The sequence below is a fragment of the uncultured Agrobacterium sp. genome (assembly GCA_913777615.1).
In the GTDB taxonomy this organism is placed as follows: domain Bacteria; phylum Pseudomonadota; class Alphaproteobacteria; order Rhizobiales; family Rhizobiaceae; genus Agrobacterium.
The window spans coordinates 402,146-454,102 of record CAJYTK010000011.1 but is presented as its reverse complement, the minus strand read 5'-3'; the positions used below and the strand labels follow the sequence as shown (position 1 = coordinate 454,102).

At 56.2% G+C, this 51,957-nt stretch carries 46 protein-coding genes and 1 pseudogene (1 of these 47 running past the window's edge); 25 read left to right on the top strand and 22 right to left on the bottom strand.

What is annotated here, in order from left to right; all coding sequences use genetic code 11:
- Positions 1-410 (top strand): annotated as a pseudogene (locus QZ862_RS11185) (methyl-accepting chemotaxis protein); the annotation flags it as partial.
- 273 nt (positions 411-683) lie between these two features.
- Here the strand turns inward: QZ862_RS11185 and QZ862_RS11180 are convergent.
- Complete coding sequence (locus QZ862_RS11180) at positions 684-1,421, bottom strand: SDR family oxidoreductase (RefSeq protein WP_296099867.1); 738 nt, start codon at positions 1,419-1,421, stop codon at positions 684-686.
- 100 nt (positions 1,422-1,521) lie between these two features.
- Between QZ862_RS11180 and QZ862_RS11175 the strand changes: the two genes are divergently transcribed.
- Positions 1,522-2,409, top strand: coding sequence for an AraC family transcriptional regulator (locus tag QZ862_RS11175; protein WP_296099866.1), 888 nt, complete (start codon positions 1,522-1,524; stop codon positions 2,407-2,409).
- 540 nt (positions 2,410-2,949) lie between these two features.
- Here QZ862_RS11175 and gshB read toward each other — a convergent pair.
- The 4 genes from gshB to QZ862_RS11155 form a co-directional block, all read right to left on the bottom strand.
- Positions 2,950-3,906 (bottom strand): glutathione synthase, encoded by a 957-nt coding sequence (gshB, locus tag QZ862_RS11170; protein WP_296015475.1) that lies wholly within the window; start codon positions 3,904-3,906, stop codon positions 2,950-2,952.
- Between the two features lie 142 nt (positions 3,907-4,048).
- On the bottom strand, positions 4,049-4,663 hold the full coding sequence (locus QZ862_RS11165; RefSeq protein ID WP_296099864.1) for a biliverdin-producing heme oxygenase: 615 nt from the start codon (positions 4,661-4,663) through the stop codon (positions 4,049-4,051).
- Positions 4,664-5,018: 355 nt separating this feature from the next.
- Positions 5,019-6,782, bottom strand: a complete 1,764-nt coding sequence (locus QZ862_RS11160) for a PAS domain-containing methyl-accepting chemotaxis protein (RefSeq protein ID WP_296099861.1) — start codon at positions 6,780-6,782, stop codon at positions 5,019-5,021.
- Between the two features lie 272 nt (positions 6,783-7,054).
- Positions 7,055-7,498: a PPC domain-containing DNA-binding protein gene (locus QZ862_RS11155; RefSeq protein WP_296099857.1), complete on the bottom strand. Its 444-nt coding sequence runs from the start codon at positions 7,496-7,498 to the stop codon at positions 7,055-7,057.
- 123 nt (positions 7,499-7,621) lie between these two features.
- Here QZ862_RS11155 and QZ862_RS11150 point away from each other — a divergent pair, with 123 nt between their 5' ends.
- Positions 7,622-8,104, top strand: coding sequence for a pyridoxamine 5'-phosphate oxidase family protein (locus tag QZ862_RS11150; protein WP_296015467.1), 483 nt, complete (start codon positions 7,622-7,624; stop codon positions 8,102-8,104).
- A gap of 58 nt (positions 8,105-8,162) precedes the next feature.
- Here QZ862_RS11150 and QZ862_RS11145 read toward each other — a convergent pair whose 3' ends face one another.
- The 4 genes from QZ862_RS11145 to repA all read right to left on the bottom strand — a co-directional run bounded on the left by QZ862_RS11145 (position 8,163) and on the right by repA (position 13,451).
- Positions 8,163-9,518 carry a cytochrome P450 gene (locus tag QZ862_RS11145; RefSeq protein ID WP_296099854.1) on the bottom strand — a complete coding sequence of 452 codons (1,356 nt, stop codon included), beginning with the start codon at positions 9,516-9,518 and terminating at the stop codon, positions 8,163-8,165.
- A gap of 150 nt (positions 9,519-9,668) precedes the next feature.
- A complete protein-coding gene (repC, locus tag QZ862_RS11140; protein WP_296099851.1) occupies positions 9,669-10,931 on the bottom strand; it encodes a plasmid replication protein RepC in 1,263 nt (420 codons plus the stop codon).
- A gap of 295 nt (positions 10,932-11,226) precedes the next feature.
- Positions 11,227-12,240 (bottom strand): plasmid partitioning protein RepB, encoded by a 1,014-nt coding sequence (repB, locus tag QZ862_RS11135; protein WP_296015460.1) that lies wholly within the window; start codon positions 12,238-12,240, stop codon positions 11,227-11,229.
- Entirely contained in the window at positions 12,237-13,451 is a 1,215-nt protein-coding gene (gene repA / locus QZ862_RS11130; protein ID WP_296099848.1) for a plasmid partitioning protein RepA, read from the bottom strand. The genes repB and repA overlap by 4 nt, the downstream gene beginning before the upstream one ends.
- A gap of 448 nt (positions 13,452-13,899) precedes the next feature.
- Between repA and QZ862_RS11125 the strand changes: the two genes are divergently transcribed.
- A complete protein-coding gene (locus tag QZ862_RS11125; protein ID WP_296099846.1) occupies positions 13,900-15,321 on the top strand; it encodes an FAD/NAD(P)-binding protein in 1,422 nt (473 codons plus the stop codon).
- A 128-nt stretch (positions 15,322-15,449) separates the two neighbouring features.
- Here the strand turns inward: QZ862_RS11125 and QZ862_RS11120 are convergent, their stop codons facing one another.
- Entirely contained in the window at positions 15,450-16,784 is a 1,335-nt protein-coding gene (locus QZ862_RS11120; protein ID WP_296099842.1) for an aspartate aminotransferase family protein, read from the bottom strand.
- Between the two features lie 148 nt (positions 16,785-16,932).
- On the opposite strand from QZ862_RS11120, the gene QZ862_RS11115 reads away from it, so the two are divergent.
- The gene (locus QZ862_RS11115; RefSeq protein ID WP_296015455.1) at positions 16,933-17,481 is read left to right on the top strand and encodes a cupin domain-containing protein; all 549 of its coding nucleotides are present in this window, start codon (positions 16,933-16,935) and stop codon (positions 17,479-17,481) included.
- A gap of 194 nt (positions 17,482-17,675) precedes the next feature.
- Here the strand turns inward: QZ862_RS11115 and QZ862_RS11110 are convergent, their stop codons facing one another.
- On the bottom strand, positions 17,676-18,791 hold the full coding sequence (locus QZ862_RS11110; RefSeq protein ID WP_296099839.1) for a Gfo/Idh/MocA family oxidoreductase: 1,116 nt from the start codon (positions 18,789-18,791) through the stop codon (positions 17,676-17,678).
- A gap of 385 nt (positions 18,792-19,176) precedes the next feature.
- On the opposite strand from QZ862_RS11110, the gene mbfA reads away from it, so the two are divergent.
- Positions 19,177-20,160, top strand: a complete 984-nt coding sequence (mbfA, locus tag QZ862_RS11105; protein ID WP_296099836.1) for an iron exporter MbfA — start codon at positions 19,177-19,179, stop codon at positions 20,158-20,160.
- Between the two features lie 3 nt (positions 20,161-20,163).
- On the opposite strand, the gene QZ862_RS11100 is transcribed toward mbfA, so the two are convergent.
- The gene (locus QZ862_RS11100) at positions 20,164-20,601 is read right to left on the bottom strand and encodes an Lrp/AsnC family transcriptional regulator (RefSeq protein WP_296099833.1); all 438 of its coding nucleotides are present in this window, start codon (positions 20,599-20,601) and stop codon (positions 20,164-20,166) included.
- Positions 20,602-20,735: 134 nt separating this feature from the next.
- Here QZ862_RS11100 and QZ862_RS11095 point away from each other — a divergent pair, with 134 nt between their 5' ends.
- Positions 20,736-21,659 (top strand): DMT family transporter, encoded by a 924-nt coding sequence (locus QZ862_RS11095; protein WP_296099832.1) that lies wholly within the window; start codon positions 20,736-20,738, stop codon positions 21,657-21,659.
- Positions 21,660-21,692: 33 nt separating this feature from the next.
- Here the strand turns inward: QZ862_RS11095 and QZ862_RS11090 are convergent, their stop codons facing one another.
- Positions 21,693-22,307: a transglutaminase-like cysteine peptidase gene (locus tag QZ862_RS11090; RefSeq protein ID WP_296099830.1), complete on the bottom strand. Its 615-nt coding sequence runs from the start codon at positions 22,305-22,307 to the stop codon at positions 21,693-21,695.
- Between the two features lie 218 nt (positions 22,308-22,525).
- Positions 22,526-23,320 (bottom strand): alpha/beta hydrolase, encoded by a 795-nt coding sequence (locus QZ862_RS11085; RefSeq protein WP_296099828.1) that lies wholly within the window; start codon positions 23,318-23,320, stop codon positions 22,526-22,528.
- A 181-nt stretch (positions 23,321-23,501) separates the two neighbouring features.
- On the opposite strand from QZ862_RS11085, the gene infC reads away from it, so the two are divergent.
- From infC to QZ862_RS11040, 9 genes are all read left to right on the top strand, one after another.
- Positions 23,502-24,038: a translation initiation factor IF-3 gene (gene infC / locus QZ862_RS11080; protein WP_062424525.1), complete on the top strand. Its 537-nt coding sequence runs from the start codon at positions 23,502-23,504 to the stop codon at positions 24,036-24,038.
- 195 nt (positions 24,039-24,233) lie between these two features.
- Positions 24,234-24,437, top strand: coding sequence for a 50S ribosomal protein L35 (gene rpmI / locus QZ862_RS11075; RefSeq protein ID WP_027674722.1), 204 nt, complete (start codon positions 24,234-24,236; stop codon positions 24,435-24,437).
- Between the two features lie 40 nt (positions 24,438-24,477).
- Positions 24,478-24,882 carry a 50S ribosomal protein L20 gene (rplT, locus tag QZ862_RS11070; RefSeq protein WP_027674723.1) on the top strand — a complete coding sequence of 135 codons (405 nt, stop codon included), beginning with the start codon at positions 24,478-24,480 and terminating at the stop codon, positions 24,880-24,882.
- Between the two features lie 127 nt (positions 24,883-25,009).
- A complete protein-coding gene (locus QZ862_RS11065) occupies positions 25,010-25,882 on the top strand; it encodes a serine/threonine protein phosphatase (RefSeq protein WP_296099826.1) in 873 nt (290 codons plus the stop codon).
- Entirely contained in the window at positions 25,875-26,957 is a 1,083-nt protein-coding gene (gene pheS / locus QZ862_RS11060; RefSeq protein WP_296015412.1) for a phenylalanine--tRNA ligase subunit alpha, read from the top strand. Before QZ862_RS11065 ends, pheS begins: the two co-directional genes overlap by 8 nt.
- Positions 26,958-26,982: 25 nt before the next feature.
- Positions 26,983-29,406 carry a phenylalanine--tRNA ligase subunit beta gene (gene pheT / locus QZ862_RS11055; protein WP_296099822.1) on the top strand — a complete coding sequence of 808 codons (2,424 nt, stop codon included), beginning with the start codon at positions 26,983-26,985 and terminating at the stop codon, positions 29,404-29,406.
- A 245-nt stretch (positions 29,407-29,651) separates the two neighbouring features.
- On the top strand, positions 29,652-30,605 hold the full coding sequence (locus tag QZ862_RS11050; RefSeq protein WP_296099895.1) for a tripartite tricarboxylate transporter substrate binding protein: 954 nt from the start codon (positions 29,652-29,654) through the stop codon (positions 30,603-30,605).
- A 387-nt stretch (positions 30,606-30,992) separates the two neighbouring features.
- On the top strand, positions 30,993-33,152 hold the full coding sequence (locus tag QZ862_RS11045; protein WP_296099819.1) for a methyl-accepting chemotaxis protein: 2,160 nt from the start codon (positions 30,993-30,995) through the stop codon (positions 33,150-33,152).
- A gap of 309 nt (positions 33,153-33,461) precedes the next feature.
- Positions 33,462-33,986 carry a flavin reductase gene (locus QZ862_RS11040; protein ID WP_296099816.1) on the top strand — a complete coding sequence of 175 codons (525 nt, stop codon included), beginning with the start codon at positions 33,462-33,464 and terminating at the stop codon, positions 33,984-33,986.
- Between the two features lie 16 nt (positions 33,987-34,002).
- On the opposite strand, the gene QZ862_RS11035 is transcribed toward QZ862_RS11040, so the two are convergent.
- Positions 34,003-35,121: a mandelate racemase/muconate lactonizing enzyme family protein gene (locus QZ862_RS11035; protein WP_296099814.1), complete on the bottom strand. Its 1,119-nt coding sequence runs from the start codon at positions 35,119-35,121 to the stop codon at positions 34,003-34,005.
- Between the two features lie 58 nt (positions 35,122-35,179).
- Positions 35,180-36,181, bottom strand: a complete 1,002-nt coding sequence (locus tag QZ862_RS11030) for a GntR family transcriptional regulator (protein ID WP_296099812.1) — start codon at positions 36,179-36,181, stop codon at positions 35,180-35,182.
- A 122-nt stretch (positions 36,182-36,303) separates the two neighbouring features.
- On the opposite strand from QZ862_RS11030, the gene QZ862_RS11025 reads away from it, so the two are divergent.
- The 8 genes from QZ862_RS11025 to QZ862_RS10990 all read left to right on the top strand — a co-directional run bounded on the left by QZ862_RS11025 (position 36,304) and on the right by QZ862_RS10990 (position 45,084).
- Positions 36,304-37,371: an Ldh family oxidoreductase gene (locus QZ862_RS11025; RefSeq protein WP_296099810.1), complete on the top strand. Its 1,068-nt coding sequence runs from the start codon at positions 36,304-36,306 to the stop codon at positions 37,369-37,371.
- Between the two features lie 122 nt (positions 37,372-37,493).
- Positions 37,494-38,192 (top strand): FadR/GntR family transcriptional regulator, encoded by a 699-nt coding sequence (locus QZ862_RS11020; protein WP_296099806.1) that lies wholly within the window; start codon positions 37,494-37,496, stop codon positions 38,190-38,192.
- A gap of 77 nt (positions 38,193-38,269) precedes the next feature.
- Complete coding sequence (locus QZ862_RS11015) at positions 38,270-39,244, top strand: sialic acid TRAP transporter substrate-binding protein SiaP (protein ID WP_296015357.1); 975 nt, start codon at positions 38,270-38,272, stop codon at positions 39,242-39,244.
- A gap of 111 nt (positions 39,245-39,355) precedes the next feature.
- Positions 39,356-39,931, top strand: a complete 576-nt coding sequence (locus tag QZ862_RS11010) for a TRAP transporter small permease (RefSeq protein WP_296099804.1) — start codon at positions 39,356-39,358, stop codon at positions 39,929-39,931.
- A 1-nt stretch (position 39,932) separates the two neighbouring features.
- Positions 39,933-41,339 carry a TRAP transporter large permease gene (locus QZ862_RS11005; RefSeq protein ID WP_296099802.1) on the top strand — a complete coding sequence of 469 codons (1,407 nt, stop codon included), beginning with the start codon at positions 39,933-39,935 and terminating at the stop codon, positions 41,337-41,339.
- A 72-nt stretch (positions 41,340-41,411) separates the two neighbouring features.
- A complete protein-coding gene (locus QZ862_RS11000) occupies positions 41,412-42,461 on the top strand; it encodes an L-idonate 5-dehydrogenase (RefSeq protein WP_296099801.1) in 1,050 nt (349 codons plus the stop codon).
- Positions 42,462-42,478: 17 nt separating this feature from the next.
- Entirely contained in the window at positions 42,479-43,675 is a 1,197-nt protein-coding gene (gene uxuA, locus QZ862_RS10995) for a mannonate dehydratase (RefSeq protein ID WP_296099799.1), read from the top strand.
- Between the two features lie 2 nt (positions 43,676-43,677).
- Positions 43,678-45,084: a mannitol dehydrogenase family protein gene (locus QZ862_RS10990; protein ID WP_296099797.1), complete on the top strand. Its 1,407-nt coding sequence runs from the start codon at positions 43,678-43,680 to the stop codon at positions 45,082-45,084.
- A 73-nt stretch (positions 45,085-45,157) separates the two neighbouring features.
- Here the strand turns inward: QZ862_RS10990 and QZ862_RS10985 are convergent, their stop codons facing one another.
- The 4 genes from QZ862_RS10985 to QZ862_RS10970 all read right to left on the bottom strand — a co-directional run bounded on the left by QZ862_RS10985 (position 45,158) and on the right by QZ862_RS10970 (position 49,476).
- Positions 45,158-47,044 (bottom strand): MFS transporter, encoded by a 1,887-nt coding sequence (locus QZ862_RS10985; protein WP_296035521.1) that lies wholly within the window; start codon positions 47,042-47,044, stop codon positions 45,158-45,160.
- 280 nt (positions 47,045-47,324) lie between these two features.
- Complete coding sequence (locus QZ862_RS10980; RefSeq protein ID WP_296099795.1) at positions 47,325-48,563, bottom strand: aminopeptidase; 1,239 nt, start codon at positions 48,561-48,563, stop codon at positions 47,325-47,327.
- Positions 48,564-48,645: 82 nt separating this feature from the next.
- On the bottom strand, positions 48,646-49,122 hold the full coding sequence (ybaK, locus tag QZ862_RS10975; protein WP_296099793.1) for a Cys-tRNA(Pro) deacylase: 477 nt from the start codon (positions 49,120-49,122) through the stop codon (positions 48,646-48,648).
- Between the two features lie 3 nt (positions 49,123-49,125).
- On the bottom strand, positions 49,126-49,476 hold the full coding sequence (locus tag QZ862_RS10970) for an ArsC family reductase (RefSeq protein WP_296099791.1): 351 nt from the start codon (positions 49,474-49,476) through the stop codon (positions 49,126-49,128).
- Between the two features lie 300 nt (positions 49,477-49,776).
- Here QZ862_RS10970 and QZ862_RS10965 point away from each other — a divergent pair, with 300 nt between their 5' ends.
- A complete protein-coding gene (locus QZ862_RS10965) occupies positions 49,777-49,944 on the top strand; it encodes a hypothetical protein (protein WP_165457025.1) in 168 nt (55 codons plus the stop codon).
- Between the two features lie 123 nt (positions 49,945-50,067).
- Here QZ862_RS10965 and attM read toward each other — a convergent pair whose 3' ends face one another.
- Both attM and QZ862_RS10955 read right to left on the bottom strand, forming a co-directional pair.
- On the bottom strand, positions 50,068-50,859 hold the full coding sequence (gene attM / locus QZ862_RS10960; protein WP_296086350.1) for an N-acyl homoserine lactonase AttM: 792 nt from the start codon (positions 50,857-50,859) through the stop codon (positions 50,068-50,070).
- Positions 50,860-50,903: 44 nt separating this feature from the next.
- Positions 50,904-51,957 carry the 3' portion of an iron-containing alcohol dehydrogenase gene (locus tag QZ862_RS10955; protein WP_296035530.1) on the bottom strand. The gene runs 107 nt beyond the window's last position, so only the last 1,054 of its 1,161 coding nucleotides appear in the window; the start codon falls outside the window, past its right edge; it ends in the stop codon at positions 50,904-50,906.

Sequence of the window (51,957 nt, the reverse complement as noted above, 5' to 3'; positions counted from 1 at the left end):
GCAAGACCGCAGAACTGGTCTCGGAAATCTCTGCTGCCTGCCGTGAGCAGGACATCGGTGCAAGTCAGATCAACGAAGCGATCCAGCAGCTCGACAAGGTAACGCAGCAGAACTCCGGCGCGTCCGAGGAAATGTCTGCCACCTCCGAAGAGCTGGCTGCGCAGGCCGAGGAGCTCCAGGCAAGCATTGCCTTCTTCAAGGTCGAGCGTGCGGATAGCTACTCTCGACAAGTAGCGGTTCGTCAGCCAGCCGCAGCGAAACGTCCTACGGCTAAGCCCGCAGTCCCTGCGCGCCAGTCTTCTGCAAACGGCAGCATCCAAGCTCAACAGGCTCGCGCCAAGGGTTTCGCCATTGACATGTCGATGGGAGGACCGGACGGAGAGGATGAGGAATTCCGGCAGGCCGTCTAATCGAAAACGATCCAGACATCGGCGATCTTTGCGGGAAATCCGTTTCTTGAGATAGACCGACACTATGGTGCCCGCATCCGACAGTTTCGGATGCGGGCACAGTAATTTCCGACCAGAACCAAGTTCGCGAACAGTAGGTCACGACGCGACAGAGCCTCATCTGACACAAAAGCGTGTCGCGATCTTTCAAGCCCGTTCGTTACGCTTTAGATCGGTGTTCTGCTGAATGTCGTTTTTCGAAAAACCGCTGCACACACTTGCTTGGAAAATGCTTTAATCCTGCGCGGTTGGGCGAACGACGATACTGCCGATTTCGACATCCTTAGGCTGGTCGATGGCGAAGGCAATGGCCCGCGCGATAGCATCCGGTGAGATCGCCAACCGTTTCTTCTGTTGGTTGATCATTGCTTTTACGTCCGGATCGGTAATCGATGAATCGGTGAAGCTCGTATCGATGAACCCAGGAGATACTTCTGTAACCCTCAGTCTAGCGCCGGACTCTTGCCTTAGCGCTTCGGTCGCGGTGCGCAGTGCGTTTTTGGTCGCGGCATAAACGCCCATGGTCGGCACGATCTTCAGGCCTGCGGTGGATATCACGTTGATCACGTGGCCTGTTCCTTGCTGTGCGAACACCGGAAGCGCAGCAGCAATGCCATAGAGAGCACCTCTGAGATTTACGTCGATCATCGCGTCCCAATCCTCCACGCGCAATGCATCGAAGCGCGAGATCGCGCCAATACCGGCGTTGTTGACGAGTACGTCGACCCTGTCGAAACGCTTGCAACCGAGACTGATGAGTGACTGAAGATCAGACCGCCTCGTCACATCTGTGACGCACAGGGCCACTTCACCCCCACCTTTTTCGATCTCCTGAGCAACCTGCACCAGTTCTGTCTCATTGCGCGCCCCAATCAGCACGCGGGCGCCGCATAAAGCAAGATGAAGCGCCGTTGCACGTCCTATGCCGCGTCCAGCGCCGGTAATGGCGACGACTTTGCCTTGGATAGTCATAAGGTTCTCCTCTGGTTTCAAGACCGCGAGAATAAAGTGGCACTTGCGGTCTATCTATGCTTGATAGGCCTGTACTTTGTCGCAATCGGCCAAAATCGAAATGAGAGATCCTTTTTCTGAAGTCCTGTCGGTTTTGGAAACGCAGAGCGTGCGCGGCACCAGTCTAGAGGCAGGTGGCACTTGGTCCTTATCGTTTGATGGAAGGCTGCGCTTAAAATTCATCGCCGTCCTGACCGGGCAATGCTGGCTCATCTTGGCTGATCGTGATCCTGAACCTCTGATTGAAGGAGATGTGATCCTGCTCAGCAACACCTCCTACACGGTGGCAAGCCATCCCAATATTGAACCTTGCGATGGCATGACGCTCTATGCTCCTCCCGGCCACAACACGGTGCGTTTGGGAGATCGTATTGAGACAATGCTGATGGGTGGCGGCAGCGGGTTTGCCAGTGTTAACGCTTCATTCCTCCTCGATGCGCTGCCAACGTTTCTGCGGGTCGATCCGCGTTCAGCGAGCGCTCACTCGATCGCGCGGACCCTCTCCGCTCTCAAAGAGGAATCGGATGCTGACAGAGTTGGGGGAAGCTTGATAGCGGAGAGATTGGCGGAAATCCTCATCGTGGAGGCCATCCGCTCCTACATTTCCACCGACCCCAATGAGAATATCGGCTGGATAGCCGCGCTTGCCGATGCCCGAATAGCAAAGGCGATCAGGCTTATGCATAATGATGTCGCCCGCCGATGGACGATCGACTCCCTAGCAAGGGAAATCGGCATGTCTCGCTCGTCTCTCACGCTTCGCTTTTCACAACGCGTCGGACGCGCTCCGATGGACTATCTAACACGCTGGCGGATGATCCTTTCAGAGCGGCAATTGGCGAGCGGAAGCAGCATTTCGGATGTCGCGCTTTCTGTTGGCTATACGTCGCAAAGCGCTTTCACCCATGCGTTCAAGCGCGTGATGGGACGCACGCCAAGAGGGCGATAGAGACTGCAGCTCTCCGGACTCACGGCGGCGTCATGGGAATGAGGCGATCAGTCTAACGGCGGCTCGTTTATTTGCATGTTAAAGCGTATCACGTAAAACCGTACAGAGGTTCCGCAATAATCAAGTGCAACGAACAGAGGGAGCGTGAGGGGGCAATCCGAATGATCGAGATGTCTTGGCGGTCTTTCATTGACGCAGTGACAATGCCGATCAGAGCTTCAGCGCGGAAGGCAGCGGGTTTCGCTTTGGCAGGCGAAGTCACTCATGACGGAGGTTAAGTTGACAACAATCCTGCTGATGGCAGGGGCGCTGCTTTTGTGCCTGACCTTCGCCTGGTTCTTCTTTTTTCTCCCGCTTGGGTGCGTTATGAACCCGACGGGTTGTAAAGAGCAGTTTCCCGTCTTCGGCCCAATCGGTCTCCCACCTATGGCTACCGCTCGCGGTCGCGTCCCTCCTCATCATTGTGGGACTTCGCCGCTGAAATTGGGCGTTAGAGCCTGATGCGATGACGTCAAGGCGAAGACGGTCGCAACGGGTGTATCATCCCTGAGCGTCGCGCTTGCGCTCGATTGCGTCCCACAGCAAGCTCGCGACATCGGCGCCGCCGAACTTCTTGACTTCGCGAATGCCGGTGGGAGACGTGACGTTGATTTCCGTCATGTAAGTGCCGATGACATCGATGCCAACGAAGAGGAAGCCGCGTTCGCGCAGCGCTGGGCCAATACGCTCGCAGATTTCCTTTTCGCGGGCCGTCAGTTCCGTCGGCTCCGGGCGTCCGCCGGCATGCATGTTGGAGCGTGCGTCGTTTTCTGCAGGCACTCGATTGATCGCCCCCACCGGTTCGCCATCCACCAGCAGAATGCGCTTGTCGCCCTTGCGCACATCCGGCAGATATTGCTGGGCGATATAGGGCTCACGGAACATCTGGCCAAACATTTCCAGAAGCGATGAGAAGTTGCGGTCGTCACGTGTGGAATGAAACACCCCTGCCCCACCGTTTCCATACAGAGGCTTGAGGATGATATCGCCCATTTCCTGACGGAAGCGAGCAATTTCGCCAATGTCCTTGGTGATCAGCGTTGCCGGCATCAGATCCGCAAATTCCGTCACGAAGATCTTTTCAGGCGAATTGCGCACCCAGGCCGGATCGTTCACCACCAGCGTCTTGGGGTGGATGCGCTCCAAGAGATGCGTGGAGGTAATATAGGCCATGTCGAATGGCGGGTCCTGGCGCAGGTGAATGACATCCATGGTCGACAGATCCACCCGCTCTGGCTCGGAGAGCGAATAGTGGTCGCCGTTGATGTCACGCAGCTCCATCTGCTCGACTGTCGCGTAGATCTTTCCATCCCGCATTGAGAGGCGATCAGGCGTATAATGGAACAGACGATATCCACGGGCTTGGGCTTCAAGGCTGATCGCGAAAGTCGAATCCCCAGCAATATTGATGCCGGAAACATGATCCATCTGGATCGCAACATTCTTGATCTTCGCCATAAGCCGTTCCTTTTCAAAAGCCAGTCTGATGTAGGACAGAGCTCCTTCAAAGGCAACCAGCGCGTTGAGAGCGATCTGCGAGTTTTATTCACATGCCTCAGCGGTCAAGGAGAGGCTAACATAGCCCTCCTCGCCTCAAGTATCAGTCCATCATCTGTCGGGCATAATTATGGACTGCGACGAACGCAGCCTCAGCGCCAGACACAACGCGACGTTCCTCATCTCCCGTCAACGAGATATCATCGAGCGCTGCGGTGAATGTGCGCCAGTGGAGCCCTCTGCCTTCGGGGGCACCGGCAAGATGGCGCGCGCCGAACGCCTCGCCAAGACCAAGTTTGGCCGCATCCTTCAACAGGAAAGCGGCACCGAGATTGGATCCCTCAACCACATACAGCCATCCCATCGCTTCCGGCAGATCGAACATATCGTCATCGAGACGAAAACGGTCGCTGCCTTTGCCAGGAAGCTCAAGCCCCAGATCCTGCAAGTCCTGCTCGATCAGGCCGACGCGGCGGCGACCCTTAAGGTCTGGCAACAGTTCATCAAGCGTCCGATTGAAGAACAGCGCATCGAGATCCTTGTGAAAGAGATACTGCGCCTTGACGAATTTTCCAAAATTTTCACGGCTCTCGAATGGCTTTGCCGTCATGATGAAGCTGTCCAGCGCGCCATGTGCATCCCGGGTTGCAGCCTTCAAACGCTTCGTACGGCTGGCTTCGATCTCAGTGCCATGCATGGCGGGGCTCGCGCTATTCATTGTCTCAGGTCGTCCTGTCTATCAGCTTGTGCGTTCATCAGTGCGCCATCACATAAAAATCTTTCCTCTCAAGGTCAAATTTAAATGTCGTAGATTCATGGGCAAAAAATGCTCTTGGATCTCAGCTTGTTGAAGAGATCAGGAACGCCAGCTCGTGCAAAGTCAAGTTGGAGGCTCACCATAGCGAGCTGAACAGGTGTCGAATCGTCCGTCTACAGCCTTACGCTCCACTGGAATGGCCTCTTTCCGACACTGCAACCGGACACCTTCCAAGAAGATGCTTCTTCAGCAAAAGACCACCAGAATACGCGCTTTTACCGCATCATGGTGGTCGAGAGCATCCAAAGGTGCAATATCAGAGTTCGGTCCATTCAGCTTTCAGCGCGGCGTTGCCTTGCGTGGCGAACTTCGGCGCCGTGCGGGCCGCAGATGGCTTTGACGCGACGGACCTTGAATAGGAGTGACCTGCAGCCGGGCGGTAGTCGAAACGAAACTGCCCGAGCAATGCGAAGAGTGCCTTCGCCTCTTCAGCCAGTCCGTGGCTGGCGGCTGTCTGCTCTTCCACCATGGCGGCATTCTGCTGCGTGCTTTGGTCAACGAGATTGATGGCTCGGTTTATATCATTGAGTGCCGTCGACTGCTCGCGGGCGGACTCGATAATGGCGCCGATATCCTCGTTGATGTGCTGAACATCACCCGCAATATGCTGAAGCGCTTCGCCCGCCTTGCTAACCAGGGTCACGCCATTGGCAACCTGTCCTCCGGACGCGGTGATCAGCGTCTTGATTTCTTTTGCCGCAGAGGCCGAACGTTGGGCCAGTTCTCTGACTTCCTGGGCGACGACGGCAAAGCCTTTTCCGGCTTCGCCAGCACGTGCCGCTTCTACACCCGCATTCAGCGCCAGCAAATTGGTCTGGAAGGCGATCTCATCGATCACCCCGATTATGTTGGAGATTTCACTCGAGGACTGATTGATCTTGTCCATCGCCACGATGGCCTCGTTTACGATCTCGCCCGAACGGTCGGCCTGGTTTTTCGCGCGTCCGACCAATTGACCGGATTCTTCGGCTCTATGGCTGGAATCCTTCACCGTCGTTGTAATCTCTTCAAGCGCAGCGGCGGTCTCCTCGACGGAAGCCGCCTGCTGCTCTGTACGTTTCGCCAGTTCGTCGGCGGATGTACGTATCTGATGGGCTCCCGCAGCGATAGTCTCGGCATTGTTGCGCACGGTTGCCATGGCATCGCGCAGCTTTGCCGAAGCAGCATTGAAGTCGCAGCGCAGCCTATCGAGCGCTGTGATGAAGGGTTTGTCGATGGTCTGGGACAGATCGCCTTCTGCGAGGCTTGTCAGCGAATTGGCCAGTCGTTCAACGTTTTCGACGCGATCGGTCACATCCGTTGCAAATTTGACGACCTTGAGAACCCGGCCCTTAAAATCGAAGACAGGATTGTAGGAGGCCTGGATATGGACCGTACGACCGCCCTTGCCCACTCTCATGAACTCGCCGGCGACAAATTCTCCCGCGTTCAGCTTGCGCCACATATCGGCATATTCCGGGGTCGCGGCAAAAGCAGCGTCGACGAACATACTGTGTTTTCTGCCGATGATTTCCGAAGCTGTGTAGCCCAACGCCTGCAGAAAATTCTGGTTGGCAGCAAGGATCGTACCGTCCATGTCGAACTCGATGACCGCCTGGGCTCTGGATATGGCGTCGATCTTTGCTCCGGTATCGATCGCCTGCATCTTGGTTTGAGTGATATCATTCGCGAATTTGATGATTTTCAATACCTTACCCGCGCTGTTCTTGACCGGGTTGTAGTTGCCGCGAATAAAGATTTCGGCGCCATTCTTAGCCAGCCGGGTGAATTCGCTGCACACGAATTCTCCGCCTTTGAGTTTATTCCAGAACTCGGCGTAATCTGCGGACCGTGCATAATCCTCGTCGAGAAACAATCGGTGGTGCTTTCCGCGAAGTTCTGCCTCGGAGTATCCCATCAAGTCGCAGAAATTCTTGTTGGCCTTGAGAATATTTCCTTCTACGTCAAACTCGATGACCGCAAAGGAGAGATCCAGCGCATCCATGACTTTGGCAGCATAAGAATTGAAGAAGAGTGACATGAGGTGATTTCCCAAAATGCGGTTTGGGTCATCCTCTCATGTCGAAGTTAATAAAGTAGGAAAGACAATAGATTAAGAAGTTAATCTGGTTTCGCCTCTAAGTCGAAATATATGTTTCGTTAGCTTCGATCCCCGGTTGCAGCAACCCCCAAAGAAGGCGCAGATCGACCATCGATTTAAGCGGTTTTTTGTGGTTGTCGCAGACCGTATTTTCACAACCCGATTGATGCGTTCTTGTAAGACGCTTGCAAGTTTGCGTCTATCACCTTTTGTCAGACATCGATCAGCGCAATGCCGAGATCTGGCTTCTTCCGTCTGCGCAGCGCCACCGCGCTTTCTCGGATTATGATCTCCATCGTGGGATGAACGATGCCGCTGATGAAATGGCCGCCCTTGGTTGAACCATCTGAGAAGCCGAGAACCGCGTGCATATGAACACTTGCTTGCCCTTCATCATCAATGGCTACATCTCCGATAGCGCTCAAAACTTCCGACTGTGTCTCAACTGGAATGTCGATGTAACTTTTTCGACTGAAATCGAAGAAGCCGAGATTTGCCTGCCGAAATGCACCAATTGCGGTGAGCGACGCACCTGTGATGTTGTTCTCCTCGCAGAACCGCGTGATCGATGCGAAAGCCTCCTCTCCGTCATCTAGGACCAGAACGAAGTTTCGCTCGCTCCAGGGATCGCTCCTGCCAAGTTCCTTGCTTCGCATCGAACATACCTTGTTGACTTATACCATTCGTCAGCAGAACAAATGATCCGCTTTGGGGTTCCCGTGTGAGGAACGATGTCTCGCTCAAGCTCGTTGTTGGATCATCGATTAGAGGAGGGCCGAATGGCACATATCGAAGACGACACCACCAAGGTTTGGGATCTGGCCGAGAAAATTGGCTTTTGCATGCTAACCACCCAGACAGGTTCAGATCTGCGCGCCCGCCCAATGGCGGCTCAGGCCGAGCGCCTGGAAAACGCATTTTATTTCCTCACCGATGTCGCAAGTCACAAGGATGATGAGATCGCGCGTTACCCGAACGTGTGCCTTGCCTTTGCCGACTCGAAGGGTCAAAAATACGTTTCAGTATCCGGCACCGCAGAGGTTCAGAACGACCGAGAACGTATTCGAGACCTGTTTTCCACACCGGCCAAAGCCTGGTGGGACAGCGCCGAAGACCCGTCGATCCGAATCTTGAAGGTCTCTCCCTCCGCTGCCGAATACTGGGATAGCCCAGGTACAGTAATCAGCTACATCAAGATGGCCGCGGCGGCGGTCAGCAACACTCGGCCTGATATGGGCGAGAACGCCAAGGTCGAAATGTAACAGATGCTGTGGCCAGCTCAACGGCTGGCCATTTTCGTATTCAGGTCTGAATACACTCTCACGCCGGCACGACCTGCATTTGAAGACTGGTTCGCGGTCGTAGCGTCACTCGCATGATCGGTTGCGGCGTTTTATCTATTGTCCGAAACCGCAGCTTCTGGAGAATGACGGCGAGTATGATGACGGCTTCCGTCATGGCGAAGGCATTACCGATACAAACCCGTGGACCTGCGCCAAAAGGCATATAAGCATAACGGTGGCGGCTCTTGGCTGCTTCCGGCAAAAACCGGTCGGGATCGAATGTCTCAGGCTCGTTCCAGATCGAGGCGTGATGATGCACGGCGTATATTGGAACGAATATGACAGTTCCCTCAGGTACGAGGAAATCACCCATCGTGAAGTCCTTCAGCGCGGTTCTTGTGATGACGGGAGCTGGCGGATACAACCTCATGGCCTCGGAAAACGCCTGTTTTGTGTAGTGAAGGTCTGGAACATGATGTGCCATAACGTCATTGCCCTGCGTGACCTCTTCAATTTCGTCGATGACGCGGGCTTCACATTCCGGGTGTCTCGCCAGCAGATCGAAGGTCCAGGCAAGGCCGAGGGCAGTCGTTTCGTGCCCTGCCGTGATGAATGTCATAAGATTGTCGATGATTTCGACGTCTGTCATCTCTCGCCCCGTCTCCGGGTCAGCTGCGGAGATCAGCATTGAGACTAGATCCTCTGATCCGCAATTGTTGCGCCTGCGTTTCTCCAGAACTGTCGTCAGGCTCGAACGCAGAAACTCGACAGCCTTCATAGCGCGCCGTCGGCCTGGATAAGGCGTCCATTGAGGAGCGCCGACAACACTTAAGGCGAAGTTCCATCCGCTTGGGCGAAGATAGTCGGTGATGCTACGCTCCACGCGCCCCACATCGATGCCATGTCCCCCGGACATCATCGTCTCTACAATGATGTCGAAGGTAGTCTTCATCATCTCATGCCCGATATCCACCGGCTGATGTATGTGTTCGAGTAGACGATCGCGCGCGTTGCGTGCGGCACCAAGCATGGCAGGCTGAAGTTCCTTCAACGATGACGGTCGGAAAGCGCTCGCGACCGATTGGCGCTGCCATTTCCAGTGTGCGCCATCTGCCGTCAGCAGGCCCGTGCCGAGTGCAGGGCCCAAAGCGCGGCGCACCTGATCGCCTTTCCCCATCGCATCGGCATTCTTTACCAGTGTCTCATGGATCAACGCGGGATCAGATAGATAAATCTTAACGCTTCCAGCCGTTTTCGAAAACACAAAAGGCTCCGAAAAGATCGAGGGAGGCAGTGCATCCAATGGATTGCGGATCAGTGCCAACAAGGCTTTTGCCGTTGGTGTTATGGTCACCGGTGCCATTGGCTTCATGGAAAGGCTCCGTTCGCTCATCGAACTACTCCCGCTGCATAATTTGCTTAATCCTCCATATAGGAACCAGCGATCGTCTTTCGAGAACCAAGCCATAAGGTTAGGCCACCTGGTGCTTGAAGCCGGCTGTCTGTTCTTCCTCGCGAGAGACGTCCTCGATCATGATAATCCTCAGCACAGGAATGGCACGGTTGAGGATTTTCCAGCCATTCTTGATCGCAGAAGAGCCATCAGCATCGGTCGGACTGAGAAATTGCCGCTATTCTTCTTTTTGATCAGGCTTCGCAGATATCCGCCTGCCGAACTGATATGCTCCGATCTTTCCAGTATGCACGCTATGATTGTATAGGTAGCCTGTGGACCAATCTCTTTCTCCGCTTCCTCAAAGGCAGATTGGCTAATGGAAAGCATAGTTTTCACCACATTTGCTGCAGTTTTGAGGTCGATCCAGCTCCTTACTGCACCATTGGGGCCGTAGAGGGCTATCTCCGGGCATGCCTTCAGTACCGTCTGGAGATCATATCGGTCTTCGGCAGGGTTTGCTGTTGTGGAAGTTGGGGATGATGCCTGCCTTTGCTCTCTGCTTGGCGAAACGGCTGAGGTTTGAGCGGTGGGTTTTTCCACAGCGTCACCGTTTTCAAAATAGGATTCGGATTCTGAACTCTGTATAAGCCGCTCATTTTGATAGGCATTGACGCTTATTTTTTCGATTTCTAGCTGGTTTTCCAGAAGCTTAGCGATATCAGAGCGTATTTCGCTCAAATTCTCGAGAATAAGGGAGAGTTGTGGCGCCTTCGTTTTCCGGTCGATGGTTGATGTGATGACACGGTAGCGGCCTTGCAGGATTTCAAGCCGTTCAAAATCCACATTTTCGGACAGAAGTTCGATAAGTTTTACGATGTCTCGCCGGCATAGGCTGACCTTCTCACGAAGGCGCTGGAGTTGCAGACGCTCTTCGGCAAGAGTTTCGGCGATTTGCTCGAATTCGTCGGCACGGGTGATGAGAGGAGATAGTGAGAATCCGAAGGCATCGCTGATGCTGCCGGACCGGCTCTTTCGAGCGTAGCGTTTTCCGTTTGGACTGTCCTTGCGCAGAACAAGTCCTGCGTCGACTAAAGCGGCAAGATGCCGTCTTAAGGTTTGCTCCGACATTCCATGTGCGCGCAAAGACAGCTGCTCATTGGAAGGAAAGACGATTAGACCGTTTTCTTCGCAGAGCTCGGTTTTTGGATAGAAGCTCAGCAATGCATTGAGGACAGCCAGCGACCGGTCCGAGATACCCAGAACGGTTCGTGCTTCACAGATTCGACGAAACAGCTTCCACTTGTCGATGGACTGCTCCGTATTGATGTTTTCAGACGCAAACTGACGTGCGAGTTGGGCATAAGTCACCCCTCGCCGCCCGAAAGGCGTCGCTACATTAGCGCTGTTCATGTCTTTCACCTTCAAAAAGGCAAAAGAAAATCGCTCACCGAAAAGATTTCGATGCCAAGACTCTTGACTATGATTCGCGGAAATGAGATTCTTCGGGTGCTTAAATCAAAGAAAGGCTTCCGCGCGGCAACGTTCGGGGGCTTTTTTCTTTTGGGCCAGATGCTCCTGTTCGTGTTTCGGTTGTTTGGTTTCGTTGAAGCGCAGCGGAGTCCTTTAAGATTGCCTCCACGCCTTAGTTAGTGGTTTCACAGGCCGTGCCGCAGAGCCTTCACTAGACCCTGCGATAGGGCTGGTGTCACTGCTTGGAGCGATACTCCTCATACAGAGACTGCAAATGCTCTAGGACGAAGGACGCGAATTCAGGCGCTTCCCTCCGGTCAATCGAAATATCGATCTTTCGGTCCGTTTCGACGATCTTGGCAAGCTTTTGTCCGCTTCTCGATGCCATGACGCCGCTACGCTTGGGTTCGACCTTTGGTTTGAGATGCTCCAACAGAGCTTTGAAACGTTCTTCCGAAGCGAGATTTTCGACGCGACTGTCATCAAGGAACGACCGTGCGGTCTCATTCACGTGCGAGGACGTCAACTGATCGGCAAGATCCATCCAGTTTCTCCGGCCGACACCGGGGGCTGGGCCGATCTTGTCGACAATATCATCGGGGATCCGTCCAACGACGGACAACATGTTGGAAAGGTCGCTCTTGTAAAGAGACATCGCCGCCATGATCGTATCGCGCGAAAATCGCAGCTGCAGTTTTTGTGCGAAACGCGCTTTTTCGATGTAGCTTAGATCGCGCCGTTCGTTGTTTTCCTGACCCTGCGCGACGACGAGTTGTTCATCTGTCAACTCACGCACGACAGCGCGAACCGGAATGCCGATCTCGGCGACGGCGCGAAGACGGCGGTGTCCGAAAGCAACTTGGTAGCGACCAGGCGTTTCAGGGTGGGGACGAACGAGGATAGGAACCTGTTGCCCCTGCTCTCGGATCGCCTCGACTAACCCCACATCGGCTTCCCGAGAGGCAGGCATACGATCCGGTATGAAGGAAGGATCGATATCGGCTGGATCGAGCGCTACGATTGCCAGGCCTTCAGCCAGCTTCTTTTCAATTTCTTCGGCACGCTTGCTGCGTTCGGAAACCTCGCTCAGAGACTGCCCGATCATTCCCACCGGAGAATTGACGGTGTCCTTTACGAGGTCAGGTGAACCGAGAATAGGCCGAATGCGCGGACGCGGACGTTCGGCGGCGGCTTCGTTGTTATCGGCATTATTGCCGCCGAGATTGGCGAAGATTTGCTTTCTGCTCATGCGGTTCTACCCCACGCTTTTTTTATCAGGCCTTCAATTTCAGCGTTCACGTTGGTCATTGCTTCCAGTGCCCGATCGTAGGTTGATCGGGTAAAGAGGGTACGTTCAACTTCGAACAGGGTTTGATTGGTCAAACCGGCGTCGGAGATGGCCGTACTCTTGAGCATCGGGTGGTTCAGAACGTTTTCACCGAAGATGGAACGGAGAAACGCTACCATCTGGTTCTGTGGTCCGTCGCTCGGTTCGAACCTGGTCACGAGATAACGCATCCAATGATAATCGGAGCGCGCGCCGGCACGACCGATTTCGGACAGGAGATCGCCGGTCATGGCAAGGAACTGATTCATGGACATGACGTCCAGCATCTGAGGATGAACCGTCACCAGCACGGATGTTGCAGCAGTAAGCGCCGACAAAGTGAGATAGCCGAGCTGCGGCGGGCAGTCGATCACCACGACGTCATAGAAGTTCTGCACCTGCGCGATTGCTTGACCGATACGGGCGAAAAACAAGGTGTCGCCTGGCGCACGACGCATCAAGGCGCGCGGCGTATCGTGCTCGAACTCCATCAGTTCCAGATTGCCGGGAATGATGTGCAGATCCGGAATATAGGTTCCTCTGACGATCTCTGCGACAGGGCGCTGCTCGTCATCATAGCGGATAGCACCGTATAGAGTTTCGTTAGGACCGACATCCAGTTCCGGCTGGTGACCGAACAGAGCAGACAGACTTGCTTGCGGATCGAGGTCGATTGCCAGAACGCGGTAACCGCGTAGCGCCAGGTACTGAGCCAGATGCGCCGATGTCGTGGTCTTGCCGGAGCCGCCTTTGAAATTCATGACGGCGACGACTTGCAGCGCCTCATTGTCACGACGGTGCGGGAGATAGCGTCGCGTGCCGCGCGCGCCCTGATCGAGATGTTTGCGGATTGCATGAATGTCATCGACCGAGTAGCTGCGACGACCGCCGCTCTGTGAGGCGCTGAGGTCAGGCATCTCTGCGGCGATCTGACGAAGATAGGCTTCGCCGATGCCGATGAGCTTGGCGGTTTCGGAGGGAGAAAAGGTGCGCATCGTCTTTTCAGACAGCGGCGCGAAAGTGTGAGCATTATGCGCCTGAAGCTGGGCAGACAATGCTGCCGAATGCTGTAAGATGAGGCTCGTGAGATCGGGCACTCTTTCAGCAGTATTTGGGTCGGCACCAGGTGTCATTTCTCTCTTTTCCGCTCGTTTGTTCAGTTGCGGTTTTTTCCGTTGAAATCGAATTTTTCCGCAACTGGGATATAAGCGCCGATTCTCTTTTGGACGCAATAGGCTTTTGTCTCGTCAAACATGAATCTTTTCAGCGGGGTAGGCGGGTCTTTTGAATCAAAAAACCAATGTTTCTTCCCCTGCGGCCGGTGATTGGGAGTGACTTCGCAACGGTCCTCCATCTACGTATGGGTATCAGGTCGCAAAGCGCGGCGCTTATTCCGTGCCAGTCTGCATGTTTGCGTGTGCTCGCCGCTGCCGTTCTGCGGGATACCTTGGGTTGTTAGCCGCGGCTAACTCCAATCTGTAGAAGGAGGGAGCAGTCCTTCACTCAGAATGGATCTGGGTCTTAATTTGATTTCTGAAGTCGTATAGGCTCTTCTGTCTTAGGTAAGCAGAGGAGTCCATTATGATCTATGATGTAGCGGTTGTTGGTTCCGGGTTTTCAGCGATCAGCCTCGTGACTAATCTGTTGCAAGCTTTGCCGGATGGCGCGTCTGTTGCTGTCATTGGCGAGGATTCCAGTTTCGGTCGCGGGACCGCATATCGAACTGAGTTGCATCTCCATCGACTGAATGTACCTGCGGCGCGCATGAGTGTATTTCCCGACCGGCCAGACGACTTCCTGGCTTGGCTGAAGAGTCGAGGACGGGATGTCGACAATCTTACCTTCGCAAGCCGTAATGATTATGGGCTTTACCTGCGAGATACGCTGGCCGCTCTCTTGCGCGATCATCGCCAGCGCGTGCGCATAGATTTCATCAAGACAAAGGCGATGTCCTGCGTTGGGCTGAACGGCGACGAGATCACATTCCATCTCAATGACGGCAAAGTGCTTCCCGCATCAAGCGCGGTTCTGTGTATTGGTGTGGGCACAGCCAGTTTACCGCGGTTAACAAAAGAGGCCGATATGGCGCTCCTGCGACGAGTGGTCAGAAATCCCTGGCGTCTCAACTGGCTTTCCAAGGTTGGAGTCGATGATACGGTTTGCATCCTTGGCTCCGGGCTCACCATGATCGACCAAGTCTTATCCTTGCGCAATAAAGGACACAGAGGGAAAATCCATGTCGTTTCTCGCCGAGGCCTGGTTCCTCATGGCCACAGCATTTCCCCAGTTGCACCGATTGAGCCGGAATTGGATTCGGACAGCGAAATCAGCCAGATGCTTGCCGGCCTGCGCCGACAGATAAGGGCAGGTGCTAATTGGCGTGGCGTTATGGATGGCTTGCGACCGCATACACAAAAGCTGTGGCAGTCCATGGATGAAGAGAAAAGATCACGCTTTCTAAGGCATGCGCTGGCTTGGTGGAATGTCCATCGCCACCGCGTCGCTCCTCAGGTTCATGAGGTTTTTGCAGGCCTGCTGTCTGAAGGTGTCGTCGAGGTTCACGCGGGGTTCGTTCGAACGATAGCCAGAACCGACGATGGTACTTCGCTGACCTACCGCATGCGAGGACATAGCAAAGAGGTTTTGCTGCCATTCGACTGGCTGGTTAACTGCACCGGAATGGAGCGCGCCGGTATCGCTCATTCTCCACTGCTGCAGAGAATGCTCGAACTGGATATGATTGAAAAAGACCCGCTCGGGCTGGGAATTAAGGTTGATGCCGATTCCGTTGTGCTGACGCCTACCAAGCCGGAACGGCGCGGCCTCTTTGCCGTCGGTGCCTTGACAGCGGGGCAGTTTTGGGAAATTACTGCTGTGCCTGACATACGAGTGCAGACCCTCAAGGTGTCTGAGAAGATCGTAAATATTGTTCAGCATAAGCGGCGAAATAGCGCTGCATATTTATCCAACCCGGCTATACGAAGTGTGGAAAGCAAAGCGTGATTTAGCTTTGGTATCGAGATTTTTCTCATTAAAAAACAACGGGATGAATTTATTAAAATTTAGATAAAAAATGGATGTTTTGACCATCCGGGACGCGATGTCGCCCCGGATGGCAGCCATAGCTTATATTATGCAGCGCGCTGCAATGCGTCGGCGATTGTCGAGACGATTGTGTCGATCTGTTCTTCCTCAATGATCAAAGGCGGAGACAGTGCGATGATATCTCCCGTGACACGAACGAGGAGGCCTTTCTTGAAGCAGTCGACGAAGACGTCGTAGGCGCGGGTTCCAGGAGCGCCATCGCGAGGGGTAAGCTCGATTGCTCCGACCAGACCGAGGTTGCGGATATCCATGACATGCCGCGTGCCCTTCAATCCATGCAGTGCGTCTTCCCATTTCTGAGCCAGGGATGCCGCGCGAGTGAGAAGACCTTCCTCCTCGTAAATTTCGAGCGTCGCAATGCCCGCAGCGCAAGCGACAGGATGGCCCGAATAGGTATAGCCGTGGAAAAGTTCGATCTGGTTTTCCGGGCCATGCATCAGCGCGTCATAGACGTAACGCTTGGCAAAGACCGCACCCATGGGGATCGAGCCGTTGGTAATGCCCTTGGCAGTCGTTACCAGGTCAGGGACGACGCCGAAGTAATCTGTGGCAAATGGCTGCCCGAGACGGCCAAATCCGGTAATGACTTCGTCAAAGATCACCAGTATGCCATGCTTGTCGGCAATGGCGCGCAATCGCTCGAGATATCCCTTCGGGGGAAGGACCACACCCGCCGACCCGGACATAGGTTCGACGATCACTGCGGCAATGGTTTCGGCCCCATGCAGAGCGACAAGACGCTCCAGATCTTCGGCAAGTTCCAGGCCGTGCTGGGGAAGTCCCTTGCTGAAGGCATTGCGCTCGACATCGAGCGTATGACGCATATGATCTGCCGGAATTTGCGGAAAGACGCGGCGGTTGTTGACAAGACCGCCCACGGAAATACCGCCGAAGCCCACGCCGTGATAGCCCTTTTCGCGACCGATGATCCGTGTCCGAGTACCCTGTCCAATGGCACGCTGATAGGCGATGGCAATTTTCAGGGCTGTATCGACGGATTCCGATCCGGAACCGGTGAAGAAAACGCGGTCGAGTTCCGCTGCGGCACCGCCCGGCGCATGGGCTGCGAGTTTTTCTGCGAACTCAAAGGCAATCGGATGACCCATCTGGAAGGTGGGCGCAAAGTCCATCGTTGAGAGCTGACGTTCGACGGCTGTCGAAATCCGCTTGCGTCCGTGTCCTGCATTGACGCACCACAAACCTGCGGTTCCATCGAGAATCCGATTGCCGTCAATATCGGTGTAGTACATGCCTTCAGCGCTTGCCAGCAGACGAGGTGACGCCTTGAACTGGCGGTTCGCCGTGAATGGCATCCAGAAATTGGAAAGGTTTGGCATGTTGGATTTGCTTTGATGGTCCATAAGGGTCCCCTTGACTTGGATGATGCATCCATCCGCGACTTTATGGCTGCAAACAAGTCCTTTTCTGTTTCTCTCTAAACTATTGTTTTCGCAGGCAGGAAGGGACTATGTTTGCGCTATACCGAACATGTAAAACGCGGAGATTTCAATGAGCGTCGATATTGGCAACAGATTGCGTCATCTTCGGTCGATGCACAAGTTGTCGCAGCGGGAATTGGCGCGACGAGCAGGGGTGACGAACTCGACGATTTCTCTCATCGAGTCCAATTCGGCCAACCCGTCGGTGGGCGCCTTGAAACGGATACTGGACGGTATCCCGATCGGTCTCGCGGAGTTCTTCGCCTTCGAGCCAGACAAGCCGCGGAAGGCCTTTTATGCTGCCGAGGAACTAGTTGAGATTGGCAAAGGTCCGATTTCCTATCGGCAGATTGGCGACAACCTGTTTGGAAGGAGCCTGCAGATACTCAAAGAGTGCTACCAGCCTGGCGCCAGTACCGGCCGTGTGCCTCTGGTGCATGATGGGGAGGAGGGTGGCATCGTGCTTTCAGGCCGACTTGAGGTCACTGTGGATGACGAGCGTCGTATTCTTGGGCCGGGTGATGCCTATTATTTCGAGAGTAGACGGCCGCATATTTTTCGGTGCGTCGGGCCTGTGCCATGTGAGGTGATCAGTGCGTGTACGCCACCAAGCTTCTGACACCTTTTCCGTAACAGTTCCATAATGGCATACAGCAATTGCTTGGCCTGGATCTCTGAGTTTCAGGTTATTTCTTATGTCAGACCGTCATGGCAAGACGCTCTGGGCATTTATCCGCGATACATGATTTAGCCGGCTAATTTACCATTGTGTCTGGCGCCTTGCGATACCGTCGCGAGGCGCCAAGACTACTATCACTTCGACTGTGGAACGATGTTGATCATCTCGTCTTCCGATGGCTGTTCAGCAGGAGCGAGATGAAGAGCTTGGTCTGCTGCGACGCGTCGCGATCGTGAAGCGGCGGGCAAGGTTATCGTCTCGCCAGTTTCGAGCGATTTCTCGACAGCGGCCAGAACACGCATATCCATCAGACCTTCTTCACCGTCGGCTTCAGGGTTTGTGTCGTTGAGGATGCAATTGGAGAAATACTGCGTCTCATTACCGAATTGGTCTACGGGCTCGAAAGTGTGTTCCTGCTCGCCATCCTCTGTGATTTCCCGATAGGCGATGCCAATAGAAGGACCGAACATATAGCAGGGTGAGGCTTCTATGGTAGATTTCGTTCCTACCAGGGTAAAGTTTTCGGCCGAAGCAGTGGCATAGCTCACGGTAAACTGGGCGGTGCGCTGCTGCGGAAAGAGCAATGTGACTGCGACAGTATCATGGAAGTTGAAGCCGCGATCGCGAGTCTTTGTCCCGACCGCGTGAACTGCGATTGGTTCGTCACCAAAAAGGTTGCGCACGGCATTAAGCGGATAGGCGCCCATATCCGGCACCGGCCCACACCAGTAACCATTGTGACCACGGGAATTCTCTTCGGCAACATTCTGCGCGAAGGTCGAGGAAAAGCTACGCAGCTCACCGAAATCGCCCCGACCGGCCCGTGTGAAGAGCTCGACGTTTCCGGGTTCATGATGAAGACGGTATGCGATCATGAGCTTGGTACCACTTTTCTTCTGTGCCGCCAGAATTTGCTCTGCCTCTTCTATGCTCGACGCCATCGGCTTTTCCAGCAGGACGTGAATGCCGGCCTCAAGAGCGGCAACAGCGAATGGGGCGTGGAGGAAGTTCGGGGTCGCCACGTAAACCGCGTCGATATCTCCGGATCTCAACAATTCGTCATATTGCTCATAGGACCAGGCCTTTATGCCGTAGAGCCCTGCAAGCTTGTCTGCTTTCACCGGATCGCCGGTGACGAGCGCTACGAGCTCTGAATTGTCGGTCTGCTTGATGCCGGGCATGAATGCTTGTTGCGATATCTGGCCTCCGGCGACCACTGCGTAACGGATTTTCTGTTCTGATGTCGGCATTGCACTCTCGGAATTTTATGATGGAGACTCAACACAGCTGAATGCGGCATTGCTTAACAGGGAATGCCGGACAGTGAGCAATGTTCCGACCGATCGCCATTGATGCTACGCTGGGCTCGCCTTCACGGGACATTGTTGGCCTAACCCGGATGCTCGACTTAAAATCGCGGGGCATGTCGATGGTCGCTCAGCCGGCGTGATGTTTCCGTTGCCGATTGCGGATCCGTTGTCATTTCAAAAGGTCATGAAAGTGGATGCCGTGTTACGACAGTCATTGATCAAGCCCGCTCCTGACTGAGCGAAAACCACATTTAGAATTATTCTAAAACCCCTTGAAGAAAGTTTTCAATCGCAGTAATTAGAACCATTCTAAAAGGATGGTCCCATGTTTCGTAGCCTCTTCTCCTCCTCCAAGCGCCCTTTTTCATCCCTCAACGAGCAGGAAATCCTAGCACTCGCTATTTCTTCCGAGGAGGACGATTCAAGAATCTACCGCTCTTATGCGGACCATCTGCGGGAGCAATATCCGCAATCCGCCAAGATTTTCGATGATATGGCCGAGGTGGAGCATGCGCATCGCAATGTCCTGATCGACATGCACAAGCAGCGCTTTGGCGATGTCATTCCGCTGATCCGGCGTGAACATGTCCGTGGCTTTTACGAACGCAAACCGGACTGGCTGGTGAAGACTTTGACGGTTGAGCATGTCCGCGAGCAGGCCGAAGAGATGGAGCAGCAAGCTATCCGGTTTTACGACGAGGCTATCCGTCACGTCACGGACGCGCAGACGCGAAAGCTCCTTGGCGATCTGGCCGAGGCTGAGCGGGGGCATGAGGACATTGCCAGTATGCTCGGAGAAAAGCATCTGCCGGACGATGCACGTGCGGACGAAGAGGAAACCGCCAAGCGACAGTTCCTGCTGACCTATGTGCAACCGGGTCTTGCGGGCCTGATGGACGGTTCGGTTTCGACGCTTGCGCCAATCTTCGCCGCAGCTTTTGCCACGCAGGATACATGGCAGACGTTTCTGATCGGCCTGTCCGCGTCCGTCGGTGCTGGCATCTCCATGGGCTTTACGGAGGCGGCGCATGATGATGGCAAGCTTTCGGGCCGCGGATCGCCGTTAAAGCGCGGCCTCGCATCCGGCATCATGACCGCTGTCGGCGGTCTCGGGCACGCGCTTCCCTACCTCATTCCGCATTTTTGGACCGCAACCGCGATTGCCGCCGTCGTTGTGTTCATTGAATTGTGGGCAATCGCCTTCATCCAGAACAGGTTCATGGAAACCCCGTTCTTGCGCGCCGTGTTTCAGGTGGTGCTTGGTGGCTCTCTGGTCTTGGCGGCTGGCATTATCATCGGTCACGGGTGACGTTCATCCGAGAGGAAGCAGCCGGCGTTTGACCGGCTGCAACTTTACGATCGACGTGTTGGTCTCCGCCTTATCGGCGATCCGGTCGAGGATCGTGTCCAACTCTTCGATAGACCGGACGTGCAGACGCGCAATAAAGCAATCATCTCCCGTCACCTTGTCACATTCGGAAATCGCAGGGATTTGCTCGATGAGTTGCTGAACAACATGCAGCTTTCCGGGTAACGGGCGGACACGAATGATGGCTTGAAGCGTGAACCCGATACTCTCCGGGTCGACTTCCACGGTAAAGCCCCGAATAACGCCCCGCTCTTCCAGGCGTCTGATCCGGTCCGACGTGCTCGGCGCAGATAGCCCCACATTCTGCGCGAGATCCTTGACCGACATTCTCCCGTCGCGTGACAGAAGCTCAAGAATGCGCTTATCGACATCGTCGAGCACTGGATTTTCCTTTCAAAGCTCGGGTCGCCAAAAACCTTCTTTTGATAGGACATATCCAGGTTTTGCCTCTTAAGAATAGAGGCAATATCCGATCGGGTCCATTAAAATCCTCGCATGGCAATGAGGGGCTCACAATGACTGAAAAGATGCGCGGCGTTCTTGAGATGGCAAGCGCGATGGTGATTTCGGGAACGATCGGGTTATTTGTGGTGTTGTCCGGTCAGCCCGTTACAAGCGTCGTGTTTTGGCGCTGCGTGTTCGGCGCGGCGGTCCTGCTGCCGATTTGTGCGGGGATGGGATTTCTTCGGCTTGGCCTCATATCACGTCGGCAAGCTGGTCTGGCAGTGCTCGGTGGTGTCGCGATTGTCACGAACTGGCTGCTTTTGTTCGCCGCCTATCCACGCGCATCGATTTCGATCGCGACCGCGGTCTACAACACTCAGCCCTTTATGCTGGTTGCCTTGGGCGCACTCGTTCTCTCTGAGAAGCTGACGCTCAATAAACTGCTGTGGCTCGTCATTTCGTTTCTCGGCACACTTGCGATTATCTATGCGAAGCCCGGTGCGGGATATTCCGGCGAAAACTATGTCGCGGGCATCGCGCTTGCCCTTGCAGCGGCGTTCTTCTACGCCGTGGCCGCCATCATCGCCAAGACGCTGAAAGGCCTTCCGCCGCAATTGATCGCGCTCATTCAGGTGGCAACCGGTATTTTTCTCCTCCTGCCATTTTCGGCACATGGGCCTCGCATCGAGGCGCAAGCATGGACAATTTTGCTGACGCTGGGCGTCGTTCATACCGGGCTGATGTATATTCTGCTCTACGGCGCAATCCAGAAATTGCCGACCAACCTGACCGGCTCCCTGTCCTTCATATACCCGGTGGCGGCGATCATCATCGATCGTATCGCCTTTGGGCATCATCTGCAGCCACTACAGATCGCCGGTGTGGTCGCCATTCTTGTGGCCGCTGCTGGTTCGACATTGGGCTGGTCAGCCGTGCCGCATCTCAAAGCAAAACGCGACGCCTCAGAGAGGACATCGCGTTCTATGCGTCAATGATCGTGCTTTCAGGTTTTTGTCGATGCGGTTTCTTTAGCGCAGTGCGCCGACCAGAACATCGCGCCCATCTTCGATCGAAACCCAGCGACCCGTGTTGAAGGAGGCCTGGCGCTTCAGATAGGTGTAATTGGTGTCCGTCCAAAGCTTCACCTCATTCGACAGATTGTCGAGAATGAAGTCGCCATTGTTGGTTCGAACGGTCAACACTGCATGACCTTCACCATCCGGCTTGCGAACCACGGTGATCAGAAGGTCGGAAACGGCAAAGCCCTTTTCGATCAGCTTCTTGCGCTTGAGAAGTACAAAATCTTCGCAGTCGCCCGCGGTCTTGGGATATTCCCAATACTCGTCCTTGCCATAGACTTCCTGGTCGGTCATGGCGACGATGGTGGTGTTCACCTCGGTATTGATATCACGAATGACGGTCCAGCCATATTCGGTGACGCGCGGTGGCGGTGTGAGTTTGCTGCGAATGTCGCACTCCGCTGCGTATCTCTGGCAGAACTCATAATGACCAATGGGCTGGGACGTAATGCCACCCGTTACCATGGCAGGGCTGCCTTTGTTCTCGGCCTGCACCGAGGCAGCAGAAAGTAGTCCGGCCGCAACTGCAAAAAGCAGCGCCCGTGCCTGCGATGCATTCATCATCAAACCCGTCCCTTGAAGTCTTAATAAAGTGTTAAGAGAGATCAGGGGTAAGTGTCAATTGGGAGCAGGGCTTCCATGAATGCAAGATGAATAATATGGTTAAGAGCGTTGCCGAAATGCTCACGGCGCAGTCCCTAGAACCGACATCGATCTTCGGAAAGAGCGGGCGTCGGTTCAAACCCGTAGAGCGTGCTGGGGTCTTTAGGGCGCTCGGCGCTCTAGGCTACAAGGCTTTTGACCGCCGCGAGCATCCGCTCGATATCCTGAGGCCGAGACAGCCTGTGGTCGCCGTCGCGGATAAGGCTGAGCACAACATCATCTGCGGGAAGGTGCTCCATCAGCCGCAGCGCATGTTGATACGGCACGTCTTCATCGCGCATGCCTTGAAGAATGTGGACTGGACAACCCGTATCGATCACGCCCTTTAAAACCAGATTGTTGCGACCATCCGTCATCAGATCGCGCGTGAAGATGTTGGGCTCGGGGCTGTATTCCGATGGCTCCTCGAAGTAACCGTTTTCGATAAGCGATGCCTTTTCAGCCTCCGTCAAGTTTGGCTCTATCAGTTCAGCGGTGAAGTCCGGCGCGGGAGCGATGAGGACGAGGCCTGCCACCTTCGGTCCATCCTGGCGCTTGCGCAACTCTTCGATCAGGCGCAGCGCAATCCATCCGCCCATGGACGAGCCGATGAGAATGACGCTTTCGGGTGTCTTATCATTGAGAACGGCAAGCGATTCCTCCAGCCAACGGGAAATAGTGCCCTTTTTGAAGTCGCCCTTCGAAACACCATGGCCCGAATAATCGAAGCGGATGCAGGCAAGCTGCTCCTGCTCGGCAAAGCGATCGAGCTCGACGGCTTTTGTACCGGTCATGTCTGAGCGATAGCCACCCAGCCAGACGAGGGCAGGGCGGTGATCCGACGTTGACGCCGACCGGGACACGATCGCAATTTCGCGTGCGGCGTCGCCATGGCCAACGACAATATAGTGTGGGGCTTGGTGTGCGTCGCTCATCTCAATCTCCTGTCGTTTCTTTCTCCCCTGTAGAACAGATTCGTAAAAACCACGAGAGGAGGTGATTTTTTTGCAAAGGCATGCTATTGACTTCGCGGCGGCATTCACGACATTTCCGCCATTTGCACCGACAAGCTGTTTTTGCCGACGCGATCCCGAAACAGATCAGGAGAATACGACCATTCGCAGACCGTTCAAAGCCGATGCCCCCGTCAAGGAAGGCCCGCGCTCAAACAGGGAAATTCGAATTCCCAAAATTCAGCTGATTGATGAAGAAGGCCAGAACCTCGGCGTGATGCCGACGGATCAGGCGTTGAAGATGGCGGAAGAGGCCGGTCTTGATCTTGTCGAGATTTCGCCGAACGCCGAACCGCCTGTATGCAAGATTCTCGATCTCGGTAAGCTGAAATATTCGACCCAGAAGAAAGCGGCCGAAGCGCGTAAGAAGCAAAAGATCGTCGAGGTCAAGGAAATCAAGATGCGTCCGAACATCGACACCCATGACTATGAGGTGAAGATGAAGGCGATCAGCCGTTTCTTTGAAGAAGGCGACAAGGTTAAGGTAACGCTGAAATTCCGTGGTCGCGAAATGGCCCACCAGGAACTCGGCATGAAGCTGCTTCAGCAGGTCAAGGAAGACACCGTGGCAATTGCCAAGGTGGAAGCTGAGCCGAAGCTCGAAGGCCGCCAGATGATGATGGTGCTTGCACCGAAGTAATGCCTGGGCGCGCTGGTATAGAAGCTGGCGTTTTCCACCCTCGCAGGGGAAGTTCTGCTTCCCCGTTGCGCTTTTTCATAACTGCGGTTATAAGCGCGCGTCCGAACGGTCCGGCAGGGCATGCCGTGGCCGTTCCTGAATAGCTTGAAGCGGGCTTCGTCTGCCTGTTTCGATACAAAATAACGGAGTAGCAAAATGCCCAAGATGAAGACGAAATCCGCTGCTAAGAAGCGGTTCAAGATCACTGGCACCGGCAAGGTTCTCGCAGCCGCCGCCGGTAAGCGCCACGGCATGATCAAGCGTTCCAACAAGTTCATTCGCGACGCGCGCGGAACCATGGTTCTGGCCGAAGCTGACGGCAAAAAGGTCGTCAAGAACTACCTGCCGAACGGTCTCTAAGACTTTTCCGCATTTTTGGACACTTTAAGGAGATCATGACATGGCACGCGTAAAACGTGGCGTAACTTCCCGCGCCAAGCACACCAAGACACTCAAGGCTGCGAAGGGCTTCTACGGCCGTCGCAAGAACACCATCCGCGCAGCAAAGGCGGCGGTTGATCGTTCCAAGCAGTACGCTTACCGCGACCGCAAGGTCAACAAGCGCAACTTCCGCGCTCTGTGGATCCAGCGTATCAATGCTGCTGTTCGCGAATTCGGCCTGACCTATGGCCGCTTCATCGACGGCCTGAACAAGGCTGGCATCGAAGTCGACCGTAAGGTTCTGTCCGACATGGCTATCCATGAGCCGGCAGCTTTCGGCGCGCTCGTCGACGCTGCGAAGAAGGCTCTTGAGTACCTCAAGGATGCCGGTACGGCCAACGAGTTTGAATCCGCTGTAAAGTAATTACGGCGCGGACAAATTGTTGTTCATTCGAAACCCGCGCCGGGCAACCGGGGCGGGTTTTACTTTTGGAATGGCTTCCGTCCATAGGGAGCGCTCTGGGGCGCCGCGATGCGCCAACGGGAACATCATGCTTCAGGCTGCCACTGCCAGCGAGAGAGAACAGGGCTTCCACGTTCACTTGGAGGACGCCGATATTGCTGCGCTTATGCAGACCCTGTTAATGAGCGAAAGACGCATCCAGAGACTGGAGCTGAGTTCTGGCGCCGTCTGGATCAAGCGCCAAGGCACGGAAGAACCGCGATGGTGGGGCAAGTTACAGGGTTTGGCCGGTCGCCTTCTGCCCTATGCTTTCCTGAGGCCGTCGCCGATCCTGTCACCCGTCGAGATGATGGGGCGCGAGAAGCGCCGGATGATCGAGTTCCGCGACGCAGGCTTTACCGTGCCTGCCATCATCTACTCCTCCGATACGGCAATCGTGCTGGAAGATGTGGGAGAGACGATACAAGGCATCATCGCGCACAAGGCAGTAGCGGGCGATCCCGATCAGCTTCTGGTTCAATCGGCCAAGACGCTCGGACAACTCCATGCTGCCGGCCTGTGTCATGGGCGGCCGCATATTCGTGACTTTTTCCTCAAAGAGGGCCGTATCGGCTTTATGGATTTCGAAGAAGAGCCGCAGGCCGTCATGCCACTTGCCAGCGCCCAGGCACGCGATCTCTGGCTGTTGTTTTTGCCGCTTAGCGCCTTTGCCGAAAAGCGCGAAGAAACGCTTGGTGCAGCCTATCGCGGATGGACAGCCAATGCGCCGCAGGCCACGATCGATGAATTGCGCCGTCTGGTGCGTGTGCTCAGCCGATTTTTGCCTCTCGCCCGGTTGATCGGGCGCGTCCAGATGGGTAGTGATCTGCGACGCTTTATCGTGGCGACCGACTTTCTAAAGAATGCTGTTGAAACCGATGCCGAGGCTAAGACCTTTGGCAAGGCAGGAAAAGATGACTGAACTGGACACTTTGAAATCGCAACTGATGTCGGACATCGCCTCGGCCGCAGACGAGGCGGCCATCGAGGCTGTGCGCCTGTCGGCACTTGGCAAGAAAGGTTCGGTCTCCGAGCTGCTGAAGACACTGGGCACCATGACGCCGGAGGAACGCCAGACGCGTGGTGCCGCCATCAATCAGTTGAAGACGGAAGTGACGGATTTCCTGACCGCCCGCAAGAGCGAGTTGAAGGACGCAGCGATCGAAGCGCGGTTGAAAGCCGAAACGCTCGACGTGAGCTTGCCAGTCCGTCAGTCTCCGGCCGAGCGCGGTCGCATCCATCCGATCAGCCAGATCGTCGATGAGATTACCGCAATCTTTGCAGATATGGGATTTTCCATTGCCGAAGGTCCGGATATCGAAACCGACTATTATAACTTCACGGCCCTGAATTTCCCGGAAGGCCATCCGGCGCGCGAAATGCACGACACGTTCTTCTTCCAACCGGATGAAAAGGGTGAACGCAAGGTGCTGCGCACGCACACCTCGCCGGTGCAGGTGCGCACCATGGAAGCGCAGAAGCCGCCGATCCGCATCGTCATTCCCGGCAAGACCTACCGCCAGGATTCGGACGCGACCCACTCGCCGATGTTCCACCAGGTCGAAGGCCTGGTGGTCGACAAGAAGGCGCATGTCGGAAACCTGCGTTGGATCCTCGAGGAGTTCTGCAAGACCTTCTTCGAGGTCGACAGTGTCGTCATGCGCTTCCGCCCGTCCTTCTTCCCTTTCACCGAGCCGAGCTTCGAGGTCGATATCCAGTGCGACCGTTCCGGGCCGATCGTCAAGTTCGGCGAAGGCAAGGACTGGATGGAAATCCTTGGCTGCGGCATGGTGCACCCGAATGTGCTGCGCGCCGGCGGTCTCGATCCGGATGAGTATCAGGGCTTTGCCTGGGGCATGGGTCTCGATCGCATCGCCATGCTGAAATACGGCATGCCGGACCTGCGCGATTTCTTCAACGCCGATGTTCGCTGGATGAACCATTACGGCTTCCGCCCGCTCGACATGCCGACGCTGTTCGGCGGTCTGAGCGTCTGATCGGTCAAGTCGAGGAGTATATGTTATGAAATTCACACTCTCCTGGCTGAAAGAGCATCTCGATACCGATGCCTCTCTGGAGCAGATCTGCGAACGCCTGACGGCCATCGGTCTTGAAGTCGAAGACGTTGACGACAAGGCCGCTTACAAGCCTTTTGTCATCGCCAAGATCCTGTCGGCGGAAAAACATCCCGAGGCAGATCGCCTGAAGGTGTTGTCGGTGGATGCCGGTGACGGCAAGCCTGTGCAGATCGTCTGCGGCGCGCCGAATGCGCGGGCCGGTCTCGTCGGCGCTCTGGCGCGTCCTGGCACCTATGTTCCGGGAATCGATGTAACGTTGTCTGTCGGAAAGATCCGTGGTGTCGAAAGTCACGGCATGATGTGCTCCGAGAAGGAGCTCAACATGTCCGACAATCACGACGGCATTATCGACCTGCCGGACGATGCGCCGGTCGGCACATCCTTCGCCTCCTATGCGGGGCTGGATGATCCGGTCATCGAGATCAATCTCACGCCGAACCGCCCGGACTGCACCTCGATCCACGGCATCGCCCGCGATCTGGCGGCATCCGGTCTCGGCACGCTGAAGACACGGCCTGCGCCGAGCTTCAAGGTCGAGGGTTCGACGCCGGTCGACGTCAAACTCGAGCTGGATGATGCAGCACTTTGCCCTGGCTTTTCGCTTCGTATCGTGCGCGGCGTGAAGAATGGTCCGAGCCCAAAATGGATGCAGCAGCGTTTGCTTGCCATCGGTCTTCGCCCCATCAATGCGCTGGTGGATATCACCAACTACATGACTTTCGATCAGGGCCGTCCGATGCATGTCTTCGACGCCGCCAAGGTGAAGGGTGATCTGGTCGTGCGTCGCGCAAAGGAAGGCGAAACCATTCTCGCTCTCGACCAGCGCGAATATAAGCTTGGTCCGAACAATGTGGTGATTGCTGACGACAATGGGCTTGAATCCATCGGTGGCATCATGGGCGGCGAGCATTCCGGCTGCGACGAGAACACTGTGGACGTGCTGATCGAGTCGGCGCTCTGGGATCCGATCAATATTGCCAAGACGGGCCGTTCTCTCGGCATCATCACCGATGCGCGCTATCGTTTCGAACGCGGCGTCGATCCGGAATATATGGTGCCGGGCCTCGAGCGCACGACGGAGCTGGTGCTCGAGCTTTGCGGTGGTTCGGCTGGAGAAGCAAAGGTCGTCGGCTACAAGGGCTTCGAGCCGAAGTGGATTGATTTCCCACTCTCCGAGGTAAAGCGCCTGACGGGTCTCGAGGTTTCGGCGGAAGAAAGTCTTGCTATCCTCAAAGGTCTCGGTTTCGGCATCGAAGGCTCCGGCGAGCGTGTTTCCGTGTCGGTGCCATCATGGCGTCCGGACGTCGATGGCAAGGCGGATCTGGTGGAAGAGGTCATGCGTATCCATGGCGTGGATAACATCAAGCCGGAACCGCTTGAGAACCTTGGTGCCGTCAACGGTCGCATTCTAACGACGTTGCAAATCCGCACGCGCACCGCACGCCGCGCGCTTGCCAGCCGCGGTATGCTGGAGGCTGTCACATGGTCCTTCATTCCGGAAGCGCAGGCCAAGCTCTTCGGTGGCGGTTCGCCCGCGTTGAAGCTCGCCAACCCGATCGCGGCCGACATGTCGGACATGCGGCCATCTTTGCTTCCCGGCCTTTTGACTGCTGCACAGCGTAATTCCGACAAGGGCTATGGCGATGTCGCCATCTTCGAAGTGTCCGGCACCTATGAAAGCGATACGCCGGAAGGACAGCGTCGCGTTGCCGGTGGTGTTCGCCGCGGCACGGCCTCGCTTGCCGGTGCAGGCCGCATGTGGTCGAACGCCACAAAGGGCGGCGGCAAGGCTGTCGACGTCTATGATGCCAAGGCAGATGCGCTGGCAGTGATCGAGGCGTGCGGTCTGCCAATGGCCAATGTTCAGATAGAGGCTGGTGCCCCTTCCTGGTATCATCCCGGCCGTTCCGGCACGATCAAGATGGGCCCGAAGGTCATTCTCGGTTATTTCGGTGAATTCCACCCGAAGACCTTGGGCGCACTCGATGTCTCCGGCGCCTATTGCGGTTTTGAGATTTATCTCGACGCCATGGCCGAACCGAAGAAGAAGGCGACACGTACCAAGCCAGCCCTGGATCTTTCACCTTTCCAGGTCGTAAAGCGCGATTTCGCCTTCGTGGTCGACAAGTCTATCGAAGCGGGCGCCATCATCAAGGCAGCTACCAGTGCTGATCGCAAGCTCGTCACCGGAGTCAATGTCTTTGACGTCTTCGAAGGCGCGTCGCTTGGTGATAACAAGAAGTCGATCGCGATCGAAGTTCAGATCCAGCCGGTGGACAAGACATTGACCGACGAGGACTTTGAGGCCTTGACCGCGAAGATCGTCGGGAATGTCGAAAAGACAACGGGCGGCTTGCTTCGCGCATAACCCGCCCTCGATACTGTGGCACTGAAAACCCGCTTCACGGCGGGTTTTTTGTTTCCGGGCACGGTCACTCAAGACTTCAAAGACGCGCAGTACGTGTATTCTGTAACAATTTGAAGCGAGACTCTTCGCCCAACGCATGTACAGGTTGATGCGGACGTTGCTTTCAGTACTATGCGTACCAGGCCAGTTGGCCGTGTGGAGGAGATTTTATGGCAATTGGATTTTTGAAACGACGTGCAGCTTTGATGCTTGCTGCATCTGCGGCAGCTTTGTTGACGTTTAACACGGCTGCTTATGCCGAAGGCTTTCCTGAGCGCGCGATCACGCTCGTCGTGCCTTTTGCGGCAGGCGGCTCTACCGATGTCGTTGCACGTGTGATTGCGCAGAAAATGGGCGATGCTCTTGGTCAGCAGATCGTCGTGGAAAATGTCGGTGGGGCAGGTGGAAATCTCGGTGCCGACCGCGTCGCACGTGCCGAGCCGGATGGCTATACAATCCTGATGGGCACGGTTGCGACACATGCGCTCAACCCGTTGATCCTCAAGACAAAGCCATATGATCCTGAAAAAGATTTCGCGCCGATTTCTCTTCTGGTTGTCGTGCCTAACGTGCTCGTGGTCAATCCGCAGCTGCCCGTCAACAACGTGGCCGAACTGATCGCGCTTCTGAAAAAGGAGCCAGATAAACACGCTTATGCCTCTTCCGGCAACGGCACGCCGCTTCACCTTTCCGGCGAACTGTTCAAGAGCATGGCCGGTGTTGAGATGCAGCACGTGCCTTACAAGGGTTCCGGTCCGGCCCTGAATGACCTTCTTGGTAACCAGATCTCGATCATGTTCGACAATTTACCGTCCTCTTCCGCCCATATCAAATCTGGAACCTTGAAGGCGCTGGGTGTAACGACGGCGGAGCGAGCTTCCTCTTTCCCAGATGTGCCGACAATTGCCGAAACCGTGCCCGGTTACGAAACCTACACTTGGAACGCGCTTTTCGCGCCGGCCGGGACGCCGCCTGAGGCAATAGCCAAGCTGAATGAGGCTGCCAAAACGGCACTCTCCGATCCAGACGTTGCAAAGCGCATGGCGGATTTCAGCGCCAAGATCGTCGGTTCGTCACCGGAGGAACTGAAGACCCACGTGTCCGAAGAGATTGCCAAATGGGGTCCAGTGGTGAAGGAAGCCAACGTTCAGATGGACTAAGGCCAGTACAGCCTCGCGATGGATCGTCTTCCCCAGTATCTCCGCAGGGGAAGGCACCTCCAATCCTTACCTGTTGGTTAAGCCATGAAAAATGTGATCAACTGCTGTTACACCTGATCATCATTTAGGCAATTAAACCGATAATAAATTATTTTATCCTATTACCTTCATCCATGACGAAAGTCGTCGCAGGCGTTCAAGCGCCGTCGAAGAGTCTTCAGATGGATCGAGGCAAAAGTGAATTTTTTCAGGAACTTGAAAATCAGCACCCGCATCGTCGTGGTTGCCGCTATCCCAACAATCGCCCTCCTAGGCGCTGTTGTCCAAGATAATTTCCGAAGGCTGGACGTTGCCTCTCAAGCCAGTTCCGTCTCTGAGATCTCAGCCATGGCACCTCTGATCGGTGGTATGGTCCACGAAATTCAGAAGGAGCGCGGTGCTTCTGCCGGCTTTGTGGGTGCGAAGGGGCAGGGCGAGTTCGGACCTCTTCTCGAAAAACAGCGCCTCGTGACCGATGCCGCGATTGCGAGATTTCGAAAGCTTAATCTGACGACTGAAGAAGCCGCCGGCTCTCCTGCTTTCATGCAGCTCGCCATCACCGCGCAAGCAAAGCTCGACAAGCTTGACGCCATGCGGCAGGACATCAACTCGCTAAAGGCATCCGTTGCCGATATCGGTGCTTATTTCGCCGATACGATCGGCAGCCAGATCAAGCTCATCGAATCGATGAGTTCTCTGACGTCGGACAGCCGCATTTCCAATCGGATCATCGCTTATTCTGCACTCCTGCAAGGGAAGGAACGGGCGGGCCAGGAACGAACCGTCGGAACCGCGGCCTTTACCACCGGAAGCATCAATCCTGAAAGCTATCAGAAATTCGTTCGCCTCGGTGCCATGCAGGGCGTCTATTTCTCGATCTTCGATTCCTATGCGGGTGCTGCTGAAAAATCAGCGCTGGAGGCTGCACTTGGCAGCGATGCCGCCAAGCTTGTCGATACGCAGCGCTCTGTCCTTCTCCAGGCGCCGTTTGGTGGCCAGTTGAGTGGCATCAGCGGAGAGGCTTGGTACAAAGCGACCACGGACCGCATCAACGTTCTCAAGACGGTCGAAGACAAGGTCGGTGCGGAACTGAGTGACTATGCCACTGGCGTTGCGACGTCTGAACAACGTGGCCTTACTGTATCAATTCTAACATCCTTTGGTGTCCTTGCCGTCGTGGCTGTTCTTGCCGCAATCATTACCCGCTCGATCACGGGCCCTATCGGCAGCGTGGTTGGCACCATGCGTGAACTCGCAGCAGGTCGCGCCGATGCGGCATTGGATGTTGAACCGGACCGCAGCGAGATCGGCGAAATGGTTCGCTCCGTTGCAGTCTTCAAAACCAACGCCCAGGAGCGTCTCAAGCTCGAGGCCGAAGCCGAGGCCAACCGATCGCTCACAGAACGTGAACGGCTGGAGCGCGAAGCGCGGCAGGCCCAGGACGCGGCGGAAGTGCAGCACGTGGTCGATACGCTCGGTGCGGGTCTCGGCGCTCTTGCAAATGGCAAGCTGAACTACCGCATCCAAGACAGCTTCGCCGACCGTCTCGACAAGATCCGCGTGGACTTCAATGGTGCTATAGAGCGGCTTGAGGATACGATCATAAAGGTCAGCGGAAACGCGCAAGGGATCGCGGCGGGTTCCAACCAGATCAGAGCATCTGCCGACGATTTGGCACGACGCACAGAACAGCAGGCAGCGTCGGTCGAAGAAACAGCCGCGGCGCTGGAGCAGATCACGACCACGGTGGCGGATACGACGCGCCGGGCAGAGGAAGCCGGCCGCCTCGTGAGCGAAACGCGTGAAAACGCAGAACGCTCAGGCGTTGTCGTGACAAAGGCCATCGGCGCCATGAACGAGATCGAAGCGTCTTCAAGAGAGATTTCCAATATCATTGGAGTCATCGACGAGATTGCGTTTCAGACCAATCTGCTAGCACTCAATGCTGGCGTCGAAGCCGCACGCGCCGGCGAGGCCGGCAAGGGATTTGCTGTCGTCGCTCAGGAAGTGCGCGAGCTTGCCCAACGATCGGCCAGTGCTGCAAAGGACATCAAGGCACTGATTGCCAAGTCAGGCGATCATGTCAAAAACGGTGTTGGCCTTGTCGGTGAGACGGGTGAGGCTCTCACCCACATCGTCGCGCAGGTGAAGGATATCAGCGTCAACGTGCTCTCAATCGTTGAGGCATCGCGTGAGCAGTCCACCGGTATCAAGGAAATCAATAACGCGGTTTCCCAAATGGATCAGGGCACGCAGCAGAACGCTGCCATGGTGGAAGAGTCGACGGCAGCCAGCCACTCGCTCGCCAGAGAGGCGGATTCGCTGTTTTCCCTCGTGGGCGCGTTCGAAACGGGTTCGCAGCGCAGCGCTCAAACGGCGGCCTCGGCACGTCCCGTCGTTCCATCTGCGGCACCTCAGCGCTCTCCAGTCCGTAACCTCGTAAATCGCGTTGCGTCTTCCTTCAACGGGAACGCTGCGCTGAAGGCAAACAGCTGGGAAGAGTTCTGAAACTGCGCGATCAGCATCGCTGATGAAAGGCCCCGGACGTTGTCTGGGGCTTTTTTTATGTCACCAATAGCGGTGCAAAAATCAGGCTTGAAATTTCGCAAAAATCACGATGCGCGTCTTCAAGAAGGTAAGGCTTTGTTTGTGCATCCAACAAGACGACGTAAGGCGCTCTAGGGGATAGCGAATTGAGGCCGGTCCGCATTTATTCGCTGCGGGAAGATTTTTCGATTCCCTTGCGGCCTCGAGACGTTAATGTGGAGCGGAACAGACGTCCGGTATCTGACGACTTTTTAGGAACAGTCGCTTGAGATGCGTATGTCAGATGGTGAGAAGGAAGCCGCAATGGGGATTAAGACTGCGGAAGAGCGCAGCCTGGACTACAGAAACGCGATGGCGCAGCTTGCCGGCGCAGTCAATATCGTCACGACGGATGGGCCTGCGGGCAGGGCGGGTTTTTCCGCCACCGCTGTCTGCAGCGTCTCCGACAATCCCCCGACCCTCCTTGTCTGCATCAATCGCAACTCGTCCGCTCACAGGATGTTGTTTGAAAATGCCGTGGTCTGCGTCAACACGCTTTCTGCTGATCAGGAACATTTGAGCCGGCTCTTCGGCGGCAAGACCCCGAGCGACGAACGATTTGCAGGCGGTGAGTGGACTTTTCTTCAAACCGGCGCGCCGGTTCTGAAGGGCGCGCTTGCGTCCTTCGATTGTCGCGTCCGCGCCATCCACGATGGCAGCACGCACGACATCATCATTTGCGATGTCGTCGATACTGCCATTGGTGACGGCGAAGAGGCGTTGATCTACTTCAAGCGCGGGTATCGCTCGCTCTGATCCCGCGCAACGCGGCTCACCCTATGCTTTTGCCAAAGCGGGCGAAGCTTTCTTCCAGCACGGTCGTACCCGCACCGGGGCGCTGCGGCAGGTTGTAGATTCCGCCCTGAACATCCGCGGGCTCCTCGAAATGATTCTTGATCCATGGGATATATTCGAGGATCGTCGAGGCGGGGTGCCAGTAGCTCAAGTGGACATGCACCTGGCTCATCTCGCCGGCATGCGGCACCACCGGCAGTCGGTGAGCAAGTGCCAAATCCGCCACCTGAATATATTCGGTAATACCGCCGAGGCGGGTTACGTCGGGCTGAACATAGGCAACCGCACCTGCCGCTATGAAGGAACGGAAGGCATCGACGGTGTAGAGCTGTTCACCGAGTGCGATCGGAATTGCGGTGTTACGAGCAAGTGTGGCATGACTGCCGACATCGTCATACCAGAGCGGTTCTTCAAACCAGTATATGTCAAGATCACGGGCGAGAGCACAGAAGCGCTGGCATGTAGGCAGATCCCATTTGCCGTTTCCATCAATGGCAATTCTCACCGAACCGCCCAGACGCGCGCGAACTGCCGTCAGCCTTTCGATATCCACATTCGGATCGTCGTGGCCAACCTTGATCTTTAGCCGGGTAAATCCATCCTGCTCCACAGCTCGTGTAGATCCTTCCAGAAGAGCGTCCTTTGAGAAAGACAGCCATCCAATGTCGGTATTATAGGCTTCGAGCTTGTCGGTGCGCGCGCCACCGAGATAGCTCCAGAGCGGTACACCTGCCTTCTTCGCCTTCAAATCCGAGAGTGCGACATCGACGGCGGCGAGCGCCAGATGGGTGATCCCGGCGCGACCGACCCATTGAAGAGACGGATAACGTGCAAGTTTGGTCCACAGCCTTGAATGGTCGTTGGCATCCTCGCCGATCAGCAGCGGCGCGTAGCAATCACGAATGCAAGATGTGATCAGTCGATCCGATGCGAGGTGGGCATGCGTGCCTGTGAAGCCGTAGCCTTCCAGTCCGTCCGTTGTCACGATCTTGGCGCCAACGACGCCCCAGTGGGTGATGGAATGGGTCGAGTCCGAAATGGAATCTGAGGTGAGTGGCAGGTGCAGAATGAACGGGTGGACAGATGCTATTTTCATGATGGATAACCCTCCTCCGGTTATCGGGTAGTATGTGTTTTGTCGAAATGCGCTGCCCTCAATCGCTCTCCAGCTTTTCGAGATACGGCAATTCGTCGGGTGATATGACTTCAGCGACAGCCTTGATGCGCATCATCGCGCGGCTTCTGGAAATTTGTAGGTGGCGCACCAGCCCGGCTTTGGCACCATCGATATCTCCTTCAAGAAGGCTATCGAAAATCGCCAGATGTTCGGGCAAGAAGGGTTCGCTATCGAAAAGCCCCATTGTCCAGTGATAGAGGAAATGATGTGCGACAAGCAGCGCCTGCGGCAGACTGATCGCGCGCATCAGCGACGTATTTCCACAGTAACCCAGAAGCTCGACATGGAGTTGCTGTTCCAGCGCGTCCAGCGTTTCGCCATCGATCTTGTCGACCGACTGGATAGTGTCCGCGACGTTCTTGCGCAGTGAAAGCAACAGCCCGTTGGGGAGATTTGCCGCTGCCTTTTCCAATGCGATCGGTTCAAGAAGCCAGCGCAGCTCATAAAGCTCGCCGATATGTTTGGCGGTCAGTGCCGGGGCATACCATCGCCCGCTGTCGTCCTTGTGGACGATGCCGCGTTCTTGCAGACGAGCAACCACATCGCGTGCCACCGTCCGGCTGACGCCATAATGTTTAGCCAGAACCGCCTCGTTGATCCGCCAGTCGGCAAGCGATGTGCGCGACACGATTTCAATTTCGATATTATCGTAGATGAGTTCCCAGCTGGATCGCGCCTGAATGCGCGTAGTATCGGCAAGAATTGGGGAATCACCATCCGTTGCCCCCATTGCGACTGAGACTCGGCTTTTTGCCACGACATCATAGCCGCGGCTCTCCGATTTTCGCACAAGATGCAGACGCTCAAGTTCTGCAAGCGCCTGGCGTGCGGGAGCGCGGCTAATACCAAAGCGATTGGCGACCATGGTTTCCGTCAAGCGGGAGCCGTTCGATATGACGCCGTTGGCAATATCGGCTGCCAGAATCTCGCAGGCCCGCCGGTAAAGGCGAGGCGCGATGCCCGTCGTCACACGTGTCATTTGATTAATACCATCCCTTAGCTTGCCCTGATCGACAGTCAGGATTTTGCCGTCACAGGGATTGCATGTCTCTTATTTGATGTCTAGTGTATGCATGAGACATTTTTAGAAAGGGAACCGCTATGCTGCAGGATGAGGCGCAGGCTCAAGTGCCTTTGACGCTGCTCGACCAGTTTTGTCGGGCCGTCTTTGGCGCCTGTGGCGCCGATGTGGCGACTGCGGATGCCGCTACCCGCGCCATGATGCACGGTACGCGATACGGCGTGGACAGCCATGGCGTCCGTCTGCTTGATCATTATGTTACGGCTCTTCAGGGAGGACGCATCAACCGCGCTCCGCAGTTGAAGACGGTGACGAGTTTTGGTGCGGTGGAGACGCTGGATGCGGACGACGCGCACGGTGCGCTAGCCGCATACACTGCGATGAACCGCGCTGTCGAGCTGGCGTCGGGGTTCGGGATTGGCGCTGTGGCCATTCGCAATACCTCGCACTTCGGTCCAGCTGGAGCCTATTCGTTAGAGGCGGCGCGGCAAGGGTTTATCGGAATAACGTTCTGCAATTCCGATAGCTTCGTTCGCCTGCACGATGGCGCCCAGCGCTTCCACGGCACCAATCCAATAGCAGTCGGGGTTCCGTCTGGTGGATCTGATCCCTGGCTGCTCGACATGGCAACGAGTTCCATCCCCTATAATCGCGTGCTCCTGTACCGAAGCCTCGGCCAGCCTTTGCCGCATGCGACAGCATCGGACGAAAAGGGTCTCGATACCAGCGATGCCGATGCCGCGGCGATGCTTGCGCCGCTCGGCGGCGAGTTCGGATTCAAAGGAGCAGCGCTTGCGGGCGTCGCGGAAATATTCAGTGCTGTTTTGACCGGCATGAAACTGAGTTTCGATATCGCGTCCATGGGAGGACCGGATTTCTCCACGCCGCGCGGCATGGGAGCTTTCGTTCTGGCGCTGAAGCCCGAGGCATTTCTGGAGCGCGCCATCTTCGATGATGCGATGAGGCGTTACGTCGATACGTTGCGGGGATCGGCCGCTCGCGATGGTGCGCGTGTGATGGCGCCGGGAGATCGCGAATGGCAGGTGGCAGCACAAAGAGTGCGCGATGGCGTTGCTCTCGATCCTGCGACCCGCAAGTCCTTCGCTGAGCTGTCCAATCGCTTTGATGTCGAGTTGCCCTTTGCCTGAGGCGGCATGGTCGGACGATTTCGGTCAAAGCTTTGCCTGTTGACTTTTGTAGTTGTTCCGCCTTAATGACGATGATTGGTAAGACCACTTGACCAATATTGATCCTTGGGGGAGGAGACAGCATGTTTGTGGCGCTGGAGCCGCGTCGCCTCTACAGGCAGGTGGCAGATCAGATCAGGACATTGATCGAGACGGGTGAAATTTCCGAGGGCGCCAAGCTTCCTGCAGAGCGCGATCTCGCCGAACGCTTTTCCGTTTCGCGACCCACCGTTCGAGAGGCGCTGATCGTTCTCGAGGTGGAGGGCTATATTCAGATCAGAATGGGGTCCGGGGTCTATGTCAGCCAGCGCCCGAAATCGACTTCAGCTCTTCCAGCGGATGAAGGCGATGGTCCTTTCGAGATCCTTCAGGCACGCAGCATCATCGAAGGCGCTATCGCCGAAGAGGCGGCGAGGCAGGCGACGCCATCGCACGTCGCGCTTCTCGACGACAATCTTAAGCGCATGGAAGATGCCATTGGCGATGCCGTAAAGATGCTGGTCAATGACCGGGCATTTCATCTCGCCATTGCCGACATAATCGGGAATGGAACACTGCATCGCTTCACCGGCCACATTTTCGATCGAAGAATGACGCCCTATTTTGAGCGTCTTGCCAGCCATTTCGAGGGGCCGCGCACATGGCGTCTGGCGCTCGAAGAGCATGTTGTGATCCGCGATGCTATTGCAGCCAATGATCCGGACGCTGCCAAGGCTGCAATGCAGCGCCATCTCAGCCAATCGCAAAAAAGATTTTCTCAAAGCTTCGGAGAGGAGGCTTGAGGGAGGGACGATGCCGCTTGGTTTATCCGCGCGGTAGAGAATGAGACATCTGACACTGTTTCGGGAGGAGACAAGAAATGACGTTCAGATTGAAAACCTTGCTGGGTGCCACAGCGATCATCATGGCTTCCGCACTATCTGCGCAGGCGCAGACCGTGCTGAAATGGGCTCACGTCTATGAAACGACGGAGCCATTCCACACCGAGTCTGTCTGGGCTGCCAAGGAAATCGAAAAGCGCACCGAAGGTCGTTACAAAATCGATGTGTTCCCAGCTTCGCAGCTCGGCAAGGAGGCCGATATCAACCAGGGCCTGAAACTCGGCACGGTCGATATCATCATTTCCGGCTCTAGCTTTGCCGCACGCGATTCCAAGCCGATCGGCGTGACCTATTTCCCTTACATTTTCCGCAATCCAGAACACCTGATCGCATACACCAAGAGCGACGTCTTCAAGCGCCTGGCCAAGGGCTATGAGGACAAGACTGGCAACGTGATTGCGGCGGTCAGCTATTACGGAACGCGTCACACGACATCCAACAAGCCTATCGAAAAGTGCAGCGACCTGAACGGGGTTAAGATGCGCGTTCCCGACGTGCCTGCCTATCTCGCCATGCCACGCGCATGCGGCGCCAACACCACGCCAATTGCTTTCGCCGAGGTCTACCTCGCGCTGCAGAACGGCACCGTCGATGCGCAGGAAAACCCGCTGACGACCATCGAGGCGAAGAAGTTCTTTGAAGTGCAGAAGAACATCGTTCTGACCGGCCACATTGTTGACCACCTCAACACGGTCATCTCCAAGTCGCGCTGGGCAAGTCTCTCTGACGAAGACAAGAAAATCTTCGTCGACGTGATGCAGGAAGCCGCCACCAAGACGACGAAAATCATCGAGGAAAGGGAAGTGGCGCTTGTTGACGACTTCAAGAAGCGTGGCTTGACCGTGACGGAAGTCGACAAGGCCGACTTCGAAAAGAACGTGCTCGACAAGGTGAAGTTCGAAGACTTCGGATACAACAAGGCCGATTGGGAAGCGATCCGCGCCATCCAGTAAATCGCGCATGGCGCGGGGCTTGCTCCGCGCTATCCTTCTCGTTTTCAGCACCGGCAGATGAGCGCATCTTGAACCTGCTGCTTGCGCCGATGCTCCAACCGGATCATTTCAATGACGCAGGAAATTCATACTCAGGTCACGCCCGAGGAACTTGCCCATACGTTCGACGAGGCCCCGCCGGATGCCGACCTTTCCGTTTACGCCTTTGAAGACTGGCTGACGCTCGCCCTTTTCTGGATGATGACGGGTTGCGTGTTCCTCCAGTTCTTCACGCGCTATGTTCTCAACGACAGCTACGCGTGGACGGAAGAAATCGCCGTCAACTGCCTGATCGGCGTCGTCTTCCTCGGCTCGGTCATGTGCGTTCGCATGTCGCGCCACATCCAGGTCGACGTGCTTTATCACTACCTGCCGCCAAATCTGACGCGCATCATGGCGATCCTCGTCGATGTCATCCGCATCGGTTTTTTCGCCTACGGCTCTTGGCTGATGTGGCGTTATCTGGAGATCGTAGCGGACGAGGAAATGGTCACGGTGGCGCTGCCACGCAACATTGTCTTTTACACCGTCTTCGGCGCATTTGTGCTGATGTTCCTGCGCTCGGTCCAGGTTTTCGTGGCCAATCAGCGTCGCGGCTTCTCCGTTCTGGAGCGGCCGGAAGAATTCCAGACGAGCGAGGAGATTTGAGATGCTGCTGCTGATCGGTTCTTTCCTCGTTTTGATGGTCGTCGGCCTGCCTGTCGCCATATCCATGGCAGTGTCGTCACTGCTCTATATTGTCTCTTACAACGTCGCGCCGGATATCATCGCCGCCCAACGCATGATCGCGGGCGTCGAAAGCTTTCCGCTTCTTGCGGTGCCCTTCTTCATTCTGGCCGGCAACCTGATGAACTCGGCCGGCGTGACGGGCCGCATCTATTCCTTTGCCGTGGCGCTTGTAGGCTGGATGAAGGGTGGTCTCGCTCAGGTCAACATCATCGGCTCGGTGATCTTCTCCGGCATGTCCGGCACGGCTCTGGCAGATGCTGCGGGTATAGGCACGATCGAAATCAAGGCCATGAAGGATCACGGCTACCCGGTTGAAGCTGCGGTCGGGGTCACCGCCGCTTCGGCAACGCTTGGTCCTATCTTTCCGCCGTCCCTGCCTTTTGTCATTTATGGCATGATGGCCAACGTCTCGATCGGCGCGCTGTTCATGGCGGGCATCCTTCCGGGCGTCGTCATGACGCTATTGATGATGATCACGGTTGCTGTCTTCGCCTATGTCAAACAGTGGGGGTCGGACACGCCCTTTAGCTTGCGCACCATCTTCGGCGCGTCTTTCGAAGTCTTCATCGTCATGCTCGTGCCGGTCAGCATCTACGTCATGACTATGTTCGGCCTGTCTCTGAACCTTGCCATTCTGATTGCTCTCGTGGTGCTGATCTTCTGCGACTGGTACTTCGATTTCTCCGCCGTGATGGCGCTGATGACGCCTGTCATACTGATCGGTGGCATGACGATGGGCTGGTTCACACCCACGGAAGCGGCGGTTGCTGCGGTTCTCTGGTCGCTCTTCCTCGGTCTCGTTCGTTACCGCACAATGACCCTCAAGACACTGGCGAAGGCAACCTTCGACACGATCGAAACCACGGCATCGGTTCTGTTTATCGTGGCGGCAGCTTCGGTCTTCGCATGGCTTCTGACTGTCAGCCAGGCAGCGCAGGTGCTGTCGTCGGCAATTCTGACGCTAACGGACAGCAAGTGGATTTTCCTCGTGCTGGTCAACCTGCTTATGCTGTTTGTCGGCTGCTTCCTCGATACGATTGCCGCTATCACCATTCTGGTGCCGATCCTGTTGCCGCTGGTCTTGCAGTTCCACATCGATCCGGTGCATTTCGGGATCATCATGACGCTGAACCTTATGATCGGCCTGCTACATCCGCCGCTTGGCATGGTGCTCTTCGTTCTCTCACGCGTTGCGAAGCTCTCGGTGGAGCGAACGACCATAGCAATCCTGCCGTGGCTGGTTCCTCTCTTCGTGGCGCTGATACTGATCACCTTCATTCCGGCGATCACACTTTGGTTGCCGCAGGAAATGGGGCTGATCCGATAGGTCACACTCTTCGGTCCGCGCGGCACTTGCCGCGCGGACCTCGTCTAACACTACAAAGAAAGTCGACTGGAAATGCTGACACGCGTGGCGCGTCTTTACGGCAAAAGAGACCTCAAGGTCGAAACGCAGGACTATTCGCAGCCAGGGAAAGGCGAAGTCCTTCTTCGCATGGCATCCGGCGGTATTTGTGGATCGGACCTCCATTATTATCAGGATGGCGGTTTTGGGCCGGTACAGGTGCGCGAGCCGATCATTTCCGGACATGAAGCTTCGGGCTATGTCGAGCAACTCGGTGCCGGTGTCAGTCATCTTGCGATCGGCGCGCTGGTCGCGGTCAATCCATCGCAGCCCTGCGGTGCTTGCGATTATTGCCTCAAGGGTATGCCTATTCATTGCCTCGACATGCGTTTCATGGGAAGCGCCATGCGGCTGCCGCACGAACAGGGCATGTTTCGCGACCATCTTGTTGTATCCGCCAAACAGTGCTTCGCCTTTACCGGAGGCGTAACCCCGCATGAGGCAGCTTGCGCAGAACCGCTTGCCGTTTGCCTGCACGCCGTCGCACAGGCCGGTGATCTTTCCGGCAAGAGCGTGCTCGTCACCGGAGCAGGGCCGATCGGGCTCTTGACGGTTGCCGCCGCAAGACATGCTGGCGCGGACGAGATCATTGTGACGGACCTTGCGGACGCGGCGGTCGCCCGCGCACCCGCCATGGGCGCAACAGGAACGATCAACGTCGCCACCAACCCGCAGGCGCTTGCGCCTTATCAGGAGAACAAGGGAAGCTTCGACGTCGTTTTCGATTGTTCGGCGGCAGCACCTGCGCTTCGCTCAGCCTTCAGCGCCATCAAGCCGCGCGGCACGCTGGTACAGGTCGGGGTCACGGGAGACATCACCATCCCGCTCAACCTTTTGGTAGGCAAGGAGATCGTCTGGCGTGGATCACAACGTTTCCACGCGGAATTTGCCGAGGCAGTCTCGCTGATCTCCTCTCGCGCCATCGATGTGCGGCCGATCATTTCGCATCATTTTCCGCTTGAACAGGCGGTCGAGGCCTTTGAACAGGCCGGTGACCGCCACGTGGCCTGCAAGGTGCAGATCACCTTCAGCGACCAGCACTAAATTCAGAGGATAATATCATGAGACATACATGGCGCTGGTTCGGACCAGTGGACAGGGTAACGGTTCAGGATGCCGCACAGGCCGGTGCTGTCGGCATTGTCAGCGCGTTGCACCACATTCCGACAGGCGACGTCTGGCCCGTCGACGAAATCGAGAAGCGTCATGCCGAAATCAAGGCGGGCGGACTTTACTGGGACGTGGTGGAAAGTGTGTGGATGTCGGAAGACATCAAGACACAGACCGGCGACTGGAAGCAGCATATTACCAACTGGCAGGAAACACTTCGCCGGCTTTCCGCCAGCGGTATTCGCACGGTCTGCTATAACTTCATGCCGGTGCTGGACTGGACCCGGACGGATCTGAGATGGGAGACCCGTCATGGTGCAAAGGCAATGCGCTTTGACCTGACCGATTTTGCCGCCTTCGATGTCCATATTCTCAAGCGCCCGAATGCCACTGCCGATTATCCTGATTGGCTGGTGGACGAGGCAGCACGCCGCTTCGCGGGGATGGCGGACGCGAAGATTACCGCGCTTGGCAGAAATATCGGCGCAGGGCTTCCCGGCTCAGCCGACGGATACACGCTCGATCAACTTCTGGAAAAGCTGCGCAGCTATCACGGAATCGACCGGGCAAGGTTGCAGCAGAACCTCGTCGATTTCCTCTCCGAGGTCGTGCCGGTGGCCGAAGATGTCGGCATCAATCTTTGCGCTCATGGCGACGATCCGCCATGGCCGCTGCTCGGTCTCCCGCGTATCCTTTCGACGCAAGACGATTACGCGCATATGCTGAAGGCGGTGGATAGCCGTGCGAATGGTGTGACACTCTGCACCGGCTCATTGGGGGCGCGAGAGGATAACGATCTTCCCTTCATCGCCAAGCGCTTTGCCGATCGCATCCACTTTGTTCATCTGCGCAATGTCACGCGTGATACGGACACTGTGCCGTGCTCCTTCTTCGAGGACGAGCATCTGGAAGGCGGCACGGATATGATTGCCGTCATCGCTGCCCTTCTTGCCGAAGAGAAGCGTCGCCTGAATGCCGGTCTCTCCGACCATCAAATTCCCATGCGACCGGATCACGGACAGGAAATTCTGGATGACGCGACCCGTGGTGCCCAGCCCGGTTATCCGGCTATCGGCCGCCTTAAGGGCCTTGCAGAGCTGCGTGGCATCGAGCGTACTCTTTCTCATCCCATTCACGGAATTATTTGATCATGAGCAGATTGTCTTCTTCAATGATATTGCCTGACGCTGTTGCTTTGCCTTCCTATGACAGAGCAGATCTGCAGCCCGGCATCATACACATGGGTCTTGGCGCATTCCACCGCGCCCACCAGGCCGTCTATACGCAACGCGCTCTGTCAGAGCAGTTCGGCCCCTGGGGCATCGTTGCCGTCAACCTTCGTTCACCCGATCCGGTGGAGGCGCTTGCCGAACAGGATGGTCTCTACTCCGTCATCGTGCGCAATGCGAAGGGCGATACGGCGGAAGTCATTGGTGCGACGGTGGATTGGCTTTGTGCTGCAGAACGCGGCGCGGATGTGCTCGATTATCTCGCCAGCGAAACCATTAAAATCGTTACCCTGACGGTCAGTGAGAAGGCCTACGGTCTTGATCCTGTGTCAGGGGGCCTTGATCTGAAACATCCATCCGTTGCCGCCGATCTAGCCAATCCGCATGAACCGATCGGTGCGATCGGTTTCCTCGTCGAAGGTCTCGCCAAGCGCCGCGAAAAGGGGATCGCTCCTTACACTGTGCTTTGCTGTGATAACCTGCCCTCCAACGGCCATGTGGTTCGTCGCCTCGTGCTGGAAATGGCAGAGCGACGCGACCCGGAACTGGCGCGTTGGATTGCTGAGAACGGTGCGTTCCCCTGCAGCATGGTCGATCGTATCGTGCCTGCGGCGACGGGCGAGAGCCGTGCGCGTGCGCAAGCTCTTCTCGGTGTTGAAGACAAGCTTTCGATCGAGACCGAGCCATTCATGCAATGGGTCATCGAAGAGAATTTCGTTTCAGGTCGCCCCGCCTGGGAGGCGGGCGGCGCCGTCTTCGTAAAGGCCGTCGAGCCCTATGAGAAGATGAAGCTTCGTCTTCTCAACGGCCCGCACACCATGATTGCTCATCTCGGCATCCTGAATGATCTGGAGTTCGTGCGTGACGTGATGGCCGTTCCTGAATTCGTCGAGAAGGTCAGACGGCACATGCAGGCAGCGGTCAAGACGCTTGATCCAGTGCCGGGCATCGATCTGCCGGCCTATATGGACGAGCTTATCGAGCGTTTCGCCAATCCGACCATTGCGCACAAGAATGTCCAGATTGCCATGGACACCAGCCAGAAGCTGCCACAGCGTGCTCTCGCAGCGACGGTGGAGACGCTGGAGGCGGGCCGCGATGCGGCAGAATTTGCCTATGTGATCGCACTCTGGATTGCTTCGATCCACAAGCGTGGAACTCTCGACGATCCGCGTCGCGAGGAAATCCTTGCCGCTGCCCGCGCCGTCGATCCGAGCGATCCCTCGGCCTCCTTCTTCGCTATCGACGGACTGTTTCCGCCGGCATTGGTCCAGAACCGGGCCTGGCGCGATCGCGTCAACGCAGAACTGAAGGACCTCAAGGCCTAAGTTTCCAAATTTTCCTTAATAAAAAACCCGGCGGTCGTCTCGCCGGGTTTTCTTTTGGGTGTGAGAGGGATGCTCAATCCATCTTATGGATGTCGCGATCCTTTGTTTCCGGCAGGAAGAGCAGGCCGATCACGAGCGTGATGCCGGCAAAGACGATCGGGTACCAGAGACCATAGTAGATATCGCCCTTGGCCGCACTCATCGCAAAAGCCGTTGCCGGGAGAAGACCGCCGAACCAGCCGTTACCGATATGGTAGGGCAGGGACATGCCAGAGTAGCGGATGCGGGTGGGGAAGAGTTCGACCAGCAAAGCTGCAATCGGGCCGTAGACCATCGTCACATAGATGACGAGGACGGTCAGGACCGCGATAATCACTACCCAGTTCACCGCAGCTGGATCGGCAACCATGGTGAATGCGCCGCCGCCTGGCACCGTATAGACGGCCATCTCGGTTGCACCATTGGCTTCAGCCGCTGTCAGCAGCTTGTCGGCAACCAGCTTGTCGACTGGAACGGTTTTGGCAGGTGTGGCGCGCACTGCATCTGCGTTGAGCGCCAGTTCCGGATTTGCAGCGACGAATGCATCGAGCTTTGCTGCAGGAACTTGAGCGGCACCACGGACCAGCGGATAACCGCCGTCATGCAGAGCAATGTTGATCTGCTTCTGGAAAGCGCGATCCTTCGCGGCTGCATCGGCACCTGCGGAGACGGCATCATAGCTGGTGACAGTAGCGTCAGCGATTTTCACCACTGCTGGCTGTCCGGCTGGACCTTCGACCACATCATAAGGCACTGAGTTGCGGGTGAGGAACGCGGTCGCGATATCGCAGGATGTCGTAAACTTCGCCGTACCCGTGGGGTTGAACTGGAATTTGCAGTCACCGGGTGCTGCGGTCACCGTTGCGCGAACCGACGCTTGGGCCTGTGCAAGCGCAGGGTTGCCTGCCCAAGTCAGCGCTTTAAACAGCGGGAAATAGGTAAGCATCGCCAGAACGAGGCCCGCCATGATGATCGGTTTGCGACCGACCTTGTCGGAAAGCCAACCGAAGAGAACGAAGAAGCCGGTGCCGAGTAGCAGGGCGCAGGCGACCATGATGTTTGCCGATTGGCCATCAACCTTCAGAATGCTCTGGAGGAAGAAGAGCGCGTAGAACTGACCCGTGTACCACACAACTGCCTGGCCAACGACAGCGCCGAGGAGCGCAATGATTGCGATCTTGGCGTTCTTCCACTGGCCGAAGGCTTCGCTGAGCGGCGCCTTGGAGGTCTTGCCTTCTGCCTTCATCTTCTTGAAGGCGGGAGATTCGTTCATTTTCAGACGAATCCAGACCGAGACACCAAGAAGGATAACGGACAGCATGAAGGGAATGCGCCAGCCCCAGGCAGCAAAGGCTTCCTTGCCGACGCTAAACTGAACACCGAGAATGACGACCAGCGACAGAAAAAGTCCGAGCGTCGCCGTGGTCTGAATCCATGACGTATAATAGCCGCGACGGCCATTCGGTGCATGCTCAGCCACATAGGTGGCCGCCCCGCCATACTCGCCACCGAGTGCCAGACCCTGAAGCATGCGCAGGAGGATAAGGATGATGGGAGCCGCAATGCCGATCTGCGCGGCACCTGGCAGAATGCCGACCACAAAGGTCGAGAAACCCATAATCAGAATGGTCACGAGGAAGGTGTATTTACGTCCGACGATATCGCCAAGACGGCCGAAGACCAGAGCGCCGAATGGCCGAACGAGGAAGCCTGCCGCAAAGGCCAGGAGCGCGAAGATATTGCGCGTCGTTTCCGGATACTGGCTGAAGAAGTTCGCGCCGATATAGATGGCGAGCGAACCATAGAGATAAAAGTCGTACCACTCGAACACCGTGCCGAGAGAAGAGGCGAAAATGACCTTCTTCTCCTCCGCTGTCATGGGGCGCGCTTTTTCTGCGCCCGTCGCTGCTACATGTGCCATTGTCTGTCCTCCACAGAAATCAAGAAGACGCATCGCACCAGTTCGACTCCCCTCGAACTTCCCTTTTGGGGCGCGATGCACCTGACTGCAAAGTGACAGAATTTTAACGAAAGGAAGAGCGATCCTTTCGACTTATGACTTTAGTCTAAGAAGGGGCTCTTCTTTGACGAGCATAGGTCCTTAGATGACAGACATTGCGAAAAAATGCCGGCCCCTTCGCAGGAGCCGGCGGACTTTGCCGGGGTTCTCTCGCGGGTTCACGCGAAGGCCTGAAGAATTCCTAAGCCCATTCACCTTTGCGCATGACTGGCACGACGGAGCCATCCGGTTTGATGCCGTCGATATCGACCTTGTCGGAGCCGATCATCCAGTCGATATGGATGAGGCTCGAATTGCCGCCCTGAGACTTGATCTGATCCTGGCTGAGCGAGGCGCCATCGATAAAGCACTTGGAGTAGCACTGGCCGAGCGCGATATGGCAGGAGGCGTTTTCGTCGAAGAGTGTGTTGTAGAAGAGGATGCCGCTTGCCGAGATCGGCGAGGAATGCGGCACAAGCGCCACTTCGCCGAGACGGCGCGCGCCCTCGTCGGTATCGAGTACCTTGTTCAGGACGGATTCACCCTTCGAAGCCTTGGCCTCGACGATGCGGCCCGCCTCAAACTTCACCTGTATGTCGTCGATCAGCGTACCCTGATGAGACAGTGGCTTGGTGCTGGAGACATAGCCATCGACACGCAACGCATGCGGAGTGGTGAAGACTTCCTCGGTGGGGATATTCGGATTGCAGGTCACGCCATTCTTTGCCATTGACGCACCGCCGTGCCATTCATGGCCGTCGGCCAGACCGATTGTAACGTCGGTGCCTGGACCTTTGAAGTGCAGCGACGCGAAGCGCTCGCCATTCAACCACTTGGACCGCTTGGCGAGATTGGCATTGTGCTCCGCCCAGGCAGCCACCGGATCGGCGACATCGACGCGCGAGGCGGCGAAGATCGCGTCGGCCAGCTTGCGGACTGCCTCTTCCTCGCTCACACCGGGGAAAACCTGTTTTGCCCAGGATGGGTTTGGATAGGAGATGATATTCCAGTTGATATCGAAGTTGGAAATCTTCTCAAGCGCTGGCTTATAAGCTGTGGAGTTGGCTTTGTTGGCGCGTGCCACTTTTGACGGATCTTGCTCGGACAGCAGCATAGGGTTGTCCCCGGAAATGGCCAGTCGTGCCGCGCCATTCGCGTATGCCTTGGCCATACCTTCATAAAGCCAGCTGGACGCCTTGTCGAAATTGGCGTCGTTTGCATGGCGGTAACGCGCCAGCGTCGTCTCTTCATCGGAATAGAAGGTGGTCACCAGACCGCTGCCTGCCATATAGGCGTGCTTGGTCAACTGGCGCACCAGCGGCAAGGCCGCAAGCGGCGCCGTAATCACCAGGTCCTGATCCTTCTGGAGCTGAAGTCCGACCTTGACGGCGACTTCGGCCAGTTTCTCGAGTTTGACGGGATCGATAGGGGAAACGCTCATGATCTGCCTTCACATGTCTGCTTGAACGGGTGGACAATAGACCATCCATCGGGAAAGCCAACCACCTTCCGGCTGGCGTGGCTCACTCGGCGATGAGCGGCACAGCTGAGGCCTTTAAAGCTGTCAGCGCATCTTTTGGCGAAAGGCGGATTTGAAGTCCGCGTTGCCCGCCATTCATGTAAACATAGGCGTGGTCCATGGACTGGACCTCGATGGCTGTTGGCACCAGCTTTTTCTGCCCGAAAGGACTGATGCCGCCGACATGGAAGCCCGTCGCTCGCTCGGCATCGGCAGGCTTCATCATATTGGCGGATTTGCCGCCAAAGGCTGCCGCCAGCTTCTTCATGCTGACTTCGCGGTCCGACGGTACGACGACGCACACAGCTCTGCCATCCACTTCGGCCATCAGTGTCTTCAACACCAGATGTGGCGGCTCGCCAATGGATTCGGCTGCTTGAAGACCGATACGCTCGGCATTGGGGTCGTATTCGTAGGATACGGTGGTGAAAGCCACGCCCGCTTTCGTCAGCATCTGGGTTGCACGCGTCGTCTTGGACATGGGTTACTTGCCGAAGAGATTGGCATAGATGTCGGGCTTGAAACCGACGACGATCTTATCCTCTGCTTCCAGCACCGGCCGCTTGATCATCGAAGGCTGTTGCAACATCAGCGCTATGGCCTTTTCACGTGTTAGGTCAGCTTTCTGTTCGTCATCGAGCTTCTTGAAAGTCGTGCCAGCGCGGTTCAGCACCATCTCCCATCCCGCCGCATCGCACCATGCCTCCAGATGCTGGCGATCGATGCCCTTCACCTTGTAATCGTGAAACGCAGTTTCGATACCGTTCTCGTCCAGCCAACTACGCGCCTTCTTCATCGTGTCGCAGTTCTTGATGCCGTAAATCGCGGTCGCCATGTTGTCCGTCTCCCTTGTGATGTCTGACTTAACAAAAATTGGAGAGTAGGCATAGCGTCGCGTCTTGGCGCGCTGTGCCATCCGTTACGACCCAAAAAGGACGTTCTAACGTCTTGAACTTACGCATCACGCTTTGCGAAAATCGATCCCGATTTTCGGGTCGTTGATGTAGCCATGCAAATTTGCTTTAGCTGACATCCAAAGGAGTTCGAGCTCCGCCGCATGGCTCCCTCTCTATATCATGAGTTGTAGATCCGCGTGGTTTTGACCATATCTAGGGCAGTTCAAAAGGAGAAAGAAATGCGTTCGGTTGCAAAGACATCGCGTAAGTTTTTCAGTGAAACCCTTGCCGTTTTCGGCGCCGCCGTTTCGGTCTCCGCCGCTGTGCGTGCCCACCGCAAGCCTGCCGGTTCCGATCTCGATGCGCTTGGTATCGATCCCAAGGCTTTCGATAAGGTTCAGCTGTAACAGCTGGCTGCGCGCCTCGCTGGCCTGCGCAAAGTGAAATCTCAAAAAGCCGGGCGCTGCTACAGCGCCCGGCTTTTGCGTTCGAACCTTCTCGCGGGGAATTATCTCCGCTGATAGAGTGGCTCAGCCGTAATATTCTGGAGCTTTCTTGAAAGTCGACCAAGCGTCGGGATCATGTCCTGTCACGACGATCGCATCTGCCTTCTCTGCAATGGTTCTGAGCTTTTGCACGGAGCGCACTGTATCCACCGTGGAAGCGAGGAAGCCTGGCAGCGCCTTTTCTTCCCAGTGATCCAGTGTGTAGGCGGCGTCGATGGTGAGCAGCAGCGGCTTGCTGTCCGGCACTCGCACCAGGAAGGACTGGTGGCCGGGCGCGTGACCAGGAGTGAAGATCGTCGTCAAAGTGCCATCGCCGTAGATGTCATAAAGATCGTCGTCCGCTCCGTTGAGGAACTGCCATTTCAAGCCCGGCTTGTCGAAATCCTTGCGGATGTAACCGCCTGCCGCAAACCAGTCCGGCGTAAAGGCGTACTCATATTCCCGGCGCTGGACGATGTGGGTCGCATTCGGGAAACGTCCGATGGCGCCGGTGTGGTCGAGATGCAGATGGGACTGGACCACGTATTTGACATCCGCGGGGTCAAAGCCAAGCGCCTTGATCTGGTCGACGCAGCCCTGATCCTTATCCAGAACCGGCCAGTAGACATCGCAGACGCCACCCCAATGGCCGCGTGGATCGGTGGCCACTTCGATTGCATTGCCGCCGTCGATGACGGTATGCCCGTCCGGGTGGGTAATCAGGAAGAATGGAACGGGGATTTCGTAATCTGCGCCGTCTCCCTGGTTCATCTTAATGTTGTGGACCTTGCATTTCAAGGTTCCGGATTGAAGCATATAGAGCCTGATATCAGTCATAAAGGTTTCCTCCCTGAGAATAGATTTCTGAATGGGTTCGGTAATCAGAATGCTTCCCGATAAAGCGCCAGCGCATCCTCTTCGCGGACCTCGACGGGGTTGTTGACGAGTAGACGCGTCTGCTTCATTGCATCGGACGCCAGCATCGCGAGGCTGTTGTCGGTCACGCCTACATCGCGCAGGCGCCGAGGCGCCCCGCTCCCATCCATCAGCTTTTCCATGTGCTGAACGAAGGCTGTCGAGCGCGTGGCGGCGTCACCGGTTCCCGGAACCTTCAAGACGTCGGCGAGCTCGGCGTAAAGCGGCGCGGCAGCGGCGGCGTTGAAACGGAGGATCGGGCCGAGCATCAGCGCGTTGGAAAGCCCGTGCGGAATGTGGTAATGGCCTCCGAGCGGGTAGGCGAGGGCATGCACTGCCGCAACCGGCGAGTTGGCAAAGGCCTGGCCTGCCAGCGTGGCGCCCAGAAGCATGGCCTCTCGCGCCTGCCGGTTCGTCCCATCCTTACAGGCGGCCACCAGATTGTCTCCGAGAAGACGCAAGGCTTCGCGTGCCAGGCAGTCGGAGAGCGGGTTCTTCTTGTGCTTGCTGGTGTAGGCTTCGATCGCGTGAACCATCGCATCGATCCCGGTTGCGGCGGTGTGGACCTGCGGCAAGCCGACAGTCAACTCAGCGTCGAGGAGCACGAAGTCCGCGTAAAGCTGGGGCGAAACGACGCCCATTTTCGTGGTTTCGCCGGTCGTGATGATCGAGATGTTGGTGACTTCCGAGCCCGTGCCGGCAGTCGTCGGTATCAGCACCAAAGGTGCGCGCGATCCCTTGACGTTGCCTATGCCGTACATCTCGGCAAGCGACTGATCGGAGACGAGGAGCACGGCCACGAGCTTGGCGATGTCGAGCGACGATCCGCCGCCCAGACCGATCACGATATCCGCACCAAAGGCTTTTGCGGATGTGACGCATTCAGCCACTACATGTTCCGGCGGATCGGCGACCACCTTGTCGAATATCTCGACGGAAAAGCCGCTGGAAGACAGCGTGTCGGCGATCGGTTGAATAAGCCCTGCTTTCACGAGGCCGCTGTCGGTAATCAGGAGCGCC

Coding starts and splice junctions, on each gene's coding strand:
- QZ862_RS11180 (WP_296099867.1), bottom strand. CDS start 1,421: ATGACTATCCAAGGCAAAGTCGTCGCCATTACCGGCGCTGGACGCGGC.
- QZ862_RS11175 (WP_296099866.1), top strand. CDS start 1,522: ATGAGAGATCCTTTTTCTGAAGTCCTGTCGGTTTTGGAAACGCAGAGC.
- gshB (WP_296015475.1), bottom strand. CDS start 3,906: ATGGCGAAGATCAAGAATGTTGCGATCCAGATGGATCATGTTTCCGGC.
- QZ862_RS11165 (WP_296099864.1), bottom strand. CDS start 4,663: ATGAATAGCGCGAGCCCCGCCATGCATGGCACTGAGATCGAAGCCAGC.
- QZ862_RS11160 (WP_296099861.1), bottom strand. CDS start 6,782: ATGTCACTCTTCTTCAATTCTTATGCTGCCAAAGTCATGGATGCGCTG.
- QZ862_RS11155 (WP_296099857.1), bottom strand. CDS start 7,498: ATGCGAAGCAAGGAACTTGGCAGGAGCGATCCCTGGAGCGAGCGAAAC.
- QZ862_RS11150 (WP_296015467.1), top strand. CDS start 7,622: ATGGCACATATCGAAGACGACACCACCAAGGTTTGGGATCTGGCCGAG.
- QZ862_RS11145 (WP_296099854.1), bottom strand. CDS start 9,518: ATGAGCGAACGGAGCCTTTCCATGAAGCCAATGGCACCGGTGACCATA.
- repC (WP_296099851.1), bottom strand. CDS start 10,931: ATGAACAGCGCTAATGTAGCGACGCCTTTCGGGCGGCGAGGGGTGACT.
- repB (WP_296015460.1), bottom strand. CDS start 12,240: ATGAGCAGAAAGCAAATCTTCGCCAATCTCGGCGGCAATAATGCCGAT.
- repA (WP_296099848.1), bottom strand. CDS start 13,451: ATGACACCTGGTGCCGACCCAAATACTGCTGAAAGAGTGCCCGATCTC.
- QZ862_RS11125 (WP_296099846.1), top strand. CDS start 13,900: ATGATCTATGATGTAGCGGTTGTTGGTTCCGGGTTTTCAGCGATCAGC.
- QZ862_RS11120 (WP_296099842.1), bottom strand. CDS start 16,784: ATGGACCATCAAAGCAAATCCAACATGCCAAACCTTTCCAATTTCTGG.
- QZ862_RS11115 (WP_296015455.1), top strand. CDS start 16,933: ATGAGCGTCGATATTGGCAACAGATTGCGTCATCTTCGGTCGATGCAC.
- QZ862_RS11110 (WP_296099839.1), bottom strand. CDS start 18,791: ATGCCGACATCAGAACAGAAAATCCGTTACGCAGTGGTCGCCGGAGGC.
- mbfA (WP_296099836.1), top strand. CDS start 19,177: ATGTTTCGTAGCCTCTTCTCCTCCTCCAAGCGCCCTTTTTCATCCCTC.
- QZ862_RS11095 (WP_296099832.1), top strand. CDS start 20,736: ATGACTGAAAAGATGCGCGGCGTTCTTGAGATGGCAAGCGCGATGGTG.
- QZ862_RS11090 (WP_296099830.1), bottom strand. CDS start 22,307: ATGATGAATGCATCGCAGGCACGGGCGCTGCTTTTTGCAGTTGCGGCC.
- QZ862_RS11085 (WP_296099828.1), bottom strand. CDS start 23,320: ATGAGCGACGCACACCAAGCCCCACACTATATTGTCGTTGGCCATGGC.
- rpmI (WP_027674722.1), top strand. CDS start 24,234: ATGCCCAAGATGAAGACGAAATCCGCTGCTAAGAAGCGGTTCAAGATC.
- rplT (WP_027674723.1), top strand. CDS start 24,478: ATGGCACGCGTAAAACGTGGCGTAACTTCCCGCGCCAAGCACACCAAG.
- QZ862_RS11065 (WP_296099826.1), top strand. CDS start 25,010: ATGCTTCAGGCTGCCACTGCCAGCGAGAGAGAACAGGGCTTCCACGTT.
- pheS (WP_296015412.1), top strand. CDS start 25,875: ATGACTGAACTGGACACTTTGAAATCGCAACTGATGTCGGACATCGCC.
- pheT (WP_296099822.1), top strand. CDS start 26,983: ATGAAATTCACACTCTCCTGGCTGAAAGAGCATCTCGATACCGATGCC.
- QZ862_RS11050 (WP_296099895.1), top strand. CDS start 29,652: ATGCTTGCTGCATCTGCGGCAGCTTTGTTGACGTTTAACACGGCTGCT.
- QZ862_RS11045 (WP_296099819.1), top strand. CDS start 30,993: ATGGCACCTCTGATCGGTGGTATGGTCCACGAAATTCAGAAGGAGCGC.
- QZ862_RS11040 (WP_296099816.1), top strand. CDS start 33,462: ATGCGTATGTCAGATGGTGAGAAGGAAGCCGCAATGGGGATTAAGACT.
- QZ862_RS11035 (WP_296099814.1), bottom strand. CDS start 35,121: ATGAAAATAGCATCTGTCCACCCGTTCATTCTGCACCTGCCACTCACC.
- QZ862_RS11030 (WP_296099812.1), bottom strand. CDS start 36,181: ATGACACGTGTGACGACGGGCATCGCGCCTCGCCTTTACCGGCGGGCC.
- QZ862_RS11025 (WP_296099810.1), top strand. CDS start 36,304: ATGCTGCAGGATGAGGCGCAGGCTCAAGTGCCTTTGACGCTGCTCGAC.
- QZ862_RS11020 (WP_296099806.1), top strand. CDS start 37,494: ATGTTTGTGGCGCTGGAGCCGCGTCGCCTCTACAGGCAGGTGGCAGAT.
- QZ862_RS11015 (WP_296015357.1), top strand. CDS start 38,270: ATGACGTTCAGATTGAAAACCTTGCTGGGTGCCACAGCGATCATCATG.
- QZ862_RS11010 (WP_296099804.1), top strand. CDS start 39,356: ATGACGCAGGAAATTCATACTCAGGTCACGCCCGAGGAACTTGCCCAT.
- QZ862_RS11005 (WP_296099802.1), top strand. CDS start 39,933: ATGCTGCTGCTGATCGGTTCTTTCCTCGTTTTGATGGTCGTCGGCCTG.
- QZ862_RS11000 (WP_296099801.1), top strand. CDS start 41,412: ATGCTGACACGCGTGGCGCGTCTTTACGGCAAAAGAGACCTCAAGGTC.
- uxuA (WP_296099799.1), top strand. CDS start 42,479: ATGAGACATACATGGCGCTGGTTCGGACCAGTGGACAGGGTAACGGTT.
- QZ862_RS10990 (WP_296099797.1), top strand. CDS start 43,678: ATGAGCAGATTGTCTTCTTCAATGATATTGCCTGACGCTGTTGCTTTG.
- QZ862_RS10985 (WP_296035521.1), bottom strand. CDS start 47,044: ATGGCACATGTAGCAGCGACGGGCGCAGAAAAAGCGCGCCCCATGACA.
- QZ862_RS10980 (WP_296099795.1), bottom strand. CDS start 48,563: ATGAGCGTTTCCCCTATCGATCCCGTCAAACTCGAGAAACTGGCCGAA.
- ybaK (WP_296099793.1), bottom strand. CDS start 49,122: ATGTCCAAGACGACGCGTGCAACCCAGATGCTGACGAAAGCGGGCGTG.
- QZ862_RS10970 (WP_296099791.1), bottom strand. CDS start 49,476: ATGGCGACCGCGATTTACGGCATCAAGAACTGCGACACGATGAAGAAG.
- QZ862_RS10965 (WP_165457025.1), top strand. CDS start 49,777: ATGCGTTCGGTTGCAAAGACATCGCGTAAGTTTTTCAGTGAAACCCTT.
- attM (WP_296086350.1), bottom strand. CDS start 50,859: ATGACTGATATCAGGCTCTATATGCTTCAATCCGGAACCTTGAAATGC.